This is a genomic window from Bradyrhizobium glycinis (assembly GCF_016031655.1).
GTDB lineage: Bacteria > Pseudomonadota > Alphaproteobacteria > Rhizobiales > Xanthobacteraceae > Bradyrhizobium > Bradyrhizobium glycinis.
The window spans coordinates 1-56,536 of record NZ_JACCHQ010000028.1 but is presented as its reverse complement, the minus strand read 5'-3'; the positions used below and the strand labels follow the sequence as shown (position 1 = coordinate 56,536).

The 56,536-nt window shown below is 65.2% G+C and carries 50 protein-coding genes, 2 tRNA genes, 1 pseudogene and 1 riboswitch (1 of these 54 cut by a window edge); of the genes and pseudogenes, 26 read left to right on the top strand and 27 right to left on the bottom strand.

All coding sequences use genetic code 11. The annotated features are described in order from the left end of the window. From HZZ16_RS30285 to HZZ16_RS30270, 4 genes are all read right to left on the bottom strand, one after another. Positions 1 to 334: the 5' portion of a tellurite resistance TerB family protein gene (locus HZZ16_RS30285; RefSeq protein ID WP_197953582.1), read on the bottom strand. It extends 188 nt beyond the left edge of the window; only the first 334 of its 522 coding nucleotides appear in the window; the start codon lies at positions 332 to 334; its stop codon lies off the left edge, out of view. A gap of 178 nt (positions 335 to 512) precedes the next feature. Next, entirely contained in the window at positions 513 to 1,922 is a 1,410-nt protein-coding gene (locus HZZ16_RS30280; protein WP_197953580.1) for an adenylate/guanylate cyclase domain-containing protein, read from the bottom strand. 50 nt (positions 1,923 to 1,972) lie between these two features. Further along, the gene (locus HZZ16_RS30275; RefSeq protein WP_197953579.1) at positions 1,973 to 3,343 is read right to left on the bottom strand and encodes a cytochrome P450; all 1,371 of its coding nucleotides are present in this window, start codon (positions 3,341 to 3,343) and stop codon (positions 1,973 to 1,975) included. 35 nt (positions 3,344 to 3,378) lie between these two features. Continuing rightward, positions 3,379 to 4,752, bottom strand: coding sequence for a hydrolase (locus HZZ16_RS30270; RefSeq protein ID WP_197953576.1), 1,374 nt, complete (start codon positions 4,750 to 4,752; stop codon positions 3,379 to 3,381). Between the two features lie 135 nt (positions 4,753 to 4,887). Between HZZ16_RS30270 and HZZ16_RS30265 the strand changes: the two genes are divergently transcribed. Beyond that, positions 4,888 to 6,576, top strand: coding sequence for an MFS transporter (locus HZZ16_RS30265; protein WP_197953574.1), 1,689 nt, complete (start codon positions 4,888 to 4,890; stop codon positions 6,574 to 6,576). 113 nt (positions 6,577 to 6,689) lie between these two features. Here HZZ16_RS30265 and HZZ16_RS30260 read toward each other — a convergent pair whose 3' ends face one another. Continuing rightward, on the bottom strand, positions 6,690 to 6,905 hold the full coding sequence (locus tag HZZ16_RS30260; protein ID WP_197953572.1) for a cysteine rich repeat-containing protein: 216 nt from the start codon (positions 6,903 to 6,905) through the stop codon (positions 6,690 to 6,692). A 171-nt stretch (positions 6,906 to 7,076) separates the two neighbouring features. Then, a complete protein-coding gene (locus tag HZZ16_RS30255; protein ID WP_197953571.1) occupies positions 7,077 to 7,370 on the bottom strand; it encodes a hypothetical protein in 294 nt (97 codons plus the stop codon). 252 nt (positions 7,371 to 7,622) lie between these two features. Here HZZ16_RS30255 and HZZ16_RS30250 point away from each other — a divergent pair, with 252 nt between their 5' ends. Continuing rightward, positions 7,623 to 8,678 (top strand): polysaccharide deacetylase family protein, encoded by a 1,056-nt coding sequence (locus tag HZZ16_RS30250; protein WP_197953570.1) that lies wholly within the window; start codon positions 7,623 to 7,625, stop codon positions 8,676 to 8,678. A gap of 132 nt (positions 8,679 to 8,810) precedes the next feature. Here HZZ16_RS30250 and HZZ16_RS30245 read toward each other — a convergent pair whose 3' ends face one another. The 5 genes from HZZ16_RS30245 to HZZ16_RS30225 form a co-directional block, all read right to left on the bottom strand. Next, positions 8,811 to 9,209, bottom strand: coding sequence for a hypothetical protein (locus tag HZZ16_RS30245; RefSeq protein ID WP_197953569.1), 399 nt, complete (start codon positions 9,207 to 9,209; stop codon positions 8,811 to 8,813). A 146-nt stretch (positions 9,210 to 9,355) separates the two neighbouring features. Beyond that, positions 9,356 to 9,431 (bottom strand) — tRNA-Thr (locus HZZ16_RS30240). A 99-nt stretch (positions 9,432 to 9,530) separates the two neighbouring features. Beyond that, on the bottom strand, positions 9,531 to 11,324 hold the full coding sequence (locus tag HZZ16_RS30235) for a heme biosynthesis protein HemY (RefSeq protein ID WP_197953568.1): 1,794 nt from the start codon (positions 11,322 to 11,324) through the stop codon (positions 9,531 to 9,533). A gap of 35 nt (positions 11,325 to 11,359) precedes the next feature. Beyond that, complete coding sequence (locus tag HZZ16_RS30230) at positions 11,360 to 12,580, bottom strand: COG4223 family protein (protein WP_197953567.1); 1,221 nt, start codon at positions 12,578 to 12,580, stop codon at positions 11,360 to 11,362. Positions 12,581 to 12,656: 76 nt separating this feature from the next. Continuing rightward, the gene (locus HZZ16_RS30225; RefSeq protein ID WP_197953566.1) at positions 12,657 to 13,403 is read right to left on the bottom strand and encodes a uroporphyrinogen-III synthase; all 747 of its coding nucleotides are present in this window, start codon (positions 13,401 to 13,403) and stop codon (positions 12,657 to 12,659) included. 157 nt (positions 13,404 to 13,560) lie between these two features. Between HZZ16_RS30225 and tsaD the strand changes: the two genes are divergently transcribed. Genes tsaD through HZZ16_RS30210 form a run of 3 tightly spaced genes read left to right on the top strand, consistent with a single transcriptional unit; the run spans position 13,561 to position 16,027 of the window. Beyond that, entirely contained in the window at positions 13,561 to 14,628 is a 1,068-nt protein-coding gene (gene tsaD, locus HZZ16_RS30220) for a tRNA (adenosine(37)-N6)-threonylcarbamoyltransferase complex transferase subunit TsaD (RefSeq protein WP_197953630.1), read from the top strand. 2 nt (positions 14,629 to 14,630) lie between these two features. Beyond that, a complete protein-coding gene (locus HZZ16_RS30215; protein WP_197953564.1) occupies positions 14,631 to 15,611 on the top strand; it encodes an NAD(P)H-dependent glycerol-3-phosphate dehydrogenase in 981 nt (326 codons plus the stop codon). A gap of 2 nt (positions 15,612 to 15,613) precedes the next feature. Then, positions 15,614 to 16,027: an EVE domain-containing protein gene (locus HZZ16_RS30210; protein WP_197953562.1), complete on the top strand. Its 414-nt coding sequence runs from the start codon at positions 15,614 to 15,616 to the stop codon at positions 16,025 to 16,027. Positions 16,028 to 16,142: 115 nt separating this feature from the next. Here HZZ16_RS30210 and HZZ16_RS30205 read toward each other — a convergent pair whose 3' ends face one another. Then, on the bottom strand, positions 16,143 to 17,222 hold the full coding sequence (locus HZZ16_RS30205) for an adenylate/guanylate cyclase domain-containing protein (RefSeq protein WP_197953628.1): 1,080 nt from the start codon (positions 17,220 to 17,222) through the stop codon (positions 16,143 to 16,145). Positions 17,223 to 17,323: 101 nt separating this feature from the next. Between HZZ16_RS30205 and HZZ16_RS30200 the strand changes: the two genes are divergently transcribed. Then, on the top strand, positions 17,324 to 17,779 hold the full coding sequence (locus HZZ16_RS30200; protein ID WP_197953560.1) for an SRPBCC family protein: 456 nt from the start codon (positions 17,324 to 17,326) through the stop codon (positions 17,777 to 17,779). A 122-nt stretch (positions 17,780 to 17,901) separates the two neighbouring features. Here HZZ16_RS30200 and HZZ16_RS30195 read toward each other — a convergent pair whose 3' ends face one another. Then, complete coding sequence (locus tag HZZ16_RS30195) at positions 17,902 to 19,071, bottom strand: DNA topoisomerase IB (protein ID WP_197953559.1); 1,170 nt, start codon at positions 19,069 to 19,071, stop codon at positions 17,902 to 17,904. A 391-nt stretch (positions 19,072 to 19,462) separates the two neighbouring features. Between HZZ16_RS30195 and acs the strand changes: the two genes are divergently transcribed. Both acs and HZZ16_RS30185 read left to right on the top strand, forming a co-directional pair. Beyond that, positions 19,463 to 21,409, top strand: a complete 1,947-nt coding sequence (gene acs, locus HZZ16_RS30190; protein WP_197953558.1) for an acetate--CoA ligase — start codon at positions 19,463 to 19,465, stop codon at positions 21,407 to 21,409. A 421-nt stretch (positions 21,410 to 21,830) separates the two neighbouring features. Then, positions 21,831 to 22,346, top strand: coding sequence for a L,D-transpeptidase (locus HZZ16_RS30185; RefSeq protein WP_197953557.1), 516 nt, complete (start codon positions 21,831 to 21,833; stop codon positions 22,344 to 22,346). Between the two features lie 55 nt (positions 22,347 to 22,401). Here the strand turns inward: HZZ16_RS30185 and HZZ16_RS30180 are convergent, their stop codons facing one another. Both HZZ16_RS30180 and HZZ16_RS30175 read right to left on the bottom strand, forming a co-directional pair. Next, positions 22,402 to 22,992, bottom strand: a complete 591-nt coding sequence (locus HZZ16_RS30180; protein ID WP_197953556.1) for a thermonuclease family protein — start codon at positions 22,990 to 22,992, stop codon at positions 22,402 to 22,404. A gap of 158 nt (positions 22,993 to 23,150) precedes the next feature. After that, positions 23,151 to 24,143, bottom strand: coding sequence for a methyltransferase domain-containing protein (locus tag HZZ16_RS30175; RefSeq protein WP_197953555.1), 993 nt, complete (start codon positions 24,141 to 24,143; stop codon positions 23,151 to 23,153). A 662-nt stretch (positions 24,144 to 24,805) separates the two neighbouring features. Here HZZ16_RS30175 and HZZ16_RS30170 point away from each other — a divergent pair. From HZZ16_RS30170 to cysN, 4 genes are all read left to right on the top strand, one after another. Then, positions 24,806 to 26,521, top strand: coding sequence for a methyl-accepting chemotaxis protein (locus HZZ16_RS30170; protein ID WP_197953554.1), 1,716 nt, complete (start codon positions 24,806 to 24,808; stop codon positions 26,519 to 26,521). Between the two features lie 155 nt (positions 26,522 to 26,676). Then, positions 26,677 to 27,696, top strand: coding sequence for a sulfotransferase family protein (locus HZZ16_RS30165; RefSeq protein ID WP_197953553.1), 1,020 nt, complete (start codon positions 26,677 to 26,679; stop codon positions 27,694 to 27,696). 44 nt (positions 27,697 to 27,740) lie between these two features. Next, positions 27,741 to 28,664: a sulfate adenylyltransferase subunit CysD gene (gene cysD / locus HZZ16_RS30160; protein ID WP_246510543.1), complete on the top strand. Its 924-nt coding sequence runs from the start codon at positions 27,741 to 27,743 to the stop codon at positions 28,662 to 28,664. Continuing rightward, entirely contained in the window at positions 28,664 to 30,559 is a 1,896-nt protein-coding gene (gene cysN, locus HZZ16_RS30155) for a sulfate adenylyltransferase subunit CysN (protein WP_197953552.1), read from the top strand. The genes cysD and cysN overlap by 1 nt, the downstream gene beginning before the upstream one ends. A gap of 49 nt (positions 30,560 to 30,608) precedes the next feature. Here the strand turns inward: cysN and HZZ16_RS30150 are convergent, their stop codons facing one another. After that, on the bottom strand, positions 30,609 to 30,800 hold the full coding sequence (locus HZZ16_RS30150; RefSeq protein ID WP_197953550.1) for a DUF1674 domain-containing protein: 192 nt from the start codon (positions 30,798 to 30,800) through the stop codon (positions 30,609 to 30,611). Between the two features lie 187 nt (positions 30,801 to 30,987). On the opposite strand from HZZ16_RS30150, the gene HZZ16_RS30145 reads away from it, so the two are divergent. The 3 genes from HZZ16_RS30145 (at position 30,988) to purH (ending at position 35,969) form a co-directional block, all read left to right on the top strand. Continuing rightward, complete coding sequence (locus HZZ16_RS30145; RefSeq protein ID WP_197953548.1) at positions 30,988 to 32,334, top strand: RsmB/NOP family class I SAM-dependent RNA methyltransferase; 1,347 nt, start codon at positions 30,988 to 30,990, stop codon at positions 32,332 to 32,334. Between the two features lie 158 nt (positions 32,335 to 32,492). Then, on the top strand, positions 32,493 to 34,211 hold the full coding sequence (locus HZZ16_RS30140) for a heparinase II/III family protein (protein WP_197953547.1): 1,719 nt from the start codon (positions 32,493 to 32,495) through the stop codon (positions 34,209 to 34,211). 59 nt (positions 34,212 to 34,270) lie between these two features. Further along, positions 34,271 to 34,352: riboswitch (ZMP/ZTP riboswitch) on the top strand. Positions 34,353 to 34,376: 24 nt separating this feature from the next. After that, complete coding sequence (purH, locus tag HZZ16_RS30135) at positions 34,377 to 35,969, top strand: bifunctional phosphoribosylaminoimidazolecarboxamide formyltransferase/IMP cyclohydrolase (RefSeq protein WP_197953546.1); 1,593 nt, start codon at positions 34,377 to 34,379, stop codon at positions 35,967 to 35,969. Positions 35,970 to 36,021: 52 nt separating this feature from the next. Here purH and HZZ16_RS30130 read toward each other — a convergent pair whose 3' ends face one another. Next, positions 36,022 to 37,407, bottom strand: coding sequence for an MFS transporter (locus HZZ16_RS30130; protein ID WP_197953545.1), 1,386 nt, complete (start codon positions 37,405 to 37,407; stop codon positions 36,022 to 36,024). Between the two features lie 104 nt (positions 37,408 to 37,511). Between HZZ16_RS30130 and ggt the strand changes: the two genes are divergently transcribed. Beyond that, positions 37,512 to 39,260, top strand: coding sequence for a gamma-glutamyltransferase (gene ggt, locus HZZ16_RS30125; protein WP_197953544.1), 1,749 nt, complete (start codon positions 37,512 to 37,514; stop codon positions 39,258 to 39,260). Positions 39,261 to 39,288: 28 nt separating this feature from the next. Here ggt and HZZ16_RS30120 read toward each other — a convergent pair whose 3' ends face one another. After that, positions 39,289 to 39,954: a glutathione S-transferase family protein gene (locus HZZ16_RS30120; RefSeq protein ID WP_197953543.1), complete on the bottom strand. Its 666-nt coding sequence runs from the start codon at positions 39,952 to 39,954 to the stop codon at positions 39,289 to 39,291. A gap of 165 nt (positions 39,955 to 40,119) precedes the next feature. Between HZZ16_RS30120 and HZZ16_RS30115 the strand changes: the two genes are divergently transcribed. The 4 genes from HZZ16_RS30115 (at position 40,120) to panE (ending at position 43,886) form a co-directional block, all read left to right on the top strand. Then, on the top strand, positions 40,120 to 40,713 hold the full coding sequence (locus HZZ16_RS30115; RefSeq protein WP_197953542.1) for a DUF2239 family protein: 594 nt from the start codon (positions 40,120 to 40,122) through the stop codon (positions 40,711 to 40,713). An 89-nt stretch (positions 40,714 to 40,802) separates the two neighbouring features. Continuing rightward, entirely contained in the window at positions 40,803 to 42,152 is a 1,350-nt protein-coding gene (locus HZZ16_RS30110) for an MATE family efflux transporter (RefSeq protein WP_197953540.1), read from the top strand. A gap of 102 nt (positions 42,153 to 42,254) precedes the next feature. Then, complete coding sequence (locus HZZ16_RS30105; RefSeq protein ID WP_197953538.1) at positions 42,255 to 42,863, top strand: 2-hydroxychromene-2-carboxylate isomerase; 609 nt, start codon at positions 42,255 to 42,257, stop codon at positions 42,861 to 42,863. Positions 42,864 to 42,962: 99 nt separating this feature from the next. Then, positions 42,963 to 43,886, top strand: a complete 924-nt coding sequence (panE, locus tag HZZ16_RS30100) for a 2-dehydropantoate 2-reductase (protein WP_197953536.1) — start codon at positions 42,963 to 42,965, stop codon at positions 43,884 to 43,886. 86 nt (positions 43,887 to 43,972) lie between these two features. Here panE and HZZ16_RS30095 read toward each other — a convergent pair. From HZZ16_RS30095 to HZZ16_RS30085, 3 genes and pseudogenes are all read right to left on the bottom strand, one after another. Next, positions 43,973 to 44,251: pseudogene (locus HZZ16_RS30095) on the bottom strand (c-type cytochrome); the annotation flags it as partial. 149 nt (positions 44,252 to 44,400) lie between these two features. Next, the gene (locus tag HZZ16_RS30090; RefSeq protein WP_197953534.1) at positions 44,401 to 45,387 is read right to left on the bottom strand and encodes an NAD-dependent epimerase/dehydratase family protein; all 987 of its coding nucleotides are present in this window, start codon (positions 45,385 to 45,387) and stop codon (positions 44,401 to 44,403) included. Between the two features lie 73 nt (positions 45,388 to 45,460). After that, positions 45,461 to 45,535, bottom strand: a tRNA-Gly gene (locus HZZ16_RS30085). Positions 45,536 to 45,806: 271 nt separating this feature from the next. Here HZZ16_RS30085 and trxA point away from each other — a divergent pair. Beyond that, positions 45,807 to 46,730, top strand: a complete 924-nt coding sequence (gene trxA / locus HZZ16_RS30080; RefSeq protein WP_197953532.1) for a thioredoxin — start codon at positions 45,807 to 45,809, stop codon at positions 46,728 to 46,730. An 84-nt stretch (positions 46,731 to 46,814) separates the two neighbouring features. Then, positions 46,815 to 47,492 (top strand): LON peptidase substrate-binding domain-containing protein, encoded by a 678-nt coding sequence (locus HZZ16_RS30075; RefSeq protein ID WP_197953530.1) that lies wholly within the window; start codon positions 46,815 to 46,817, stop codon positions 47,490 to 47,492. Positions 47,493 to 47,629: 137 nt separating this feature from the next. On the opposite strand, the gene HZZ16_RS30070 is transcribed toward HZZ16_RS30075, so the two are convergent. From HZZ16_RS30070 to HZZ16_RS30055, 4 genes are all read right to left on the bottom strand, one after another. Further along, positions 47,630 to 50,131 (bottom strand): EAL domain-containing protein, encoded by a 2,502-nt coding sequence (locus tag HZZ16_RS30070; RefSeq protein ID WP_197953528.1) that lies wholly within the window; start codon positions 50,129 to 50,131, stop codon positions 47,630 to 47,632. A gap of 180 nt (positions 50,132 to 50,311) precedes the next feature. After that, entirely contained in the window at positions 50,312 to 50,890 is a 579-nt protein-coding gene (locus HZZ16_RS30065) for a cytochrome b/b6 domain-containing protein (protein ID WP_246510541.1), read from the bottom strand. 79 nt (positions 50,891 to 50,969) lie between these two features. Next, a complete protein-coding gene (locus tag HZZ16_RS30060) occupies positions 50,970 to 51,248 on the bottom strand; it encodes a PepSY domain-containing protein (protein WP_197953526.1) in 279 nt (92 codons plus the stop codon). A 186-nt stretch (positions 51,249 to 51,434) separates the two neighbouring features. After that, positions 51,435 to 51,785 carry a hypothetical protein gene (locus HZZ16_RS30055; RefSeq protein WP_197953525.1) on the bottom strand — a complete coding sequence of 117 codons (351 nt, stop codon included), beginning with the start codon at positions 51,783 to 51,785 and terminating at the stop codon, positions 51,435 to 51,437. A 91-nt stretch (positions 51,786 to 51,876) separates the two neighbouring features. Here HZZ16_RS30055 and HZZ16_RS30050 point away from each other — a divergent pair, with 91 nt between their 5' ends. Together HZZ16_RS30050 and HZZ16_RS30045 are read left to right on the top strand one after the other, a co-directional pair. Further along, positions 51,877 to 52,407, top strand: coding sequence for a TetR/AcrR family transcriptional regulator (locus HZZ16_RS30050; RefSeq protein ID WP_197953524.1), 531 nt, complete (start codon positions 51,877 to 51,879; stop codon positions 52,405 to 52,407). A gap of 59 nt (positions 52,408 to 52,466) precedes the next feature. After that, a complete protein-coding gene (locus tag HZZ16_RS30045; RefSeq protein WP_027535355.1) occupies positions 52,467 to 52,664 on the top strand; it encodes a Trm112 family protein in 198 nt (65 codons plus the stop codon). 199 nt (positions 52,665 to 52,863) lie between these two features. Here HZZ16_RS30045 and HZZ16_RS30040 read toward each other — a convergent pair whose 3' ends face one another. Continuing rightward, positions 52,864 to 54,084, bottom strand: a complete 1,221-nt coding sequence (locus HZZ16_RS30040; RefSeq protein WP_197953523.1) for a ubiquinone biosynthesis hydroxylase — start codon at positions 54,082 to 54,084, stop codon at positions 52,864 to 52,866. A 205-nt stretch (positions 54,085 to 54,289) separates the two neighbouring features. On the opposite strand from HZZ16_RS30040, the gene tesB reads away from it, so the two are divergent. After that, positions 54,290 to 55,153, top strand: coding sequence for an acyl-CoA thioesterase II (tesB, locus tag HZZ16_RS30035; RefSeq protein ID WP_197953522.1), 864 nt, complete (start codon positions 54,290 to 54,292; stop codon positions 55,151 to 55,153). A 39-nt stretch (positions 55,154 to 55,192) separates the two neighbouring features. Here the strand turns inward: tesB and HZZ16_RS30030 are convergent, their stop codons facing one another. Next, the gene (locus HZZ16_RS30030) at positions 55,193 to 56,074 is read right to left on the bottom strand and encodes a DUF4339 domain-containing protein (RefSeq protein WP_197953520.1); all 882 of its coding nucleotides are present in this window, start codon (positions 56,072 to 56,074) and stop codon (positions 55,193 to 55,195) included. Between the two features lie 250 nt (positions 56,075 to 56,324). Here HZZ16_RS30030 and HZZ16_RS30025 point away from each other — a divergent pair. Further along, positions 56,325 to 56,536 (top strand): P-II family nitrogen regulator (locus tag HZZ16_RS30025; RefSeq protein ID WP_197953518.1); only part of this gene is annotated, 212 nt, incomplete at its 3' end.

The window sequence follows — 56,536 nt, the reverse complement described above, 5'->3', positions numbered from 1 at the left end:
CCAGCTCCCACATCATCTGCACGATCCGCTTGCGACCCGCTTCGTCGAGCGAGCGCATGATGACACTGGTGAAGTGATAGAGGTCGACGGCCTCGCCTTCGACCTGGGTGGCGTTTACGATGAGACGGTCAGCGGTGCCGCGGTCGAGCCCGAAATGGCTTTCGATCAGGCTGTGCAGCTTGCGCTGCTCGGCCGCGCTCGGCTGGCCGTCCAGCGAGACCACATGGACCAGCAGCGCGGTCGCGGCCAGCCGATAATCACTGTCGCCGAATGCGCGGTCCTGGGCTTGGGGACCGACAATGTCGGCGATGAACTGGCGCAAGCCTTCGAGCATAAGTCCTACCGAGATCGATGACGCCGCAAGGAGCGCGGCCGTTACCAGCACTATATGAACAGGAAACCCAACCGGCGCAACGTGCGTCAGTTCCGCGCGCGTATTACGTTTCGGCAATCTATTCACGTCATTCCGGGGCGATGCGCCAGCATCGAACCCGGAATGACGGTTTTGAGACTCACGGGATCTCGTACACCACCATCTTGTCGGCGATACCACGGAGCGCGGCCTGTTTCTGGATCGGTTTGATCTCGCGCTGCTGAAGGATTTCGGCAACCGCCGGCACATCGAGCACCGGGCCGGTGATGTGGATCTCCTGCGCAGTCGACAGGCTTTGCACGCGTGCGGCGATATTGACGGTCTGGCCGAAATAGTCCTGCCGCTCGTTAAGCATCACCGCAAGGCAGGGACCTTCATGGATTCCGATCTTGAGAATGAGATCGTTGGCGCCGCGCTGCTTGTTCAATTCGTCCATGGCTGCACGCATGCGCAGTCCGGCGGTGATGGCGTGCTCAGGTCTGACGAAGGTCGCCATGACGGCATCGCCGATCGTCTTCACGACTGCACCCTTCTCGGCAGCGATGATCTCCAGCAGCGCACGAAAATGCGCGCGCACAAGATCGAAAGCACTGAGGTCCCCGACGCGCTCGTACAAGGCCGTCGACCCCTTCAGGTCGGTGAACAGGAAGGTCAGGGACGTGATCTTCAATCGCTGGTCGACGTTGAGGTTGTCCGCCTTGAAGACGTCGCGGAACGTCTGATTGGACAGCATCCGCTTGGCCGTCAGGATCGGCTTGCGCTTGCCGATCATCTCATGCAACGCATCGGCGGCAATCCAGACCGACGGCAATACGCGATTGCCTGATTGATTCTCGAGCGTGAGCCGCAACGGTCCTGGGCGCATCACGGTGGTCCCCGTGGGCGCCTCCAGCTTGTTGAACATGATCGAAAGCTGCTGACGTTCGCTGGTCGGCTCACCCTGAACATCCAGGAAATGGGCGGAATGGGTGACCGGCTCGAAAACGATGATGAACTGGCTAGGCAGGTTCAGCGAGAGAATCGCCTTTTCGCCGGCCGGCAATTCGAGCGCTTCGAGCGTCACTTCGTTGATGAGGCGCGCGAACGACTCGTCGCTGATGTCGACACCGGAGCTCCAGAACATCTGTCGCACGTATTCCCATATCGGCAGCGTGTCGGGATCGTGAGCGCCGATACGGCGGACACGCGGACTGACGGTAAAGGCCACCTCGACCATCTCGTCGACAGACGCCTCGTATCCGGCTGCGCAGAGCGCGCAGTTGTAATCCTCGTGTTTCAGCGATTTCAACGTTGCATGTGCGCCCAGAACTCCTCCGCAGCCGGGACACAGCACGTTCCAACTCATGTCGAACAGGCCCAGCCGCGATGCGTGCAGGAATCCGGAGATGACCTTCTCCTGGTCGAGCCCGGCACGGTCGGCAAAATCGAGCACATTGATACGGTTGAGCTCGCGGTCCTGACCATTGGCGATCAGCTGCGCAATCGCATCGACCACCTTGGGATCGGCGGTCTGCTTCAGAACGGAGAACTGGGCCTGGATGTCGCTCATGGCGAAACTCTATCTAAGGTAGGTCACGCCAGCGGCCAGACGCACGACTGTCACCGACGCGTGATGCGGAACATGGGTGAGTGGTCCGGCTGGGTGGTGACGACGCCGAGCGGGATCACGGGGTCCGCGGGGTCGGCAAGCTCGATGCGGAACGCTCCGATCAGCCGCGCCAGCGCCAGCACGGATTCGGCCTGGGCAAACGGCGCGCCGATGCAGACGCGCGGACCTGCGCCGAACGGCAGGTAAGCGAAACGGTCCGGTGCCTCCTTCGACATGAAGCGCTTTGGAATGAACGCATTCGGCTGATCCCACAGCTTCTCATGCCGGTGCAAGAGCCAGGGCGCGATCATGATGATGTCGCCCTTGCCGATCTCGACGCCCGCCGCGTTGTCCCTATCGCGCGCGGCACGCGCGACCAGGAAGGCCGGCGGATAGAGCCGCATGGTTTCGTCGATCACCGCGCGGGTGAATTTCTGGCGGTCGATGTCGATCACGCTGTCGAGATGCTCGCCGCGGGTCTCGGACGCTACCTCTTCCTGCGTGTCGGGATCGAGCGCGAGCAGGTAGAGCGCCCAAAACAGCGCCGTTGCCGTGGTTTCGTGACCGGCGAGGATCATGGTCGCGACCTCGTCCACGAGCTGCGCGTCCGAGAAGCCCTTGCCCGTTTCGGGATCGCGTGCCTCGTCCATCAGATCGAACAAATCGCGCGGCGGCGCGCCGTCCTTCTTGCCCGCCTTACGCCGCTCGGCGATCAGCATGGCCACGAACTTGGTCCAGCGCTTGCGGAAACGGGCGCGGGCAAAATCCATCGGACTCGGCCAGGACACCGGCAGCACCATGTCGAGGAAATAGGGACGCCCCAACCGCGCGGCATATTCCATGATGAAGTTGCGCAGGGTCGCGCCGTGCTGGTCCATGCCGAACGAGAACATCGTGCGCCCGGCGATCTCGAGCGTCATGCGCTGCATGATCGCGCGCAGGTCGACCGGCTCACCGGTTTGCGCGTCCAGCTTGGCGATGGTTTCGTCGAGCACCGCCGTCATATGCGGAACGAGGTTCGCGGTCGCGCGCGGCGTGAAGGCCGGCGCGAGCGTGCGGCGCTGAAACGTCCAGGAATGACCTTCCGCGATCAGAAGGCCGTCGCCGAGCACGGGGCGCAGCATGCGGATGCCGGCCGGCGTGCGCGTGTAGTTCTCGTAATTGCTGAGCAGGACGTGCCGGATCGAGTCCGGCTGGTTCAGGATGAAACTGTTGCGGAAGAAGAAGCGGCCCGGGATGACCTCTTCCTCATAGGCGCGTTGCCCCCAGGTCGCGATCATGTTCTGCCTGATAACTGCGAGCCGGCCGAAGAACGACATATCGTCGGGCGCTCGCGGGGGAGCCGGAGGGATGATGGGCCGACGCACGCTGGCGATATTCATGGCTCTCTCCCGCAAGATGGGACGCAGCTAAATAGCTAGTAAGTCAGCTCGGCGATGGCAATCCGGTTCTCGGACGCAGGCCAGGCGCGTGCCACAATCCGTTCTTCGCCGAATTGGCCTACGATGTTACGCCCGACGTCGCTGGCCGGAAGCCGCAGGGTTGCTGCCGCATCCGTGGGCACACCTGGCTTGACGTCGGCCGGCTCCTTGCCGTCGAGCAGCACCACATCGCGCGGCAGGCCGAAATAGCCGCGCGGACGCGACATGATCACGACGGCGCCGGCGTCCTTATCGGCCGGCCCGAGCGGGCGCGCAGGCCGCAGATGCACGACCTCGGACGAGCGCGGGAAGGGCGAGCGGTAGATGTGCGTCGTCGGCGCATCCGGAGAGGTCAGCACGAATTCGAGCGACCAGGCGGGATCGACCTGTGCCGGCCCCCAGCGGCCATCGGCGCCCGTCTTCGAGCTGTACAGCGCACCGTCTTTGCGCTCACCGGTATCAGGATCGACACGGAAGACATCGACGATTGCACTCGCGACCGGGCGATTGGTCGGCGCGCCGCCGGGCGCGCCCGTGACGAGGCCGCTCAACCTTACGCTGGTCTCCGGCACGATCGCGATACGCGCGGGCTCGCGCCCGGCGACGAACTTGTAGATCTCCCGGAACGCGCGCGGGTGGAACGCCACCTCGCGATGATCGAGCGCGCCGAGCACGAGATTGGTGGCGCCCTTCAGCTCCGGCCCTTCGACCGTGACATTGGTCGGGGTGCCGGGCTTGCCGATGAAGCGGCCGTCGCTCTGCGCATATTTGTCCATGCCTTCGCTGCGCAGCGTGAGGAAGGCAACGCCTGGCGTCACTTCGCTCTCGCCTTCATTCAGGCCGCGCAGGAACGTGCCGCGGCCGTTGAATTCGTTGTTGGGCTGGTCGTCGGTCGCGAACACGCCATGATTGGGCGTGCCGCACAGCACCGCGTGACTGACATCGCCGGCGCCGCCATTCTTGATGACGTTGCGGATCGCATAGCCGCCGCGCGAGCTGCCGACCAGCGCCACGCGCGCTGCGCCGGTGCGGCGCTTCAGTTCAGTGATGGCGACAGCGAGCTCGCGGCGCTGGTCCTCGGTCGAGGAGCGGTTCGCCTGCTCGACCTTGTCGTCACTACGCGCCAGGGGATCGGTGAAATTGATCGCCATCATGCGATCCGGGGCAACGCCATTGGACTCCATCCGCCACAAGGTGGTCATCCAGAGCGCGCCGTAATCGCCGTTGCCGTGGACGAACAGAATCGGCGGCAGCTCCGTGCCGGGCGCGGCGGCGGGCACGGTCTGCGCCAGCGCGTCCGTCCGCAAGCTCGCAAGTGCGAAAGGCACGCTCGCAGCCCCTTGCAAAATCGTCCGTCGCGACAGCCTCATCAGTTCCTCCCGGCAAGCCTGCCTCTTTGCACTGCTTATACCGGCCCAAGCACTGGACAGCGAAGGACTTTCGCGGGCATCACTGAATCGGCCGGAATCACCACGACCACTTCTGCATCCGATATGGAAGGGGATATGACCGAGCAGCCGAACCGCCCGAAAATGGCCGCCGACGGCATCACTGCGCCCCTGCGGTACACCGTGTTCCGGCGAATCTGGCTCGCCAGCCTGCTCTCCAATCTCGGCCTCCTGATCCAGGGCGTGGGCGCGGCCTGGGCGATGACGCAGATGGCGGCCTCGGCGGACAAGGTGGCCCTGGTGCAGACCGCCTTGATGCTGCCGATCATGCTGATCTCGATGCCGGCCGGCGCTATCGCCGACATGTACGACCGCCGCATCGTCAGCGTGATCTCGCTGTCGATCGCGCTGATCGGCGCGAGCGCGCTCACCGTGCTGGCCGGCTTCAACCTGATCACCCCCGAATTGCTGCTCGCCTTCTGCTTCATCGTCGGCAGCGGCAATGCGCTGTTCGGCCCGGCCTGGCAGTCCTCGGTCAGCGAACAGGTGCCGCCCGAAGCCTTGGCGTCAGCGGTGGCGCTGAACGGCATCAGCTACAACATCGCGCGCAGCTTCGGTCCGGCGGTCGGCGGCGTCATCGTCGCCGCGCTCGGTGCGGTGGCCGCATTCGCCTGCAATGCGATCCTCTATTTGCCGCTGCTGGTGGTGCTGTTGCTCTGGCGCCGCAGCACCGAGCCGTCTCGCCTGCCGCGGGAAAAGCTCAACCGCGCCATGGTTTCGGGCGTGCGCTACATCACCAATTCGCCGCCGATCAAGATCGTGCTGTTGCGCACGCTGGTGATGGGCCTGATCGGCGGCGCCGTGATGGCGCTGATGCCACTGGTCGCGCGCGACCTCCTGCATGGCGGCGCGCAGACCTACGGCATCATGCTCGGCGCCTTCGGCATGGGTGCGGTGATCGGCGCGCTCAACATCCACGAATTGCGCAAGCGCATGAGCGGCGAGGCAGCGATCCGCGCCTGCACCATCTCGATGGCATTCGCCATGGCCGCCCTTGCTTTGAGTACGGAGCCGGTGCTGACGGCCACCGCGCTGGTCCTGGCCGGCGCGGTTTGGATGGCCGCAATCGCGCTGTTCAATATCGGCGTGCAGCTCTCGGCGCCGCGCTGGGTCGCCGGCCGCTCGCTCGCGGCGTTCCAGGCCGCGATCGCCGGCGGCATCGCGATCGGCGCCTGGGGCTGGGGTCATCTCACCGACTATGCCGGCGTCGAGATGGCGCTGCTGACAGCGGCAGGCCTGATGCTGATCTCGCCGCTGCTCGGCATCTGGCTCACGATGCCGCGCGTCGGCGCCCGCAACGAGGATGCTGACATGCTCGCCGATCCCGAGGTGAAGCTGTCGCTGACGGGGCGCAGCGGACCGCTCGTGGTCGAGATCGAATATCGCGTGGCGCAAGAGAATGCGCGCGCGTTTCACAACGTGATGCAGGATGTGCAGCTCTCCCGCCAGCGCAACGGCGCCTATGGCTGGTCGATCGCGCGCGACATCGCCGACCCCGAGCTGTGGACCGAGCGCTATCACTGCCCGACCTGGTTCGATTATCTGCGTCAGCGCAACCGTTCGACCCAGTCCGAACGCGCGCTGCATCAGCAGGCGATCGACTTCCACATCGGACCCGAGCCGGTACGGATCCGCCGCATGCTGGAGCGCCCCTTTGGTTCGGTGCGCTGGAAGGACGACACGCCGGACCGCGCCAACAGCGAGGTGCTGCCGGTGGTCGCGACCGCTGCGGGAAGCAGTACGTAAGTCTCTCGTCATTCCGGGGCGCGCCGTCAGGCGCGAACCCGCAATCCATTTATCTCAGAACCTTGTCGTTTGATGGATTCCGGGTTCGCGCTTCGCGCGCCCCGGAATGACGATCACTGCCCGTGATCCGTCAGCACCTTATCGCAGCCCTTGCTGAGGCGGGTGCGGTTCTGCTTCAGGCAGGCGAGCACGGCACCGTCGCCATTGTTCATCACGGCGCGGCAGAAGCGGCTGACATCGCGCGCGCAGGCATCATGGCCGGGCTGCTGTTGCGCGGATGCAGCCGAAGCGCACAAGAGCAAAGGAATGATGAAAAGAAATCTGGTCATCGCGGAATGCCTCTTACGCCAAAGAATGTGCGGGCGAAGCTAGTGCGACGATCCCAGGGCTGCAACGGCTTTGTTGCTCGCAACCACATGCCGCTTGGCCCCGGCTTTGACGCCGGGGCACATCGCGGAGGAGCTCACTGACGCAACGGTCGCGGCGTTGCTGCCGCTCTCTTACTGCTTGTCTTGAGCGTCAGCGACCTTGCGCGAGGCGCCCTTGGCGAGGTCCTTGTCCATCACCGCGCGGCACCCGGCGCTGAGGTCCGAGCGATGCTTGATCATGCACGCGGTGATCTTCGGGATATTGGGGATCTCCGCCGAGCAGAGACGGAAGGCATCGCCCGTGCACATCTGCTGCGCCTCGGCCGAGAAGGCGAAGCTCGTATCCGTCGAGGCGATCGAGACGATGGCGGCAAAGCCCAGGGCCAGGCTGGTGTCGCGGATCTTGCTGGTAAACGACTTGGTCATTTGAAGCTCCCATTGGCACCGCCACAGCGGGCCCGTTATCGATGGGAGCTACGATGCTCCGGCAAAACCGTTTCCACTGTGATGACGCTCACGGGAGACCTACCCTCTGTGATCTCAGTCACTTAGGCGCAGCCCGCTGAAATTCCTCCGCAACCGCTGTCGTGTTGGTGTCACGTTAACTCTTACTTCGCATTAATGGCTCGTCGCGCGGGAAATTCCGCCGGTTTGGTTGCGTAATTGGAAAGAGTAGCGATGCGTAATGCGTTGGGCCTGATGTTGGCCAGTGTAGTTGCGGCGGTCGTGATCGCCGCCGGCGGTTGGTTTTATTATTCCGCGCGCGCCGACCAGGGCGCTCCCAAGACAGTTGCCGCCCGTGCCGCCGACCCATTGCCGGCACAGGCGAAGCTCGCCGCAAAGGACGACGTCGAGACCACCGCGGCCGTCGCGGCTAAGCCGGCCGCAGCCGCGCCGGCACCTGCCCCCATGCCGGTCATGCCGATGCAGCCGAAGCAGGCCTGCGCCAATCCGAACGCGTTGGGTGTGTCCCGCGTCGTCGAGATCGACACGACGGGCGGCCCCGGCTTCGGCTTCGAGCACTTCAAGCAGTTCGACTTCCTGATCGAGAAGGAGGTCGTGCTGACGTTCGACGATGGTCCGTGGCCGGTCAACACGCCCACCGTGCTGAAGGCGCTCGCGGACGAATGCACCAAGGGCCTGTTCTTCTCGGTCGGAAAGCACGCGACCTACCATCCGGAGATCCTGAAGCAGGTGCTGGCCCAGGGCCACACGGTGGGCACGCACACCTGGTCGCATGTCAATCTGAACAGCAAGAAGTTGACCGAGCAGCAAGTCAAGGACGAGGTTGAGAAGGGCTTCAGCGCAGTGCGGTTCGCGCTCGGCACCAACCCGGCGCCGTTCTTCCGTTTCCCGCAGCTTCAGCACAATCCCGCGATGGTGAGCTATTTCGGCACCCGCAACGTCGCGATGTTCTCGACCGAAATCGACTCCTTCGACTTCAGGAAGGGCGCGACGCCGGAGAAGATCGTCGAGACCGTGATGACGAGGCTGGACAAGCTCGGCAAGGGCATCATCCTGATGCACGACTTCCAGAAGAACACGGGCCTCGCCCTGCCGACACTGCTCGCGCGGCTTAAGGCCGGCGGTTACAAGGTCGTGCAGATGAAGGCCAAGACGAGCCTCCAGACGCTGCCGGAATATGACGAGGCGCTGATGAAGGACATGAAGGTGCCGACCGCGGGCACCAACACGCGCCCGATCTCGAGCGTGGTGCAGACGGTCTCGCAGTAAGCGCTCCAGATCCAAACTCTTGCGTCATGGCCGGGCTTGTCCCGGCCATCCACGTTTTTGGATCAGGCGCAAAGACGTGGATGCCCGGGTCAAGCCCGGGCATGACGGCGAGATCGGGGTACAGTCTACGGCTCACCAATAGATGCCGTGGCGATGCAGCTCGCTGATGATGCGGCGCTCTGTCCAGCTGCGCTTGGGCTTGGGCTTCGGCTTGTCCGCCTTTGCCGTGGTCTTGGTGGCGGGCTTGGTCGTCGTGACCGGCGCGGACGCCGTCGTGGGTGCGGTCGCGGTCGGAGCGGCCGCTGCAGTTGGCGCTGAGAGCGACACCGCCGGCGGACGATCATGATATTTCTGAGCCTCGGCGGCCGGCGCGGCTTCGCTCACCTGCGTCGTCATGGGGCTCGCCGATGTCGTGGTTTGCGCAGTGGAGGTTTGTTCGCCTGCCGCGGCCAGCGACAGACCGCGGGAGCCGCCTGCCTGGGCGGAGGCAGAAGCCAGGAGCATGGCGGCAATCAGAATGATCTTGCGCATGTGAAGTCTCCCCGTGTTGGCGTGACGGAGGTTAGGGGAGCCATGTCTGCGGTTATGTGATCGCGATCACGCAGCCGAGCGAGCCCTGATGCAGGCTGATGTCCTGGTGGCTCGGAGCGCTTGAGGGATCGGATGAGGCTAACTGCTGGTGCCGCAAGAGGGATTCGAACCCCCGACCCCGTCATTACGAATGACGTGCTCTACCGACTGAGCTATTGCGGCGAACCTGCCGGGACCAAGGCAATGCCGGCCCCGATACGCGCGCTCCTGATATCGGGCATGGCCTGAATTGGCAAGGACAAGCGGGAGGCGAAATGCGGCTCACGCGCCCCAGCGGGACCAGAATCCGCGCCAGCCGCCCGCCTGGGCTTTGGGCGTGCCGATTTGTTCCGTAAATTCATCGCTTGGACCGTCGTCATCGATCCCGGGATCATCGGGTGCACGGACGATGGGGATGACGGTCTGGATCGGCGCCGAGGCGGGCTTACCGAGGTCGGCCCTGGTCCGAAACACCGGTGTCGCGGCCGGCGACGATGATTCGGCGGGCGCCGGAGCCGGGTTCGCCGGCTCGGCGGGCGTCACGGCCGGCTCGGCGTCCTTCGCAGCTTGCTCCACAGTCTCCTTGGCCTTGGCAGCCTCCTTCGCGACGTCCTTGGCCTGAGGGGGTGAATTGTCCTGCGCAGCCGGTGCCGGCGCCGGGACCACCTCCGGCGGTTCCGCCGCGGCTTCGCTGGGCGCGGCGGTCACCCGCTTCGGCGGCGGCGCCGCCAGCATGGCTTCCTCGAAGGCCGAAGATTCGAGCGTGGGGCCCTTGTCCGAGGGCAGGCTTGCGACCGGCGCCTGCCATTGGAACGCATCGAGACGCCCGGTGACCGGGGAGACCGGACGCCAGCGGTCGCTGACATAGCCGTCCGCGGTCCAGGCGGGATCGAGCCGGGCGCGCACCGCACGCAAGGTCCAAGCGCGGGCGCGGCCGCCGTCACCATGCTCGGTGCGCTCGAGCTCGGTCATCAGCAGCGCGACGCGCTGGGTCGGGTCCTTGAGATAAGGCACGAGCACCTCGCGCGCGCGGGCAAACTCCGAGGCCTCGATCGCAGCGCGCGCGATCGCGAGCTGCCCTTCGTCATAACCGGGCTTGTCGGCGGGGGTCTTCGCGGCGAGAGTTTCCACCCGCTGCAAGCGGTGCCATGCGGTATCGCCGAGCTTCACATGCGCATAGGCGTCCGCGAGATCGGGATGCGGATTGGCGAGCCAGGCGGCCTCCACCAGCTTCATGGCGCGGCGCACCTGATGCGCCTCGCTCTCGAATTTTGCCGCCAGCACGGCCGCCGGCACCAGGGTCGGTGCGAGCTTAACCGCTTCCATCACGCTCTCGCGCGCGACGTCGCGGTCTATCGTTTCCAACTCCAGTGCGCGCGCGGTGAGCAGCACGCCGCGCTGCCGGCGATAGGTCCGCTTGTCGATCAGGCCCGCGGACAGATTCGAATCGAGGATCGCGAGCGCGCCGCTCCAATCGCCGCGCGCGCAGCGGAAGCCGAGCACCGCGTGCGAGGCCCAGGTCGCGGACGGCGACAGCTTGATCGCTTCCTCCGCGATCATCACGGCGACGACCGCATCGTCTGCGCGTTGCGCCTCGATGAAGAGACCGCGCAGGCCGAGCAGCCGCGTATCCTCGCGTTCGGCCATGGCGCGGAAGACGCGCTGCGCCTCGTCGCGGTTGCCCTCGAGCTGCGCCGACTGCGCGTGCAAGAGCAGCGCGAGCGGATCGTTCGGCGCATGCCGCCGGGCCGCCTCGGCGTGCCGGCGCGCGAGCGCGGAATCGCCGTGGCCGATCGCGAGCAGGCCATGGGTGATGGCATGACGGCCGCGGGCATGGCGCTTTTCGTGGCGCCGGCGGCGCAAGCGCCCTGGCATGCGCCAGATCGTCGTCAGGATGCTCCAGACCAGCACCACGGCGACGGCAAAGAGCCCGAGCAAGAACACGAACCTCGGCAACGTCGTCGAGATGCGAAAGCCGCCCGCGGTCAGGACGAGATCGCCGGGCTGGTCGGCAATCCAGGCCGCCCCGGCCGCCGCCAATGCGATCAACACGAGAAACAGGACGATGCGAAGCATGGCGATCCCTTTACGCGCCGCTTGTTGCGCGAATCTTATTGAGCAGACTTGGCGAGATCCGCCATGGCATCGTCGGCGAATTTGCGGGACGCAGCGAGCGCGGCATCGCGGGCATCGGCCTTGTCGAGCCAGGCCTGCGCCGCGGCGCGATCAGCCTCGGGCAGCGTCTTCAGCTCGCGCCGCGCCTCGGCGAAATCGCTGCGGAGCGCCGCCGCCGTCACGCGCGTCACGATGGCGCCGCGATCGTTGCCAACACCATCGGTGCGCTCGATCCGCACGAGCTTCGACGCGCCCGCCTGGAGACGCTCGACAATGCCGGCCTCGCTCGACGGAGCTTCAGCCGGCGGCGAAAGCTTCGGCACGATGTTGAGGAGCTCGCGGCTCAGCGCCGCTGCCGTCGGGATGCCGGACGATGCAAACACCTCGAGCGGTTTGAGCATGTCGGGCTTCGCCGTCAGTGACCGCGCCGCGGCCAGTTGCGATCGATAGGGATCGCCGTGGCGAACGGCAACGTCGAGCAGGGACGCCGCCACCACATAGCGGAGCGGCTTGTCGTCCATCGTCTTGGCCTCGGCGATCTTCTCGCCTTGCTGCGCAAGCTCCGCACGCTCGGCCTTGCTGGCGCGCTCGAGCTGAACGACGCGGTCGGTGAGGGCGGCAAGATCGGGCGCGGCACTCGGGGCTGCGGATTTCGCATCGTTCAGCGCGCTCGCGGTCTTGTCCAATTGTGCACGCAAATTGGCGATGTCGCCGCGCAGCGCGCTCGCCGCTTTCTCCAACGCGTCGATCCGCGCGACTTGGGCCGGATCGGCAGCGGGCCTCGCGGCCCTGGCTTCGACCGCGGCAACGCGCCCGCTCAGCGCATCGACGGTCGCACTGGCGACCTGCGGGGCGGCCGGCGGGGCTTGCACCGCCGGCCAGCCCAGCATCCAGCCGACTGCGATCACGACCGCAGCTGCGACAGCGCCGGAGAACGGCGCAATGACCCAAGCGGAAATCGGCGCCGATCCAGGCGCCGCCGCGGAGGCCTGCTGCTCTGCCGATTCGGACTGAGGCTCGGCCCTGACCTCTTCCGAGCCGGGCTCTTCCACCCTGGCCTGCTCCTGCGCGACATGCTCGGATGCCTCGGGCTCGCCCGCGACCTGCTGCGGCTGGGTCGAGACTTCCGTCGCCTCGAGGTCGATGGTGGGCGGGGCGCGCTTGGCACGACCCGGATCGGGCGCCAATCCAGCGTCTTCAGGCTTGTCGTCGGCCATCGTGACGGTTCCTCACACTTCCATACGTTGCATAGATCCTTGGGTGGATCAGATTGCGTCGGATTCGGCTCGACCTTTACGCCAAACGGGTCCGCAACGCACGCTCCAAGGTGTCGAACAAGGCAGTTTCGTCCGGCGTTGCCGCTACCAGAACCTGTGACGCGCCGGCATCGCGCAGCACGCCCGCAACCGTCTCGGACAGGCAGCAATGCGGGATCGCCAGCGCCGAAATTTCGACACCTTCGTCCCGCGCCGCATCGAGGAACGCACATGCGCTGCGCCGGGAGTAGTGCAGCACCGCCTCGATCCCATGGGCGGCAAAGCCTTCGCAGACCTCGCGCGGCAGATGCTTCACAGCCGCCATGCGGTAGGTCGTCTGCGTCACCACGCGGAAACCTTCCGCGCCGAGCTCGCCGCCGAGATCGCGCGACAGATCCGCGCCCGCGAGATACAATAGCGTGCTGTTTTTCTTCAGCACCTTGTCGCGCGCGCTCTGCATCACCTTGTCACGCAAGGACGCGGCGTCGCCCCCGGCGACGATCACCTCGGCAAAACCGGCCTCGCGCGCCGCAGCAGCCGTATGCTCGCCGACCGCGAACAACGGCAGCTGCAACAGACCGAGGTCCGGCAATTGCGGCGCCACGGCGCGGATCGCGTTGGCCGAGGTGACGAGAACGGCATCAAAGGAAGCTTCGCTCTCGCCGAGGAAGGCGACCGGCTCGAGCTTGAGCGCCGGCGCAAGCAGCACCGTATGCCCGCGCGCGCGCAGATGGTCCGCCGTCGCCGCATTGTAGGGATGCGGCCGTGTGACAAGAATGGACATCGCTGCTGTTCCCGGACCATTTGGCGGTGACGCATTGACCAGAACGGCCGCGCGTGACGATTGCGCAAGCCGACCCCGGGATGCTACCGGACGTACCAGAACTCTGCTTTACGGATGAGCGCAAGGGCGCAAATTGGATAACAATTCGCCAATGCTGGTGCTGGGCATCGAAACCACCTGCGACGAGACCGCCGCGGCCGTGATCGAACGCGCGGCCGATGGCAAGGGCAGGATCCTGTCCAATATCGTGCGGTCGCAGATCGAGGAGCACGCCCGCTTTGGCGGTGTGGTGCCGGAGATCGCCGCGCGCGCGCATGTCGACGTGCTCGACGGGATCATCGACCGCGCCATGAACGAGGCCGGCATCGATTATGCCGAGCTCGACGGCGTCGCGGCAGCCGCGGGGCCCGGGCTGATCGGCGGCGTCATCGTCGGGCTCACCACCGCGAAGGCGATCGCGATGGTGCACGACACGCCGCTGGTCGCGGTGAACCATCTCGAAGCGCATGCGCTGACGCCGCGCCTCACCGACGGCATCGAATTTCCCTATTGCCTCTTCCTTGCCTCCGGCGGTCATACCCAGATCGTCGCGGTCACCGGCGTCAGCCAATATGTGCGGCTCGGCACCACGGTCGACGACGCCATCGGCGAGGCCTTCGACAAGGTTGCGAAGATGCTGGGCCTGCCCTATCCCGGCGGCCCGCAGGTCGAGCGCGCGGCGGCAGGCGGCGATGCCACGCGGTTTGCGCTTCCGCGGCCGATGCAGGGGCGCCCCGATGCCAATTTCTCGCTGTCGGGACTAAAGACGGCGGTGCGCACGGAAGCGAGCCGGCTGGCCGAGCTCACGCCGCAGGATATCAGCGATCTCTGCGCGAGCTTCCAGGCCGCCGTGCTCGATTCAACGGCCGACCGGCTGAGCGTCGGCCTCAGGCTTTTCCGCGAAAAGTTCGGCGCGCCGCGCGCGCTGGTCGCCGCCGGCGGCGTCGCCGCCAATCAGGCGATCCGCGGCGCGCTTGACGATGTCGCGAGGCAGGCCGGGACGCAGCTGATCATGCCACCGCCCGCGCTTTGCACCGACAATGGCGCCATGATCGCCTGGGCCGGCGCCGAGCGCCTCGCGCTGGGTATGACAGACACCATGGACGCGCAGCCGCGCGCACGCTGGCTGCTCGATGCGAATGCGGCGGCGCCCGCGGGTTACGGCAACACGCGGGCGGGATACTAGCGATGATCGCGCCGCAATCCGTCGCAGTGATCGGCGCGGGCGCCTGGGGTACGGCGCTGGCGACGGTGGCGGCGCGAGCCGGTCGAAACGTGACGCTGTGGGCACGCAATGCCGAGCATGGCGCGCGGATCGCATCGACGCGCGACAATCCACGGCTGCCCGGGGTGCGAATCGTGCCTGAGATCGCGGTGACGAGCGATCTGGCGCTCGCCGCGCGCGCAGACATGCTGCTGATCGCAACGCCGGCGCAACATTTGCGCGGCGCGGTCAACATGCTGGCCTCGCACATCAGGAAGGCGGTGCCGATCGTCGCCTGCGCCAAGGGCATCGAGCACGGCACCCACAAGTTCATGACCGATGTGATCGCCGAGGCCGCGCCGCACGCGCAGCCGGCGATCCTGTCGGGGCCGAGCTTTGCCGACGACGTCGCACGCGGCCTGCCGACGGCGGTGACCCTGGCGGCAAGCGATGAGGCGCTGGCCAGCAGCCTGGTGCAGGCACTGGGCTCGCCGACGTTCCGCCCCTATCACTCCACCGACATCCGCGGCGTCGAGATCGGCGGGGCCGCCAAGAACGTGCTGGCGATCGCGGTCGGCATCGCGGTCGGACGCAAGCTCGGCGCCTCCGCGCAGGCGGCGCTCACGACCCGCGGCTTTGCCGAGCTCACCCGCCTCGGCCGCGCGCTCGGCGCACGCCACGAGACGCTCACCGGCCTGTCGGGCCTCGGTGATCTCATTCTGACCTGCTCGAGCCCGCAATCGCGCAACTTCGCGCTCGGCCTCGCGCTCGGGCGCGGCGAGCAGCCTCCCGCCGGTAGGCTAGCCGAGGGCGAGTTCACCGCCCCCGTGCTGATCGAGCTCGCCGCTTCGCAAAACATCGAGTTGCCGGTATCGGAAGCGGTCGCATCGATCCTGAGCGGCCGAAGCACGATCGATGCCGCGATCTCGGCGCTGATGACGCGCCCCTTCAAGGCAGAGGAATAAGCATGGCGTACTGGCTCGTGAAATCCGAACCGTCGGTGTGGTCCTGGGACCAGCAGGTTGCGAAGGGCGCCAAGGGCGAAGCCTGGACCGGCGTACGCAATTTCACCGCGCGTCAGAACCTCGTGAACATGAAGAAGGGCGACAAGGCGTTCTTCTATCATTCCAACGAGGGCAAGGAGATCGTCGGCATCGCCGAGATCATCAAGGAGGCCTATCCCGATCCGACCGACAAGACCGGCAAATTTGTCTGCGTCGACATCAAGGCCGACAAGCCCCTGAAGACGCCGGTGACGATGGCCGCGATCAAGGCCGAGAAGAAGCTCGCGGATATGGCGCTGGTGAAATATTCACGCCTGTCGGTGCAGCCGGTGACGGCAGAAGAGTGGAAGCTCGTCTGCAAAATGGGTGGGGTTTAGTCGTATTTTGCGCTGGATTTGTAGGGTGGGCAGAGCGCAGAGTGTCCACGATTCAGGATGAAAGCCAGCGGTTGAATGGTGGGCACGGCGCGCGAAGAGCGCGCCTTTGCCCACCCTACTGGTCCGGCAGCGCAAACACCTTGCACGGCGCGGCAATGCCGCGCAGCTCATGCGTCCCGAGCGCGACCAGCGGCATCTCCGTCTCGGCGGCGAGCGCGCCCGACACCAGCACTGTCCGGCCCAGCGGCTTGCACAGTCCCTCCAGCCGGCTGACGAGATTGACGGCGGGCCCGATCGCGGTGAAGTCGAGCCGGTTGGCGGCGCCGATATTGCCCCAAAGCATCTCGCCGAGATGGAGCGCGGCGCCAAACGACAAATGCGGCAACCCTTGCTCGCGGCGCTCCTTATTGAGGTACGCCATGCCGGCTTCGGCTGCACTTGCGGCGCGCAAAGCCGCGTCACAGGCGCGGCGCGGTGACGCCTCGAGCACCGGAAAGATCGCGAGCACGCCGTCGCCGATGAATTTCAGCACCTCGCCGCCGAAGGCGTGAACCGCGCCGGCGATGCGATCGAACCAGGCGTCGAGCGCCGCAATGACATCGGCCGGCGCTGTGGTCTCCGACAGGCTCGTGAAATTGCGCAGGTCCGCATAGAGCAACGCGGCCCGGATGGTCTCGCCGAGGTCGCGGCGCAGAGGCGCCGCCAACACCCGCTCCGCGCTGCGCTTGCCAAGGTATGCATCGAGCGTTGCCCGCAAGGTGGCGCGCGCGGCGAGCACGGCAAGCGGCGTCGCGGCGAAACGTGCGGCCTGACGCAATTGCTCGATCTCATCCGCCGTGAACGGACGCGGTCCGATCCAGCCGAGCAGCGGCCCATCGGACCGTCCGGCGACATCTTCATGCACCTCGCCGCCGGCACTATCGCGCAGCCAGCGGCGGCCGGCGTCGTTGGGTGGATCGGGCGCAAGGCCGCCCGGCGCGAAGCCGAGCGCTTCGATCACTTGGCCGCTATCGGCACGCCACAGCCAGGTCCGCTTCGCGATCAGCGGATGTGGCACCTCCAGCGTCAGGGCGCCTGCCGCGAGCGGCACGCCGTCGGCGGCCAGATGCGCGCCGAGCTCCGCGAGCAGGCGGTCGGCCCCGCGACAATCCGAGGCCGCATCGAGGAGCCAGGCGAGGGTCGGGGAGAGCTGCATGAGGCGATCATGGCGAAACAGGGCCGTCTTTGCCACGGGCAATCCTTGACGGAGCGCAGGGCCGCCGCCATGTCCCATGGTCAGACCAGGGATGATCGCCGATGCCCGAGCCATTCATAGTGCGACGCGAGACCCAGATCGCGGCCCCGCGCGCCACCGTCTTCGCCTACCTCACCGACCCCGAAAAGATCCTGAGCTGGATGGGCTCCGACGCGACCACCGAGCCGTATCCCGGCGGGCTCTACCTGCTCAAGGGCGTCAGCCCGCGCGGCGGCGTCGCCCGCGGCGCGTTCCGCGAGGTCGTGCCGGTGCATCGTCTGGCCTACACGTTCGGCTGGGAGGGCGGTCAGGAAGTGCCGCCCGGCTCGAGCCTGATCGAGATCGACCTGATCGAACAGGACGGCGGCACGCTGCTGCGCATGACCCATAGCGGCCTGCCGAGCGAAGCGCAGGCCGCGGCCCATGCAACGGGTTGGGCGCACTATCTGGCGCGGCTCACGATTGCAGCCGCAGGCGGCGATCCCGGTCCTGACCAGGGTGTCTCGGCCCAGACGTAGCTTTAGACGGAGCTCTTGTAGGGTGGGCAAAGGCGCGCTCTTCGCGCCGTGCCCACCACCTTTCACCATAAGCAAATGGTGGGCACGCTTCGCTTTGCCCACCATACGAGAGCGGCGCTTCGTTACACCGCCGCGGTCGCCACCACCTGCGCCAGCAGCTGCTCCCGCCTGGCCTGCGAGCGCTGGCCCGTCATGGTCGCGGCGAAGCGCTCGAGGATGCCCTCCTCGAAGGCGGTGACGATGGTGTCGTGGACGTAGCTCTTGCGGCAGATCGCCGGCGTGTTGGAGAGCTGGTCGGCGGCGGCGCGGATCGCGTCCAGCACCTGCTTCTTGCGGCCGCGCTGGCTGCTCGCCGGCGTGATCCGCGATAGCGATTCGACCACGACGGCGGACGCCATCAGCGTACGGAAATCCTTCAGCGAGATCTTGATGCCGGCGATCTCGCGCAGAAACGCGTTCACCTGGGTGGTGTTGACCGCGCGGACGACGCCGGAGGCATCGCGATACTGGAACATGCGCTTGCCGGGAACGCTTTGCAAAATGCCGATGGCGCGCACCAGCTTGGCGGCGTCGCACTCTTTGCGCACCGCCTTGCCGCCCTTGGCCTTGAAGGTCAGCACGAAACAATCGTCTTCCAGCGTGACGTTGGACTTCAGCAGCGTGGTCGCGCCGCGGGTGCCGTTGAGGCGGGCGTAGGATTCATTGCCGGGGCGGATCGCGGTGCGCGCGATCAGCTCGATCACGGCCGAGAGCGCGAACTCGCGCGTCGGCTCGTCCCCAGACAGGAACGCCGAGACCTTGCGCCGGATTTTCGGCAGCGCGCCGACGAGCTTTGCCAGGCGATGCGCCTTGCGCTGCTCGCGGACTTTCTCCCAGTCGGCGTGATAGCGATATTGCAGCCGGCCCGCGGCATCGCGGCCCACCGCCTGAAGGTGCGAGTTCGGATCGGCGGAGTAGCGCACCTCGCGATAGGCCGGCGGCACCGCCATGGCGTGCAGCCGCCGGATGATGCGGGCGTCGCGGATATGCGCACCGTTGGGACGGACGAACAAATAGCCCTTGCCGCGTTTGATACGGCGGATGGTCAGCTCGTTCTGGTCCCCGAGCCGCAAGCCCAGCTCCTTGGCAAGGGCCTCGACCGTCGCCGCAGGCGCCGTGTCGTAGGTCTTCTTGGGGCTCGGGCGCCTGAAACCGCCCGGTTTCGGCCATTGTCCGAGGGCCTTGGCCAGGGCAATTGCTGCAGGATCGGCTGAAGCGGGCCGTATCGTCCCGAGATTCTGCTGATCCATCATGGTGTTACGCCTTAGCCCTGTCTGTTATCGATCAATGCCGCTGTTGTGATTTTTGTTCCGAGGGGTCTCTTTGGACCCGGGTTGGCCATTTAGGGTGTTCCGAACACGATTGCGAGTCCCGAATCAGTGAGAAGAGGTTGCTAAATACCTCCGACTGGCGCATAGGGGCTCTGCGGCGTCCCTTCTGACGGTTTGGGGGAAGAGCCGAAAGGCGCCCCTCGGCCCTGTTTCAGATTTGCGACAGTGGGCCTCCCGGACCTTGATCCTCCGCATGGCCCGCTGCCCGTCGAAGGTCCAGCTTGTGCTCCTTGTCGGGTCCGGTTAGCCCGACGCATAATCCATCAAATGATGGTGTCGGCACTGCCTGAGCTTGCCGCATGTGGAGGGAAGCATGTCCGAGAAGATCTACGATGTCCCCGCGGAGTGGGCGAAGCGCGCCTGGGTCGACCAGGCCAAGTACAAGGAGATGTACGCCCGCTCGATCTCGGACCCGAACGGTTTCTGGGCGGAACAGGCCAAGCGTATCGACTGGATGCACGCGCCGACGAAAATCGAGAACGTCTCATTCGCGCCCGGCAACATCTCGATCAAGTGGTTCGAGGACGGCATCCTCAACGTCGCCTACAATTGCATCGACCGGCATCTCGCCAAACGCGCCAACCAGACCGCGATCATCTGGGAAGGCGACGATCCCTCGCAGTCCAAGCACATTACCTACAAGGAGCTGCACGACGAGGTCTGCCGGATGGCCAACATCCTGCGCACCCGCAACGTCGGGAAGGGCGACCGCGTCACCATCTACCTGCCGATGATCCCGGAAGCTGCTTACGCGATGCTGGCCTGCGCGCGGATCGGCGCGATCCACTCCGTGGTGTTCGCGGGCTTCTCACCTGATTCCCTCGCCCAGCGCATCAACGATTGCAAATCCAAGGTCATCATCACCGCGGACGAAGGCCTGCGCGGCGGCAAGAAGGTGCCGCTGAAGGCCAATGTCGATGCCGCGCTCAGCAAGGCCGACGGCGTCGACTGGGTCGTCGTGGTCAAGCGCACCGGCGCCAAGGTCGACATGAACCCGACGCGCGACCTCTGGTACCACGAGGCGGCGGCAATGGTGACCACGGAATGTCCGGTCGAGCACATGCACGCCGAGGACCCGCTGTTCATCCTCTACACGTCGGGCTCGACTGGCCAGCCCAAGGGCGTGCTGCACACCTCCGGCGGCTATCTCGTGTTCGCTTCGATGACGCATCAATACGTCTTCGACTATCACGACGGCGACATCTACTGGTGCACCGCCGACGTCGGCTGGGTCACCGGCCACAGCTACATTCTCTACGGGCCGCTCGCCAACGGCGCCACCACGCTGATGTTCGAGGGCGTGCCGAATTATCCGGACAATTCGCGGTTCTGGAACGTCATCGACAAGCACAAGGTCAACATCTTCTACACCGCGCCGACCGCGATCCGCGCGCTGATGCAATCGGGCGACGAGCCGGTGAAGAAGACCTCGCGCGCCTCGCTCCGCCTGCTCGGCTCGGTTGGCGAGCCCATCAATCCCGAAGCCTGGGAGTGGTATCACCGCGTCGTCGGCGACGACCGCTGCCCGATCGTCGACACCTGGTGGCAGACCGAGACCGGCGGCATCCTGATCACGCCGCTGCCGGGTGCGACCAGGCTGAAGCCGGGCTCGGCGACGCAACCCTTCTTCGGCGTGGTGCCTGAAATCGTCGATGCCGACGGCAACGTGCTCGAAGGCGAGACATCAGGCAATCTCTGCCTGACGCGCTCGTGGCCCGGCCAGATGCGCACGGTCTATGGCGACCACGCCCGGTTCGAGCAGACCTATTTCTCGACCTACAAGGGCAAGTACTTCACCGGCGACGGCTGCCGCCGCGATGCCGACGGCTATTACTGGATCACCGGCCGCGTCGACGACGTCATCAACGTCTCCGGCCACCGCATGGGCACCGCCGAAGTCGAGAGCGCGCTGGTCGCGCATGAGAAGGTGTCGGAAGCGGCGGTCGTCGGCTTCCCGCACGACATCAAGGGTCAGGGCATCTACGCCTATGTCACCCTGATGGCCGGCGTGCAGCCGAGCGACGAGCTGCGCAAGGAGCTCGTGACCTGGGTGCGCAAGGAGATCGGTCCGATCGCCTCGCCCGACCAGATCCAGTTCGCCCCGGGCCTGCCCAAGACCCGTTCCGGCAAGATCATGCGCCGCATCCTGCGCAAGATCGCCGAGGACGAGCCGGGGAGCCTCGGCGACACCTCGACGCTCGCCGATCCCGCCGTTGTCGATGATCTCGTCAAGAACCGGCAGAACAAGAAGTCGGCGTAAAGATCCGATCTCGTGCCCCGGACGCAGCGCAGCACGCAAGTGATGCGCTGCTGAGCCGGGCCCAGCGATCGACCGAAAGAAAGAACTGGGTCCCGGATCGGCGCTCCGCGTCGCTGCGCTTGTCCGGGACACGAGCGTGTCGCGCCCCTCTCAACCAACTGCCATTAACACCCTCACGCTGTTGTCAGCGGGCGCGGCAGCGCGCCTCTCATCTTTCCCGCCGAGTGTTGTTTTCTGGTCATTTACTTTATTTCGAACATTTCCTTTGTTCCCCCTGCTGGCCAGCCCTCGGCAGCCGCGCGTGGAAACCATTCGGTTAACGGGCGCGGTTCAGAATCAGCATCGACGAGGGCTTGGTGCGCCGGCGATTGCCAGTTCTGCGTCATTTTGGACGATCCGTTTTGGGCAAGGGGAAGCATCGATGTCGATGAGGATTGCGGTGGCGGTGGCCGCCACCATCGCGGCTGGGGTCTTGACGTCGACGGCGGCGCAGGCGCGACCGGAAATGGTGGGGGCACACCTGGCCGACTATTCGCCGGGCACCATCGTGGTCAAAACCAGCGAGCGGCGGCTTTATCTCATCCTCGGGAATGGCCACGCGGTGCGCTATCCGGTCGGCGTCGGCAAGGCCGGCAAGCAATGGGCCGGCACCACGAAGATCGACGGCAAATATCTCAATCCGGCCTGGGCGCCGCCCGCCGAGGTGAAGCGCGACAAGCCGAACATCCCCGACGTCATTCCGGGCGGTTCGCCGCGCAACCCAATGGGCGTTGCGGCGATGACGCTCGCCGGCGGCGAATATGCGATCCACGGCACCAACGTGCCGGGCTCGATCGGCGGCTTCGTATCCTATGGCTGCATCCGCATGCTCAACGACGACATCACCGATCTCTACGGCCGCGTCTCCGTCGGCACGACGGTGGTCGTGACGCGCTGATCGAGCAGATCCTGAGAGGACAACCAAAGCCGCGTCGTGCGACGTGGCTTTCTTGTTACCAGAAGCGCCAGCCCCGCGCGCACCAGCCGTCGCGGTGGCCGCCATTGTAGCGGCGCACATAGCCGCCCGCGAGCAGGGCGGCCGCGACGTCGGCGGTGCGTCTGGTCGCGACATCGGCAAGAACGCGCCCGTACTTGTCGGCCCCGAGATTGGTGACCGTGACGCCGCCCTGGCCGAGCAGCGCGCGCAGTGCGTCGGCCGCGGCTTCAGCCTTGCTCAATTCCTCCTGACAGGACGCCTTCAGCTCCGGTGCATCGATGCCGCGCAGGCGAACGCGTGCGACGAGATCGCGGCCATCGCGTTGATGTACGCGCGCCAGGATAGTGTCGCCATCGATGGTGCGGATGACATCGATCGGCAGGCGATCGTCGGGATTGCCTGAGTGCTGGAGGATGATCTCGGCGTCCTGCGCGCGCTCGTCTCCCGGATGCGGAACCGGCCAGTTCGTGCCGTGCCGGAATGTGAGCACGACCGACCCGACAAGCCCGATCACGAACACCCACGGCACCAGTCCGGCAAAGCGACGGCCGAATGGCGAGCCGCCGAACCGCGGCCGATAAGCATTCGGGCGATCCTGGAAACGCATCAACCGATGCTAAGGCTGAGTCTGGGATGACGGCAAGGCGCGCGGCCTGCTGCCAACGCGCGCCTCGTCCGGATCATGGCCGGTCGTAAATTCCACCCATGCAGAGAACGCTGGTCCAAGCGCGACGGATAAGGCAGCCACAACGATCCCGTTGTCAATTAACTCGCCCGCTCTACGCGCGCTGCATCTCCGATGGAGTTGGTTTTACGCCAAGCTGCATCGAGCTTTACCACGAGCCGATCGCTAGCTTCGAGGGTGACGGCCGTGGCTAGAGTGCTCATATGCTCTGCCGTCCACAGCAGATGGCTGTCGGACCAGAGTTCTTGTGTCCAAAGGATGGCATTGCATAAGCCCGGCGCGACAAGGTCCAGGCCCAACTCGCTTGGATAAGGTGCCGTTTGCGTCTCAGCACCGTAGTTGATGTCGGCAACCTGGCTTTCTCTGCTCAGTTTGCGGAATGCGCCGCGCAGATAACGATAACCTCCACTTCCCCATGATGGAGACCATTCGTAGTCAGCACTGATGCGCGGGCGCGCCATCGTGTGCTGTAACTCCATGCGTGCCGTCTCGAACAGCGTCTTCAAGCTAAGCTGATACCGCTTTTCCATATCGGAGATTGTGCGGCGCAGATCGTCTAGTTCGGTACCGGCGTCGACACCGGGCCATTCACAAGCAACACCCGAATAGCGAACCCGGTCCGGTATGATGATGCAATTCGGCCTGCCGAATTGCTCGCGCAAAGCATAAACGAGCGTTGAGCGAGCCTCGTCGACAACGAGATGATTCGTATAGACGAAGGCGATAATGGCATCGAAGCCACCATTGAGCGTGTCGCGCGACTGGGTTGTGAGATCGCCTTCGACGAAGCGGATCTTGTTTGAAAGACCATTCTCCTCTGCCAGGGCGCGCGCGAGCTCCACGTTCTCGCGATCGATCGCAACGACCTCAGAAGCGCCCGCCTTCGCAGCGAGGAACGACATGAGCCCGGTACCGCAGCCGGCGTCGAGCACGCGCATTCCGGGTCGGATGAGCCGTTCGATGGCGCGGGCAACGGCCATGGTGCGATCGACTCGTGCGAGCAGTCTGACATGAGTAATACTAGAGAACAGTGGGTTGTGAAAGGAATGGGCAGGTTTCGTGGCGTTCGACATCGGCGGAATCCGGGTGCTTTGGTTGATTTCACTTTCAATTCGGGTGTTAGCATCGCTCTCGGAGACCGACGCTAAGCCGGAATTCTCATAACGTTGGCGACGGGAAGATCAGCACCGGCGATTCAACCATAAGTTCCAATCGTGTGAGCAGTTCCGCCAGCTCGGCGGGCGCGGTGTCCGGAACTGGTTGTCCGGCTCCGCTCAAGATTCTTTCACCTAGGCTAGTGCTATCTTAAGATGTGTCAACGACATTCAATGCATATGCCGGAGGAGAATGGCGATTCGCATCACCAACAGGCCCGGATCGATCGGTGGGCTTGTATCCTATGGTTCCCATTCGCACACTGAACGGGGACATTTCCGATCTCGGCAGCCACCTCTCGCTCGGCACCACAAATGGTCGACTTGCTGACGGAGTTGGTACCGGCCTCTGCGGCGAATTGCTCTTTGTCGCCGCATCCACGCGCTGAACGACGCCATCATCGCCGTCACCAGCCTCGTTTCGGCTGATCACGATTGGCTGAAGCAGCGCGATCCCGTAATTCTACTACCAGGTGTAAAAATGTTTCTGCGCCTACTTGCATAAAGCTGCAATTCGTTTACGCGAATTTCAATTTTTGGTTGCCAACTGGCTCGGGTAATTGCTGGGACGGGGGTTCACGATGGCATCCTTCAAATTACGTATCGGCACAAAGCTCGGCATCGTCTCAGCGATCAGCATTCTGCTGGTCGGTGGCATGCTGGTCAATCAGGCGCTGGGCAATCGGTCGATTGTGGCATCCAACGGCTTGTTAATTCTCAACTATCTCAACAAGGGCAATGCGCAGTCGGCGCAGACAGCGATAGCGCGGGCGCAGACAACGGCTCTTGAGATCGCGTCCGCGCAGTCAGTCGCAAGAATCGACGAGCTCCTTCAGGTTCTCCGCACCAACGTGACCAAAGCCGACACGGAGATTGATGCCGCGCGCGATCGGGCCAGACAACAGTTTACAAAGGATGCCTACCAGGCGGCCCGGAAAGCTGTGGATGCGTATCTGACCAGCGCCATCGAGCTTGCGGAGGCGCAAAAGCGCGTCATTGGCTCCAATGGAGGGGCCAAGGCCGAGGCGGAAGCGGAGAAAGCCCGCGTTCTTAACGAGCGTACATTCCCGGCGGCTGGGCAAGTCAACGCTGCCATTGACAAGGGAGTGGACATCGCCAACGAATACGCGGCCAAGCGTAAGAGCCAGGTGCTGGAGGAATTGGATTCTACCGCCAATTTGGCGCTGATCATAGGCGTGGCCGTCATGTTGACGCTGATCGGTTCCGCAGTCTTCGCGGTGCTGAACATCGCCCGGCCGATCCGGCATATCGGCGATGTGCTGCGGCAGCTCGCCGACGGCAACAAGGCCATCGAGATTCCCTTCACGACCCGTGGCGACGAAATCGGTGACAACGCCCGTGCGGCCCGTACCTTCAAAGACAATCTGATCCGCATCGAGCGGATGGAAGCCGAGCAGAAGGATCTGGAGGCCGCAGCCGCCGCCCGGCGCAAGGACGAGATGATGAAGCTCGCCGGTGCGTTCGAAGCCGCGGTCGGTAGCATCATCAACTCGGTATCGTCAGCCTCCCAGCAACTCGAATCCGCCGCCGGCACGCTGTCGGGGACGGCAGAGGAGACGCAGCAACTCTCCGGGATGGTGGCCGCAGCTTCCGAAGAGGCCTCCGCCAATGTCGGCGCTGTGGCTTCCGCCGCAGAAGAGATGAGCACGTCGGTAGTCGAGATCGGCCGGCAGGTGCACGATTCCAGCCGCATCGCCGGCGAAGCGGTGAGGCAGGCCGAGCGCACCGACGCGCAGATCAACGAATTGCTCAAGGCTGCGGGCCGGATCGGCGACGTCGTCAAGTTGATCACCGCGATTGCGGAGCAGACCAACCTGCTGGCTCTGAACGCCACGATCGAGGCAGCTCGCGCCGGCGAGTCCGGCCGCGGCTTCGCCGTGGTCGCGAGCGAGGTCAAGGCCCTTGCGGCACAGACCGCGAAGGCCACGGAGGAAATCGGAGCGCAGATCGCCGGCATGCAGAGCGCGACGGAGGACTCCGTTGGCGCGATCAAGGAGATCAGCGCCACCATCGGCAGGATCTCGGACATCTCGACGACCATCGCTGCAACCATTGAAGAGCAGGGTGCTGCGACGGCCGAGATTGCGCGCAATGTCAACGAGGCAGCGAAGGGAACCGTCGAAGTTGCGGACAAGATCGCTCAGGTCAGCCAGGGCGCCAGCGCCACCGGCGCTGCGTCCGGACAGGTGCTATCATCGGCGCGCACACTCTCCAGCGAGAGCGGACTCCTGAAAGCCGAGGTCGAGAAGTTCCTCGAGACGGTGCGCGCGGCCTGATTTGCGGCGAAGCGGCGAGCATCGCGTCGATGCTCGCCCGTCGCAACCCCGATAAACCACGGGTTTGACGGCAACCATAAAACAACTATAGGTAGGAGGAGCCCCGAAAAGCGCGATCATCATCGCCAGCGGTATCTGTTCCAGGGAGCCCCAACATGAACAACAACCAGGTCTTCGCCGACTCCCTGCACCGAATGGCCGATCTGATACGCCAGCAGCCCAGCTCGCTCGACATGATGCCGCTCTCGCCAGTTGGCGAATTCCAAACCAGAACAGTCAGTCTCGAGACTTTGATGCGGGAAGTTACTGAGTGCCTTTCCGCAAGCTTTCGGCAGCGGCCGGCGCACGATTTTCCGATGCTGCATTTCGCATGGGGGAAATGCCGCGTCGGGTCGACGGCGCTGACTAACCTGTTTGGCACGATGGGAATGCCCTCATACTACCAGCCGGTGAAAGCCATCCTGCGCGATGCAATGGTCGGTAGCTCATTGAGACCTTGGATCGTGCCCTCAGCAAGCAATAGCCCGAATATCTTCAGCAAGGAGACGATGGGGCCCTATGTGCTCGCGGAAAGTCTGTTCAATCCGCTACAGATATTGATTGATGCGGGCTATCCGCGACACCGGCTCCATTGCATCATGCTCGACCGCGAACCGGCAAGTTCACTGGCGTCGTGGATCGAAAAATGGTCGGACCGCGCTTCTGAAAAAACGCTGGTCCACAATTACGTTGCCGCCGCCCTTAACGCGGTGCGGGTGGAGAATTATGCCAGGCGACACGGCATTCCGGTCACCCGTTACGTGTATGAAGTGAGCAAGGAGCCCGTATCATCGGTGCGCATCCTCTTCGACCGGCTCGGACTTTCGAACAGCTTTGCCGAAAAGGCGGTGACGTGCTGGCGGGAGACAGGACCGGACCAAGCGGATAACGCACGAGTTATATGGCCCAGTGAGGCGATTATTTACGACGTCCCCAATCTGCATACCTCCGATACAGCCTACCGCTACCAACGCCGCGCGACGTCCTCGCTGAGCCAGACGGTGCTGGACGTTCTTGAGTGTTGCGGCGTCAATGACGTCTATCGCGCTTCGGTTGCAGGCTGCGTTGGCGATCTCGGCCTCACTCGGGCGACGTCGGCGAAGTTGTTTGGCGATTGGTTCGCTGCGGCCGCATGACCATGTTGGAAGTGCCCACGATCGACGCGCCAGCCGTCCCCGGCATGGCCGATGGCAAGCAGCGCCGTATCACCACCAGCCATCTTCGACGGCTGGAGGCGGAAAGCATCCACATCCTGCGAGAGACGGCGGCCGAGTTCCGCAAGCCGGTCATGCTGTATTCCATCGGGAAGGACTCGTCGGTGCTGCTGCATCTGGCGATGAAGGCCTTTGATCCCGGCAAGCCGCCGTTTCCGCTGCTGCATGTCGATACGACTTGGAAGTTTCGCGAGATGATCGCGTTTCGGGACCGACGCGCGCGCGAGCTCGGCCTCGACCTGATCGTCCATACCAACAATGACGGATTGAGCCAGGGCATCGACCCTTTCAGCCACGGCTCGGCCCGCTACACCGACGTCATGAAGACGCAAGCGCTGCGACAGGCGCTGGACTTCCACGGCTTCGACGCCGCGATCGGAGGCGCGCGGCGGGACGAGGAGAAGTCGCGCGCCAAGGAGCGCGTGTTCTCGCATCGGAGCGCGGCGCATCGCTGGGATCCGAAGAACCAGCGGCCGGAGCTGTGGGGCCTGTACAACACGAGGCTCGCGCCCGGCGAGAGCATGCGGGTATTTCCGCTGTCGAACTGGACCGAGCTCGACGTGTGGGACTATATCCTGCTCGAGGACATCCCGATCGTTCCGCTCTATCTCGCAGCCTCGCGTCCCGTGGTCGAGCGCGACGGCGCGTTGATCATGGTGGACGACGACCGGATGCCGCTGCAGCCTGGCGAAGCGCCGCAATGGCGCTCCGTCAGGTTTCGCACCCTCGGCTGCTATCCCCTCACCGGCGCAACGAGCTCGACGGCGGCAACCCTGCCCGAGATCGTGCAGGAGATGACGGCGTCGCGCACCTCCGAGCGACAGGGACGCATGATCGACCGGGACAGTCCCGCATCGATGGAGCGCAAGAAGGCGGAAGGATATTTCTGATGTCCTATCACGAGGCATCGACGATCGCCGCCGCCGATGCGCCGCGGCTCGACCAGGACGATCGCCCGACGCTGCGTTTCGTCACCTGCGGCAGCGTCGACGACGGCAAGAGCACACTGGTCGGCCGGCTGCTCTACGATTCGAAGACGCTGCTCGACGACCAGCTCGACGCGCTCGCCTCGGAGAGCAAGACCGCCGGCACCACCGCCGGCGACCTCGACTTCGCGCTCCTGGTCGACGGGTTGCAGGCCGAGCGCGAGCAGGGCATCACCATCGACGTGGCCTACCGCTTCTTCGCCACGAAGCTGCGCCGCTTCATCGTCGCCGATACGCCGGGACACGCGCAATATACGCGCAACATGGCGACCGGCGCCTCCAATGCCGACCTTGCCGTGGTGCTGGTCGACGCGCGCAAGGGCGTGATCACGCAGACGCGGCGCCACAGCCACATCCTGTCGCTGCTCGGCATCCGCCACGTCGTGCTCGCCGTGAACAAGATGGACCTGATCGGATTCGACGGCGATCGCTTCGCTTCCATCACCGCCGAATACCTGACTCTGGCCGGCCAGCTCGGGATCTCGCAGGTCCAGTGCATCCCGGTCGTGGCGCCCGATGGCGACAACATCGTCGCTGCGAGCGCGCGCATGCTCTGGTACGAGGGGCCGACCATTACGGCCTATCTGGAATCGGTCAACGTGGCCGGGGACGCCTCGCAGCAGCCGTTCCGGCTGCCGGTGCAATGGGTGAGCCGACCGCATGCGGATTTTCGCGGCTTCTGCGGACGGATCGCGAGCGGAACGATCGCGCTAGGCGATGCCGTTCGCGCGCAGCCGTCGGGACACCAGACCCGCATCGCACGCATTCTCACGCCCGCCGGCGAACGCAATCATGCAAGACCGGGCGAGTCCATCACCCTCACGCTCGCCGACGAGATCGACGTCAGCCGCGGCGACGTGCTGACCGCCGGATCTGCAGCGCCGGTGTCGGATCAGCTCGCGGCTCATCTCGTCTGGTTCGATGGCGAGGCCATGGTCACCGGCCGGCGCTATTTGCTCCGGTGCGGCACCGCCTCGACCGGCGCGGTGATCACGGAACTCAAGCATCGGATCGCCATCGACACCATGGCGCGGGAAAGCGCCACCACGCTCGACGTCAACGAGATCGGCTATGTCCATCTCGATCTCGACCGCCCGCTGGTGTTCGAGGCCTATCGCGACAACCGCGACATGGGCAGCTTCATCCTGATCGACCCGATCAGCCATCGCACTGCCGCGGCGGGAATGATCGACATGTCGCTCCGCCGCGCCACCAACGTTCATTGGCAGCGGCTTGCGGTCGACAAATCCGTGCGGGCCCGGCTGAAGCAGCAACGGCCCTGCGTGCTCTGGTTCACGGGGTTGAGCGGCGCCGGCAAATCGACCATCGCCAATCTCGTCGACAGCCGGCTTGCCGAGCTCGGGCGCCATGCCGCGTTGCTCGACGGCGACAATCTCCGTCACGGCATCAACCGCGACCTCGGCTTTACCAATGCGGAGAGAACCGAGAACGTCCGGCGCGTCGCGGAGATCGCGGCGCTGTTCGTCGATGCCGGCTTGATCGCGCTGGTGGCGCTGATCTCGCCGTTCCGCAGCGAGCGCGAGCTGGCGCGCCAGCGGCTCGAAGCGGGCGAGTTCATCGAGATCCATGTCGCGACGCCGCTTGCCGAATGCGAGCGCCGCGATCCCAAGGGGCTCTATCGCAAGGCCCGGGCGGGCCAGTTGCCGGCATTCACCGGCATCGATCACCCCTACGAAGCGCCGCTGGCGCCGGACATCACCATCGACACCTCGGAACTGTCGAGCGAGGCGGCCTGCGAACGCATCATCCGCTACTTGCGAGAGCACAATTACCTGTGACGACCGGGACGAGTTCTGCCCGGCGTATCCAACCGCTCCGACCGCGAGATCAGAAGTCGGACGCGATGCCCTTGCGCTCCCAATCGCCGTAGCGGGTGGGCTCGGGCCCCTGCGGACCCTGCAACTCCTTCGCCTTGGTCTCGTCATTGGCGGCCGCAGCTTGCCGGCGCGCCTCGGCCTCGGCCAGCGCGCGCTGGGCGGCCGGCGACAGCGGTTTGCGATCGGGAACGGGGTCACTCATCGCCGCGCTTTCTAGCCCAGGACCGGGCACAACGCGATGCCCAATAACGCATTTCTGAAATCGGCTCGGAGCGCTGAAAAACCCGCAAGCGATTCTTACATTTGGCATATTCGCATGTCAGAGATCGCCTTCTCAAGGCATGCGCCATCGCGGCGGAACTGCCGCTCGTTCAGAACCTTGCTTCCGCATGCCATCTCAACGTTTCGTCCCTCCATCCGAAGTGCCCGGCCTTGCGGCGCGACGGATTGCCGCCGACATCGTTGACGGCGTTCTGCACAAGCACCGCACGCTCGACGACCAGCTCGACGGCGGCGGTGCCCATCCCGGACTGAAGACGCTGGCCGACCGCGACCGCGCGCTGATGCGCCGCCTGGTCGCCACCGTGCTGCGCCGGCTCGGCACGCTCGGCCATGTGCTGTCCCGCCTGCTCGACAAGGGCATTCCCTCCGATGCGCCGCGGGCGCAGAGCGCACTTTTGATCGGAGCCGCGCAGATCCTTTGGATGGACGTGCCGGATCACGCCGCGGTCGATCTCTCCGTCCGCCTCGTGCAATCCGACCGCCGCGCCGCGCGCTATGCCGGTCTCGTCAATGCCGTGCTGCGCCGCTGTGCGCGCGAGGGCAAGGCGCTGGCCGAGGAGGTCGCGACGCAATCGCTGGATCTGCCGCCATGGCTGCTCGCGCGCTGGAGCGCGCATTATGGCGAGGCGACCGCACGAGACATGGCATCGGCGCTCGGCCACGAACCTTCGCTCGATCTCACGGTGAAATCGGATCCCGCCCAATGGGCGAGCCGCCTGCATGGCGAGATGCTGCCGACGGGAACGGTGCGGATGCTGCTGCACGGTTCGGTGACCATGCTGCCCGGCTTCGCCGAAGGACAATGGTGGGTGCAGGACGCCGCCGCCGCGTTGCCCGCCCGACTGTTCGGCGACGTCAAAGGCAAGTCCATTGCCGATCTCTGCGCCGCCCCCGGCGGCAAGACCGCCCAGCTGGTGCTCTCAGGCGCGCAAGTCACGGCGATCGACCGCTCGCCGGCGCGGGTGGCGCGTTTGCGCGAAAACCTGACGCGGCTGTCGCTGCAGGCCGAGACCATCGTCGCTGACGCCGTGGAATGGGCCGGCCCGGCCGAGGCCTTTGATGGTATTCTGATCGATGCGCCCTGCACCTCCACCGGCACGATCCGCCGGCATCCCGACGTCGCATGGCTGCGGCAGGACTCCGACATCGCTCCCCTGGCCGCGCTCCAGCAGCGGCTGCTGCGCAAGTCGGTGTCGCTGCTCAAGCCGGGCGGGACGCTGGTCTATTGCACCTGTTCGCTGGAACCCGAGGAGGGTGAACAGGCGGTGGCGGCACTGCTCGCCGCCGAGCCCGCGCTTCGCCGCGCTCCGATCGTGGCATCGGAGGTTGCAGGCCTCGACGAAATCCTCAACCGGGACGGCGACCTGCGCACCCTGCCCTGCCATCTGCCGAACGCCGATCCCAGGCTCGGCGGGCTCGACGGATTTTTCGCGGCCCGGCTCGTTAAATCCTGATTTTGCACTGGATTTTGCGATCACGACGCTGATTCGCGCCGTTCAAGGTGGTGTCAGGCGTCCGATTTTGGGATTAATAAGGATTCGTCGGAATCCTCTCTCCCCCATCAAGGCAAGGCGTGTCGGTCGCTCAACGCAGACGTATCTCGACGCTGGTCATGAACCGCTTCGCGCGGAACATGCTCGCGCGCGCGAGCGGCGGTTCCGTTGCGCTGTCGCGGGTCTGGCCCGGCCGTACCGACCGGCTGATCATCGCGCCGCATGATTTGCGTACCGCTGATGCGACCCGCGCCGCCGAGATCTATGCCGGCCGCTTCGTCTTCGCCGGCAAGATCGTCAATTGCCACGGCCGCTCGATCTTCGATCTCGAGCCGCCGTCGGAGGATTGGGAGGTTGCGCTGCTCGGCTTCGGCTGGCTGCGGCACTTGCGCGCCGCCGACACGGCGCTGACGCGGGCGAACGCGCGCGCGCTCATCGAGGACTGGATCGGCAACCCCGCCAACAAGCGCCGTCCCGTCGCGCGCCGCGCCGACGTGCTGGCGCGGCGCGTGATCTCGCTGCTGTCGCAGGCGCCGCTGGTGCTGAACGAGACCGACAACAAGTTCTACCGCCGTTACTTGCGCGCCCTCGCGCGCGAGATCCGCTTCCTGCGTTACACCATGGTCGACATTCCGGACGGGGTGCCGAAGCTGCAGGTGCTGATCGCGCTGTGCTATGCGTCCCTGTGCCTCGCCAATCAGACGCGTCACATCCGCAGCGCCTCCAAGAAGCTATCCGACGAATTGCAACGGCAGATCCTGCCCGATGGCGGCCACATCTCGCGCAATCCGGGCGCGCTGATCGAGCTCTTGATCGACCTCTTGCCACTGCGGCAGACTTTTGCCGCGCGCAATATCGCACCGCCGCCGGCGCTGCTCAATGCGATCGACCGCATGATGCCGATGCTGCGCTTCTTCCGGCACGGCGACGGCAATTTTGCCCTGTTCAACGGCATGAGCGCGACGTCTTCAGACCTGCTCGCCACGCTGCTCGCCTATGACGACACCCACGGCGCGCCGATGGCGAACATGCCGCATACCGGCTTTCAGCGCCTCGATGCCGGCCAGACCACTGTGATCATCGACACCGGCCCGCCGCCGCCCGCCGGCGTCAGCCACGACGCCCATGCCGGCTGCCTGTCGTTCGAACTGTCGTCCGGCATCAGCCGTATCGTCACCAATTGCGGCATGCCGACCACAGGCCGCGACAATTGGCGACCGTTCGCGCGCAGCACGGCGGCGCATTCGACGCTGACCTACCACGAGACGTCGTCATGTCAGTTCGTCGAGATGTCGGCGATGAAGCGGCTCCTGCACGGTGCGCCCGTCACCAGCGGCCCCGTCGAGGTCGAGAGCTATCGCGAAATCGTGCAGAACGGCACACTGCTCACGACCTCGCATGACGGCTATCTCGCCAAGTTCGGCGCAATTCACCGCCGCGTGCTGATGATCGCCAATGACGGCGCGCGCATCGACGGCGAGGACACGCTATCGCCGCCGCAGGGCGGGCGCTTCAAGGGCGCCGATGCCGATTTCGCGCTGCGCTTCCATCTGCATCCCGCAGTGAAGGCGAGCCGGCTGTCGGATGCGCGCGGTGTCATGCTGGTGCTACCGAACCGCGACGTCTGGACCTTCGAGGCATTGGACGACAAGGTCGATCTCGAGGACAGCGTATTCCTGGCCGGCAATGACGGCCCGCGCCGCACCGCCCAGATCGTGATCCGTCAGAACGCCCGCCAGGCGCCGTCGATCCGCTGGAGCTTTATCCGCTCCACCGCCTCGCCCGCGGTGACCAATGCCCGCCGCAACGCCCGCCGCGAGCCGGAACTTCCGTTGTAAACAGGCGCGATCCGGCCCTATCTCGTCGTTGTGAAAAACGACGAAAGCTGCTATCGAGCGCTCGCTCGCGCGACTGGCGACCTTGGATGGAGCACCATCGGGAAGCGCGGGACAGATCCGCCGCGCGCCTGGGCATAGACACTCCCTGAACAGAGGATCTTGCTCATGACTGACAATCCCCGCCGCGTCACCCGCGCCCTTCTTTCCGTCTCCGACAAGACCGGCCTGATCGAGTTCGCCAAGGCGCTCGCCGCGCACGATGTCGAGCTTGTCTCGACCGGTGGCACCGCGAAAGCGATCGCCGCGGCCGGCCTTAAGGTGAAGGACGTCTCCGACCTAACCGGCTTCCCCGAGATGATGGACGGCCGCGTCAAGACGCTGCATCCGAAGGTGCATGGCGGCCTGCTCGCGATCCGCGACAACAAGGACCATGCGGAGGCGATGAAGGCGCACGGCATCGCGCCGATCGACCTGCTCGTCGTCAATCTCTATCCGTTCGAAGCGACCGTCGACAAAGGCGCGGGCTTCGAGGATTGCATCGAGAACATCGACATCGGCGGCCCCGCGATGATCCGGGCCGCTGCCAAGAACCACGACGATGTCGCCGTCGTCGTCGAGGCGCAGGACTATCAGGCCGTGCTCGACGAGCTCGCCGCCAACAAGGGCGCGACCACCCTGAAGCTGCGCCGTCGGCTGGCCGCAAAGGCCTATGCGCGCACCGCGGCCTATGACGCCGCGATCTCGAACTGGTTCAACTGTCAGCTCGAGATCGACGCGCCCGACTTCCGCGCTTTCGGCGGCCGGCTGATCCAGTCGCTGCGTTATGGCGAGAACCCGCACCAGACCGCCGCGTTCTATGCGACGCCGGAGAAGCGTCCTGGCGTCTCGACCGCGCGGCAGCTCCAGGGCAAGGAGCTCTCCTACAACAACATCAACGACACCGATGCGGCCTATGAATGCATCGGCGAGTTCGACGCCAGGCGCACCGCGGCCTGCGTCATCGTCAAGCATGCCAATCCCTGCGGCGTCGCCGAAGGGCCGAACCTCGTCGAGGCCTATCGCAGGGCACTGGCCTGCGATTCAACGTCCGCGTTCGGCGGCATCATCGCGATGAACCGTCCGCTCGATGCCGACACCGCGCGCGAGATCACCAAGATCTTCACCGAGGTCATTATCGCGCCCGATGCCAGCGAAGAGGCGATCGCCATCATCGGCGGCAAGAAGAACCTGCGCCTGCTGCTAGCCGGCAGCCTGCCCGATCCGCGTGCGCCGGGCCTGACTGCCAAGACTGTAGCCGGCGGCCTGCTGGTGCAGAGCCGCGACAACGCCGTGGTCGACGACATGACGTTCAAGGTCGTGACCAAGCGCGCGCCGACGGATGCGGAAATGCGCGACCTGAAATTCGCGTTCCGGGTTGCAAAACACGTCAAGTCCAACACCATCATCTACGCTAGGGATCTCGCCACCGTCGGTATCGGCGCGGGCCAGATGAGCCGGGTGGATTCAGCGCGGATCGCCGCGCGCAAGGCGCAGGATGCGGCAGCCGAGCTGAAGCTCGCCGAGCCGCTCACCAAGGGCTCGGTGGTGGCCTCGGATGCGTTCTTCCCGTTCGCCGACGGCATGCTCGCCTGCATCGAAGCCGGCGCCACCGCCGTGGTGCAGCCCGGCGGCTCCATGCGCGACGACGAGGTCATCAAAGCCGCCGACGAGCACGGCATCGCCATGGTGTTCACGGGAACGCGGCACTTCAGGCACTGACACGATCTGCGTAGCCCGGGAGCGCAGCGTAATCCGGGCTACGGTATGCGGGCTAGTCCCGCACCCGCATCAACAGCCCCAATCCCGCGACGAAGAACACGACGAGCACGGCCATGCCGGCCTTCTGGCTGGCGGTCAGCGCGGTGACCATGCCGATCAGGAGCGGGCCGATGAACGACGTCACCTTTCCCGTCAGCGCGAACAGGCCGAAATATTGCGCGATGCGATCCTTCGGTGCGAGATGGATCAACAGCGTGCGGGAAGCAGCCTGGAGCGGGCCGCCAGCGGCACCGATCAGGCAGCCCAGCACCAGATAAGCCCGCTCGGCCGCGCTCGAGAACAGAGGAGCGCCGGCTTGCGGCGGCGCGGTCTTGACGAACAGGACACTGTCCTTGTCGACCAGAAGAATCGCGGCCACCGACAGCAGCAGGACCAGCAGGCTGCCGGCGATGACGCGCTTCGGCCCGAGACGATCATCCAGCTTGCCGCCGAGCCACGCGCCGAGCGCGCCGGCAATCGCGAGCATGATGCCGAACGTCCCGATCTGGATCGTGTGCCAGCCGAAGGTGCCGGCGGCATAGATGCCACCGAAGGCGAACAGCGACACCAGGCCATCGGTGTAGATCATGTTGGCGAGCAGGAATGCCGCGAGCGATTTCTGCCTCGGCAGATTCTTGATCGACTGCTTCAGTTCCGACAGACCCTCGCGCAGCGCCTCGCGCAACGGGCGCTTCGCCGGATAATCCGGCGTGAACAGGAACATCGGCGTCACGAAGATGATGAACCAGAGCCCGGTGAGCGGGCCGGCGGCACGGTCGCCCTGATGCGTGACGGGATCGAGCCCGAACAACGGCGCGAAGCCGAGCAGCGTGCGGCCGGTCTCGGGATTGGCAGCGAGGAAGCCGAGCACGATGATCAGGCTGACGATGCCGCCGATGTAGCCCGTGGCCCAGCCGGTGCCGGAAAGCCGTCCGATCCGTTCCGGCGGCACCAGGGTCGGCATCATCGCATTGTTGAAGAGGGTGGCGAATTCCGCGCCGACGCTGGCGAGCGCCACCGCCGTAAGCAGCGGGGCAATCACGGCGACATCGCCCGGCTTGCCGATCCACAGCGTGCAAGATGCCAGCACCAGCACCAGGCCGAATCCGGCGATCCATGGCTTCCTGCGGCCGGCCGAGTCGGCGATCGCTCCCAGCACCGGGGACAGCAGCGCGATCGCAAGGCCCGCCGCAGCCATCGCAAAGCCCCACAGCGACTGCCCGGCGGCGGGATTGGGCGCCACGCTGGTCGCGAAATAGGGCGCGAACACGAAAGTCGTGATCAGCGTGAAATAGGGCTGCGCGGCCCAGTCGAAGAAGATCCAGCTGACGACGGCGGCGCGCGGCGGATAAGACCGCTGCGCGCCGGCCACGCGCAGATCCGGGGCGATCGTCGTCATCACGCGGTCCTCATCACGAACAGTTTTGCCTCTCTTTGAGCAAACGGTATAGCATTGCCGTGAGGCGTGTGAACTGGCCCGAGGCCGCGGCGGAAATTTTGACGATGTCATCATATTCGACACGGCGGACATTCTTCGCCTTCACAGCCATTCTGGCGTTCGCTCTCGCTCCCGCGACCGCTCAGGACGCACGGCAGGGCTATGTCCCGCCGGCACGCGAGGCGGTGCGCGCCGTCGCCGCCGAGCAAGGCATGGTGGCGGCGCAGGAGAGGATCTCCGCGCAGATCGGCGCCGAGATACTGCGGCGAGGCGGCAACGCGGTCGACGCTGCGGTCGCGACCGGCTTTGCGATGGCGGTGACCTATCCGCGTGCCGGCAATATCGGCGGCGGCGGCTTCATGGTGATCCATTCCGCCGACCGCAATGAAGACATCACGATCGACTATCGCGAGACCGCGCCGGCCGCGACCACGCCGCAGATCTTCCTCGGCGCCGACGGCAAGCCCGACGCGACGAAGTCACGCGATTCCGCGCTCGGCATCGGCGTGCCTGGCACCGTCGCCGGCCTCGCGCTCGCGCTCGAGAAATACGGCTCGGGTCAGTTCACGCTGGCGCAACTGCTGGCGCCCGCCATCGGGCTCGCACGCGATGGCTTCATCATCAGCGACGACATGGCCGATACGCTCCCGAGCTGGCACCGGCGGCTGGCACGCTGGCCTTCCTCGGCCAGGATCTTCTCGCGTCCGGATGGCGCGCCGCTGGGGGAAGGCGATCGGCTGGTGCAGGGCGATCTCGCCGAAACACTGGCGGCCGTCGCCGCGCTCGGACCGCGGGGATTCTACGAGGGGCCGGTCGCCGAGAAACTTGCCAAGGCCGTGACCGATGCCGGCGGCGTCATGACGCCGGCCGACCTCAAGGCCTATCAGCCGGTCATCCGCACGCCGGTGCGTGGCAGCTACCGCGGCTATGACATCGTCTCGATGCCGCTGCCATCGTCCGGCGGCGTCGTGCTGGTGGAGACGCTCAACATTCTCGAGGGCTTTCCGCTTGCCGATCTAAAGCAGGGATCGGCGGCGTCGCTGCATCTGTTGATCGAAGCCATGAAGCGCGCTTATGCCGACCGCGCCCGCTATCTCGGTGATCCCGCCTTCGTCAACGCGCCGATCGAGACGCTCGTCGCGAAGGACTATGCCGCCAAGCTGCGGGCGAACATTTCCCCCGAGCGCGCCACGCCCTCGAAGGAGCTCGTGTCTGCTTCTGCCGCGCCGCGTGAGGGCAGCAACACCACGCACTTTTCCGTCGTCGATGCCCGCGGCAACGCCGTCAGCAACACTTATACGTTGAATTTCAGCTATGGCGTCGGCCTCGTCGCCGACGGCACGGGCGTGTTGCTCAACAACGAGCTCGACGATTTCACCGCGGCAATCGGTGCTTCCAATGCCTATGGCCTCGTCGGCTTCGAAGCGAATCTTCCCGGACCCAGTAAGCGGCCGCTGTCGTCGATGTCACCGACCATCGTGCTGAGGGACGGCAAGCCGGTGCTGGTGACAGGCTCGCCCGGCGGCAGCCGCATCATCTCGACCGTGCTTCAGGTGATCGTCAACGTGCTCGACTACAAGATGGATGTTGCGGCCGCGGTCGCGACGCCGCGGCTGCACCATCAATGGCTGCCGGATGAAGTGCGCGTCGAGCGGGGCTTTCCCGAGGGCGTGCTGCTCGAGCTGAAGGCGATGGGGCACCTCGTCGTCGAGCCGATGGGGCAGACTTCGGCGAATTCGATCATGGTGACACCGAACGGACCGCTGGGCGCAGCCGACCCGCGCACGCGCGGTGCGGAGGCAGCCGGGCAGTAACCTGCTCCGGAATGACGGGGTAGAAACTTTACCGCCCGACCTGATACGGCCCGCCCTTCTCCAGCGCGCGCGCATACGCAGGCCGGGCGTGAATGCGCTCCAGGAACGTCATCGCCTTGGGATGACCCTGCTCGAGCCCGCCGCGGGCTTGGGCCGCTTCGAGCGGAAAGCTCATCTGGATATCGGCCGCGGTGAACTCACTGCCGGCGAACCATTCGCTCTTGCCGAGCTCGCCTTCCCAATAATCCATGTGCTGCTTGAGCTGCGGATTGACCAGCGCGGTCAGCGCCTGGTTGCAGACCTTGCGCACCAGCGGGCGCAGCAGGGCGGGCGCGCGCTTCGGCATCAGCGTGAACAGCAGCTTGAGCAGCAGCGGCTGCATCGCGGACCCTTCCGCATAGTGCAGCCAATAGGTGTAGCGCAGCCGCTCCGGCGTGTTCGGCGGCGGGATCAGCCGTCCGTTGCCGTAGGTGGCGATGAGGTATTCGATGATCGCGCCGGACTCGGCGATGGTGTTGCCGTTGTCGGTGATGACGGGCGATTTGCCGAGCGGATGGATGGCGCGCAGCTCCTTCGGCGCGCGCATGTCCGGCTGGCGCTGATAGCGCACGATCTCGTAAGGGACGCCCAGCTCCTCGAGCAGCCACAGCACACGCTGCGAGCGGGAATTGTTGAGGTGGTGAACGGTCAGCATCGCGGGGTCCTCAAGGCTTGGACTTGGGCTTAGGCGTGGTCGATCGGCCGCGCCGTTGGTGCCAGCCCGGGAACACATTGTCGAGCCGTCATTGCAGGTATTTTCACCCGGGTATATTGACGCGGAGAATTTACCCGGGTATTAAATCCAATAACGCGATCAAATATGGCAATGATTCCAATGCAAGGGACCTACACAGCCTTCGCCGGCCAGCGCCGGCTGGCCTCTGGCACTGCGGGCGATGTCGCGCTCGCGGTGAAACGGGCGACAGAGCCGCTGGACCAGCCGATCATCATCTTTGACGACGCCACCGGGCGGTCGATCGATTTCGACCTGCGCGGCGAGGATCGCGAGGTGCTGGCCCGGCTGGCAACGCTCATGCCGCAAGCCGAGACGACTGACGCACCCGCAGAGCCGCGCGGACGCGGCCGGCCGAAACTCGGCGTGGTCGCGCGCGAGGTGACCTTGCTGCCGCGGCACTGGGAGTGGCTCAACGCGCAGGCCGGCGGCGCTTCGGTCGCGCTGCGCAAGCTCGTCGACGAGGCCAGGCGCGCCAGCGGCGACAAGGACCGCGAGCGGCAGGCGCGCGATGCGGCCTATCACTTCATGTCGACCATGGCCGGCGATCTGCCGCAGTTCGAGGAAGCCTCGCGCGCGCTGTTCGCAAATGACCGGCGACGCTTCACCGTCCTGATCGCGGACTGGCCGGCCGACATCCGCGACCACATCGTCAAGCTCGCCTACAGCGACCGCGCTTAAACCGCGCGCCGCGTCTCACAACCCCATCGACGGCCAAGCCGCGCATTGCGCGGCAACGGCCTCGCACGCCCTGATGAAAGGCCAATGCCATGTCTGCCGCAAAGTCGCTCTGGACCACATTCCTCCGCTTCCTCGCACCCCTGATTCTGAGCAACGCGCTGCAATCGCTGTTCGGCACCGTCAGCAACGTCTATCTCGGCCAGATGATCGGCGTCGACGCGCTCGCCGCGGTCTCGGCGTTCTTCCCGGTGATGTTCTTCCTGTTCGCCTTCGTCATCGGCCTGAGCACCGGCGCCACCGTGCTGATCGGCCAGGCCTTCGGCGCGGGCGAGCATGACCGGATCAAGATCATCGTCGGCACGACACTCGCCGTCGGCCTGCTGCTCTCGATTGCGATTGCACTCGTTGGCGGCATCTTCAGTCGTGAACTGATGATGGCGCTCGCGACGCCCGCGGACATTCTCGATCAAGCCAGCGCCTATGCGCGCATTATGCTGTTGACGATGCCGCTCGGCTTCGTGTTCCTGCTGATGACGGCGATGATCCGCGGCGTCGGCGATGGACTGACGCCGCTGCTGGCGCTGGCCTTGTCGACAGCGATCGGCTTGATCCTGACGCCGATGCTGATCCGCGGCACGATCGGATTGCCGGCCGTCGGCATCACCAGTCCTGCCTGGGCGGCTGCGATCTCGAACACGCTGACGCTGATCTTGCTGGCCGCCTACCTGCTGCGGAGAAAGCACGCACTCGCGCCGGACGCGACGCTGCTGCGTCACCTGCGGCTGAACGGCGCCGTGCTCGGCAAAGTCCTCGGCATCGGCCTGCCGAGCGCGATCGGCATGGTGGTGATGGCCATCGCCGAGCTTGTGCTGCTCGGCCTCGTCAACGGCTTCGGTTCGAATGCCACCGCGGCCTATGGCGCCGTCAACCAGGTAATGGGCTACACCCAGTTCACGGCGATGTCGATCTCGATCGCCGTCTCGATCCTCGGTGCCCAGGCCGTCGGCGGCGGCGACCTAGCCCGGCTTGACGGCATCGTGCGGACGGGCCTTGCGTTCAACATCGTCCTGACCGGCGGGCTGGTGGCGCTTATCTACCTCGCGCCGCGCGCGGTGCTCGGTATCTTCATCACCGACGGCGCCGTGCTGGATCTGGCGAAGGAATTGCTCAACATTGCCTTGTGGAGCTCGGTACCGTTCGGGCTCGCCACCGTGTTCTCGGGCGCGATGCGCGGCGCCGGCGTCGCGTTGACGCCGATGCTGCTGTCCATCTTCGCGATTGCCGCAATCGAGCTGCCGGCCGCAATCATCCTCAGCCATACGGTCGGCCTGACCGGCGTATGGGCCGCTTACCCAATCGTGTTCTGCACCATGTTGATCCTGCAGACGGGCTATTACCACCTGGTGTGGCGCAAGCGTGCGATCCGGCGCCTGATCTGACCGTCAAAGTATTATGACCGTCATTAAACGATGGACCTGTGGCGCGCCCTGCGTCACAATGAGGAAAAGGCAACTCAGAGAGCCAGGCCAGGGAGAATGATTTTGACCCGCACCGCCCCGCAATTCCTGTTCGATTTCGGTAGCCCCAACGCCTATCTCAGCCATCTGGCGATACCGGCCATCGAACAGCGGATCGGCGTCAAGTTCGAATATGTGCCGATCCTGCTCGGCGGCATCTTCAAATCGACGAACAACAAGTCACCGGCCGAGACGCTCGCCGGCATCAAGAACAAGCGGGAGTTCCAGCAGATCGAGACCGAGCGTTTCATCAAGCGCTTCCATGTCCAGCCCTATGTCTGGAATCCGCACTTTCCCGTCAACACGCTGAACCTGATGCGTGCGGCGATCGCGGCGCAGCTCGAGGGCGCGTTTGAGAGATATGTCGAGGCCGCCTTCCACCACATGTGGCGCGAGCCGAAGAAGATGGACGATCCCGAGATTGCGGCGAAGGCGCTGGCCTCGTCCGGCCTCGATGCGCAAAAGTTGTTTGCCCGCAGCCAGGAACCCGAGGTCAAGGCCAGACTGATCAAGAACACCGAGGAGGCGGTCGCCCGCGGCGCGTTCGGTTCGCCGACTTTCTTCGTCGGCAACGAAATGTTCTTCGGCAAGGAGCAGCTGCGCGAGGTCGAGGAGATGGTGTCGGGAAAGTGAAGCGCGCGAATGGCGCGTAGCGAATAGCGAGTGGAAATCGCACCCACTATTCGCTACTCCCTATTCGCCATTCGCCAATAATAAAAGCGGAGTTCTCCCATGCGTATCCTCGTGGTCGGCGCCGGCGCCATCGGCGGCTATTTCGGTGGCAGGCTGTTGCAGGCCGGCCGCGACGTGACCTTCCTGGTCCGGCCGCGCCGCGCCGGCGAGCTCGCGAGCGCCGGCCTCGTCATCAAGAGCCCGAACGGCGATGTGACCTTGAAGAACCCGCCGACGGTTCAGGCCGACGCGCTCAAGGACAAGTTCGACGTCGTGCTGCTCAGCTGCAAGGCGTTCGACCTCGACGACGCCATCAAGTCGTTCGCCCCGGCGGTCGGGCCCAACACCGCGATCATCCCGATGCTCAACGGCATGAAGCATCTCGACACGCTGGATATGAGGTTCGGCAAGGAGCGCGTGCTCGGCGGCCTCTGCGCCATCGCCGCGACCTTGAACGAGAAGCGCGAGGTGGTGCAGCTCCAGCCGATGCAGTCGCTCAGCTACGGCGAGCGCGACGGCACGATGTCGGACCGGGTGAAGGCGATCGACGAGGCCTTCAAGAGCGGCATCAATGGCGCCAGCGCCAGCCAGAACATCATGCAGGACATGTGGGAGAAGTGGGTGTTCCTGTCCTCGCTCGCGGCAAGCACCAGCCTGATGCGGACGTCCGTCGGCAACATCCTTGCCGCGCCCGGCGGCCGGGATTTCCTGCTCGGCATGCTGGATGAGACCAGCGCGGTTGCCGCAGCGTCAGGCTATCCGCCGGGCGGCCCGTTCTTCGATCGCGTCAAAGGCAATCTCACCACCGAAGGCTCGCCGTTGACGGCATCGATGTTCCGCGACATCAAGGCGGGCCTGCCTGTCGAAGCCGATCACGTCATCGGCGACCTCATCGCCCGCGCCGACGCCGCCAAGGTGCCGGTGCCGAAGCTGCGCATCGCATATACGCATCTGAAGGCGTATGAGCAACAGCGGGCGGGGTAGGGTGCGCGCAACACACCGCTGTCGTCCCGGACAAGCGCGCCCCAAGCGCGCGCCCCAGGACGACAGTTTGCCGAAGCGGCTCCGCGCTATTTCAAATGCGCGAGATAGTGCGAGACCGCGGTGATTTCCTCATCGCTCATGTGATAGGCGACGTCGGCCATCGCGGCGACGCCGCCGCCGACGCGCTGGCCGGCCTTGTAATCGTGCAGTGCCTTGACGAGATATTCCTCGCGCTGGCCGGCGAGCCGCGCCACCGCCTTGGTGCCGGTATAGCTGTCCGTGTGGCATGAGGCGCAGCGGCGGCCGGCGGCAACCTGCGCGCCTTTCTTCGACAGGTCCGGATCCTTGTCCTCGGGGCCCTTCGGCGCGGGCGCGTCGTTGTCAGGCGACCCGAGGGCTGCACATACAAAAGTGCGAAAACAACCCCATGCACAGTAGAACCGCGCACGTCGATCCGCTCGCGGTGACGCCGGACAGTCATCTGAAGTGTCGAGTAAAATAGCAATCGCGGCGCTTACGGGGCGACGGGGTAGGGTCCGTCGTCAAACAGCGTGTCGTGATAGCCTTTCGACCCGACCTCGCGCGCCAGCGTGCTGCGGAAGTCGCGGTTATCGCGCAGGCTGCGCAGCACATGCGCGAAGTCGAATTCGGGTCGCCAGCCGAGCTCTCGCCGCGCGCGCTCGTTGACATAGACCCGATCAATTGCGGGAAAGAGCCGCCAGCCGCGCGCCGCATAGAGCTTCACGCACTCCGGATAGAGCTCGCGCACGATGCCCGCGGCATCGCGCGCCAGCGCCCCGAGATGGCCTTGCTCGAACGGGCTCGTCGCCGAAACGATGTAGCGGGCGAAGCCGATGCCGGGCGCGCGCTCGACGGCGAGCAGATGCGCGCTCACCGCGTCCGCGATATCCAGCCGGCGATAGAGCAGCTCGTTGGCCTGCGCGTTCTCCAGCGCGTAGGCCGACCGCATCGCCGGATCATCGTCGTCCTCCGGAAAGAAGCGCGAGGTCCGCAGGACCACGAGGGGCAGGGCGCGCTCGCGAAAGAACAGCTCGCAGAGATTCTCGGCCATCAGCTTGGTCGTGCCGTAGATGTTCTTCGGCACCGACGGCAGCTCCTCGGTGACCCACACCGCCGCCTGTCCCGCCTCGGGCCGCAGCTGCGAGCCGAACGCGCTGGTGGTGCTGGTGAAGACGAAGCTCTTCACGCCGGCCGCCGCGGCTGCCTCGAGCAGGTTCAGCGTGCCGGTGACGTTGGTGTCGACAAAATCCTGCTTGGAATGGGTCGCCACATGCGGCTTGTGCAGCGTCGCGGTGTGGATCACGGCGGTGACGCCATCCATCTGGCGCCGCACGAAGCCGGGATCGACGATGGAGCCGACGGCATCGGTGAAGGGGGAAGGCTTGAGATCAAGCCCGCGGGCAACCGACCCGCGCCCGCGGAGCGTCCGCAGGATGCCCTCGCCGAGGTGGCCGGCGCTGCCTGTGACCAGAATTGTCATTTGAGACCCGAACAGCCGCCAGCGCGGAAAACCGCGGCCCGTTCCGGTTTGGCTGGATGCTTTGGAGAAAATTTGGAGCGGGCGAAGGGGCTCGAACCCTCGACCCCGACCTTGGCAAGGTCGTGCTCTACCACTGAGCTACACCCGCATCCTGTGTCGGTCGCGTGACGCGCCGGCAACGGCTGTCGTATGCCAAAAGCGGGAGGGGAATGCAACAGCTACGGGCGGCATCAATTCGCAATTCGGGTCCCATATGGAGCCCGAAGCTGGCCAAATCGACCGGAAACGTCCCGGAACCGGCGAATCGGGGCGCGTGGATTGAAATTCGGCCCATTCGGCCCAATTTAGGAGCCGACCACAAGCATATGATGCGGCGGCGTGCTAAAGAGCCGCCATTCCAGACATGACGAGGGAATCCCGTGACGATCATCGACCAGGGTAACGGAGCGGCGGGCCCGGCTGCGGCCGACCTGATCAAGGACACCACCACCCAGACCTTCGTGAAGGACGTCATCGAGGAATCGAAGCGCCAGCCCGTGCTGATCGATTTCTGGGCGGAATGGTGCGGCCCCTGCAAGCAGCTCACCCCGGTCCTGGAAAAGGCGGTGAAGGCGGCCAAGGGCAAGGTCAAGCTGGTCAAGATGAACATCGACCACCATCCGGCGATTCCGGGCCAGATGGGCATCCAGTCGATCCCGGCCGTGATCGCCTTCGTCAACGGCCAGCCGGCCGACGGCTTCATGGGCGCGGTGCCGGAGAGCCAGGTCAACGCCTTCATCGAGCGCCTGACCAAGGGCGTCACCGCGCCGGGCGAGGTCAACGTCGCCGAGATCGTGCAGGAGGCCGAGGCGGTGCTCGCCGAGGGCGACGCGGCGGCGGCGGCGCAGATCTATGCCGAGGCGCTGCAGCATGATTCGACCAACATCGCGGCGCTTGCGGGCCTTGCGAAGTGCTACGCCGTCTCCGGCGCGATGGAGCAAGCCAAGCAGACGCTGGCCATGGTGCCGGAATCCAAGCGCAACGATCCGGCCGTGAAGGCGGTGCAGACCGCGATCGATCTCGCCGAGCAGGCGAAATCGCTCGGACCGGTCGCCGAGCTGGAACAGAAAGTCGCCGCAAACCCGCTCGATCATCAGGCCCGATTCGATCTCGCCACCGCGCTCAACGCCCAAGGCAAGCGCGTGGCGGCGACCGAGCAGCTGCTCGAGATCATCAAGCGCGACCGCAAATGGAACGACGACGGCGCCCGCAAACAGCTGGTGCAGTTCTTCGAGGCCTGGGGCGGCACGGATGATGCAACCGTTGAAGGCCGCAAACGTTTGTCGACGATCCTGTTTTCGTAACGCCTCTTTTGAGCATGATCTGTTCGAAAAACCGCTGCACACTTTTCCGGATCATGCGCTAGCAACGCCAGTGGGACCGGGCAGATGCCGATCAACATCGAATATCGCGGGCCCGCCGACCTCCCGGAGATCATCCCGGTCTTTCCGCTGCCGGGCGCGCTGCTGCTGCCCCGCGGCCAGATGCCGCTCAACATCTTCGAGCCGCGCTACCTCGCGATGGTCGACGATTCCTTCCGTGACGGGCATCGCCTGATCGGCATGATCCAGCCCGACGTTGCGCATTCACGGAAGGATTCCGATAAGCCGGCGCTGTTCCGCGTCGGCTGCGTCGGCCGCATCACCCAGCTCGCCGAGTCCGGCGACGGCCGCTATATCCTCGAGCTCACCGGCGTTGCTCGCTTCAAGGTGGTCGAGGAGCTCGAGGTGCTCACCCCCTATCGGCAGTGCAAGGTGGACTTCTTCGCTTTCGTCGACGACTTCACCGCGCGCCGGGGCGAGGAGGAGGTCGACCGCGAGGCGCTGCTGGCCGTGCTGGCGGACTTCCTGAAGGCCAACAATCTCAAGGTCGACTGGGAAGGCGTCGAGAGCGCGCCCAACGAGGCGCTCGTCAACGCGCTCGCGATGATGTCGCCCTATGGCCCCGCGGAAAAGCAGGCGATGCTGGAGGCGCCCGACCTGAAGACCCGCGCCGAGATCCTGATCGCCGTCACCGAGATGGACCTCGCCAAGAAGCGCACCAGCGGCGATCCGCCGCTGCAGTGATCCTCGCGCCCGAGCTAAAGCGCGATGAGATTCGGACGAATCGTTATCGCGCTTTTAGGTCCTTGTTTGAGCATGATCTTCTCGGAAAACCGCTTCACACTTTGCGCTGACGCGGCCCTTCGGGTCCGGATCATGCTCTAGGCGGCATACTCGCCGGCCTCGGCCTTTCGGTTCACCAGCCGTGCGATCGTCGAGGCCCGAATCGGCGGGCTGAGGTGGAAGCCCTGCGCCTCGACGCAGCCCTCTTGGCGCAGGATGTCCAGCTGCTCGGCGGTTTCGACGCCTTCGGCGGTGGACGTCTTGCCGAGACTCGTGGCGAATTGGACTACGGCCCGCGCGATCCGATGCGGCTCCTCCATCGGACTGGACAGCTCGCTGACGAAGCTGCGATCGATCTTGATCTTGTCGAACGGAAACTTCTGCAGAAAGCTGAGCGACGAATAGCCGGTGCCGAAATCGTCGAGGGCAATCCGCACCCCGAGCTCGCGCAGCTGGCTGAGTGCTGCGAATACGATCCCGCTGTCGTGCATGATGACGGTTTCGGTGACCTCGAGCTCGAGCCGGTCTGACGCAATCCCCGAAGCCGCCAGGGCGCCCACGATCGTCGACACGAGCTCCTTGCTCCTGAATTGCGCTGGAGACAGATTGATCGCGATCTTCAGGTCGGAACGCCATTTCGCCGCTTCGGCACAGGCGGTTCTCAAGACCCAGTCCCCCAGCGGCAGGATCAAGCCGGTTTCCTCCGCGACGGGAATGAATTCGCCGGGCGAGACCAGGCCCCGCTCGGGATGATGCCAACGCAGCAACGCCTCAAAGCCGCAGGTCTCGCCGCTCTTCAAATTCACGAACGGCTGGTAGTGGAGCTCGAATTCGCTCCTCGCAAGCGCCTTGCGCAGATCCCGCTCCAGGTTGCGGCGCGCATGCAGGAGCTGGTCCAGCTCCGGCTCGAAGAAGCGGAATGCACCACGTCCGCCGCTCTTGGCCGAGTAGAGGGCAAGATCTGCGCTCCTGAGGATCGTGTCGGAATCGGCGCCATCTCGGGGCGCAAGGGCGATCCCGATGCTGGTGCCTACAATGACCTGATGATCGCCAAGATCGAACGGCTCGCTGAGCGCGCCATGGACCGCCTCGGCGAGAGAGGCCGCGTCCGCAGCCGGATTTGTCACATAATCGACGATTGCGAATTCGTCGCCGCCCAGTCGGGCGACAAACGTCGTCTCCTTGACGCAATCCAGCAGGCGCGCCGCGACCGAGCGCAGCAGCAGGTCGCCCGCCGGATGTCCGAGCGTGTCGTTGACCTCCTTGAAGCGGTCGAGATCGAGCAAGAGAACCGCCAAATGGAGATTTCCGCCACGCGTATCGGCAAGTGCAGGCTCCAGGCGCGCCTTGAGCAGCACGCGGTTCGGCAGCTCGGTCAGCGCGTCGTGTTGCGCCATGTAGGTGATCTTGGCTTCGGACCGGCGTTGCTCGGTGACATCCAGGTGCGTAGCCACCCAGCCGCCGCCGGCCATCGGCTGCCGCGTCACGCAGATCAGCCGGCCATCGGCGAATGCGTCGATGCGGCTCGAAACGGCATGGATCGGCAGCGCATCGAGCTTGGCGATCTGCCGTTCGGCGGCGAAATCGCTGGCCTCGCCTTCGAGTATGCCGCTCGTGACGCGATGTCTGATGATGTCGCGGTGCGGAGTTCCCGCACGCAGCAATTCCGGCGGCAGCCGGTACAACCGGCCGTAACGCTCGTTGCAGATGACGAGCCGCTTTTCGGCGTCGAACATGCAAAGGCCCTCGACCATGTGGTTGATGGCCGTGTCCAGCCTCAGCTTTTGTTCCTTGAGCTCGTTCTGCGAGCCTTCGAGCTGCTGCCGGGCAATGGAGAGCTGGCTGATGATCTCCTCGAACCTGGCAGTTCTGGTCGCCAGACGACGATCGGCCAGCACGCCGATCAGGCTCATCCCCAGCACGGACAATGCGACGCCGGCGATGGCGAGCGCGAGCAAGGCCGGAGACAGCGAAAGCGTACCGGTCGCGAGCGCCGGATCCGGCGTGATCTGCACGGCCCCCATGGCCGTGAAGTGATGCGACACGATGGCGAGCGTCAGCAGGATGGCCGCGGCGAGCGTGCTCCGATAATCCTGACGGGCGAGCGCGGCCGCCAGCGCCGCGTAGCCGAGACACATGCCCAGAACGATGGAGAGGAGCACGAGGTCCACGGACCACGAGATTCGGCCCGGTACTTCAAGTGCCCACATTCCGAGATAGTGCATGCTGGCAATGCCGCCACCGATGATGACGCCGCCAGCCGCCGCGCGCCAGCGGCCGGACGTGGCGACCGCGACGCCGAAACCGACCGAGGTCAGCAGCATTGCCGCCGCGAGAGAGGACGCCGTCAACACGATGCCGTAGCCCGTCGTGACCCCGGGCTCGTAGGCGAGCATAGCGACGAAATGCGTAGCCCAGATTCCGTATCCGATAGCCGCGCCGGCAATGGCGATCCAGATCCACCGGGTTCTCGCGCGCGTCGCGATCGCGCGGTGAAAGATGCTGACCGCGACGATGCTGGCAACGAAGCAGAGCAGGGCAGCGAGGACGACGAGCCGCCAATCGTGCTCGGCCGTAAGGCAGGAGAAAACGCGGAACATCCAGTCTCGCCTCATCATCGATTTGTTGATGCTGGACCGGCTAATTGCCCTTCGCGTTAATTTTGTGCCGCGCCTGATCGCATGCTTAGCGGCATGCCAACACCGTCCGTACAATTTGATCTGTCGGGCGCTAGCGCGCGTTGGTCGCGCGGGAAACAGGCTGCGCGCGTTTGCGGATTGCTAGAGATGGCCGCGGATGCGCTTGCGTCCGGTGATCATCGCGCGGACCAGGTTCTCGCGCTGCAGGAGTCCCATCAGCACCACGCCGGCGACGTGGAGCACGACGAGGACGATGATGGCATCCGATGAATAATGGTGCGCGTCCTCGACCCACCACACGCCGAAGAACGTGACGGTGACCGACATCGCTCCCGTGATGGTCGAAACCGCCAGCGAGACCAGCAGCGCGACCAGCATCAGCGTGCCGGCGGGATTGAGCCCGATATAGCGGCCGGTGATGCCGCGGCGCAGATTCCAGAGATAACGAGGCGAGGCGCGCAGCCGAACGCCGACCATGCGGAAACGTGAATAGCGGCTGCCCCAGAAGCCCCAGATGAGACGAAACGCGAGAAGCCCGAGCACCGTATAGCCGAGCACGCGGTGAAGGCCGTCATAGACGGTGGGCGTGAACCACGCGGCCAGAACGCCGGCCGCGAGAGTCCAGTGCCAGAGGCGCAGCGGGAGGTCCCAGACCTCGATCGTGCGCGGAGCAGTTCGCTCGGCGGGGACCCTTCCGGATACCCCGCGAGCTTCTGGCATCGCTTCTTCAATCAAGCAAAGACCATCCTAAAAGCCCTGCTTTGCGCAGATCGCGGCGCGCAGCCGGCCGACTTGCGACCTACTTGGCGATCGTGTGCTTCAGGCTGAGATCTTCCGGGCTGTAGAACAGCTCGTAGAGCTTGCCTTCCTTGACGCCATAGACCTCGTAGCAGGAACCTTCGACCTTGGAGCGCCGCACCTCATAGCCCAATGCCTTGGCTTTGGCTTCGGCTTCGCTGGCCGGCTTCCATGACGCCTTGTCGAGCTTGGTGCAATTCTTGAAACCGTCGGCCATGGCGGTCGATCCCGCGCCAATCCCGACCGTCAGTGCAATGGCAACAACACGAATGACCTTCACGAGCTTATCCTCCTGTTCGTGGGCACGGCGCGGGGCCGCGGAGCGCACCGAAGGAAGCAAAGAGCGGGATGGAGTCAATCGGTGACGGGCTTGATCCGCTTTAGATAAGTTCTAGGGTTGAGTTTAGACTCGTTCTAACAGGAGCTAGCACCGCCGCGGCCCTACGCCTTACGGGTGGAAGCACAGCTAGTACCCGGCAACCGACATCACGACGACCGCACTGAGCGCCATCCGGCCGAAATGCCGGCCGCGCGTCGCCCATGCGTTGGCGAGGGCCGAGCAGCCGAACACCCAAGCCATGGTGGCGACGATCCAGTGGCGAGCTGGCTCGGATTGCAGCCACGGCGCCGCGATCAGCAGCACGCCACCGCCGATCCAGGCCACCGTCGAGGCCTGCCACACCAGCCGGATCAAGGTGCGGAGCCGTTCCGGCTCGATGCGCGCGCAGGCGAAGACCTTGGCTTCGCCGAGGTAGCCGTGAATGAGGGCAACGGCGATGGTCACGACGCCCGCGCACAGGAGCAGCAGATCTCGCATCAACGCCTCCATACGCTTATGTATGGTCCGATAACGCCTAGCCAAGCGCTTGTCAATACACTAGTGTATGGTGCGCTTTTCGGGAAACGACATGAACCAGCAGCGCTCCGCCGACGACTGGACTGCCCAAGGCCTCAAGGCCCTGGCGAAGAGCGGCTTCACGGCCTTGAAGGCCGAGCCGCTCGCCAAGGCCATGGGCGTGTCGCGCGGCAGCTTCTATTGGCACTTCGCCGATCTCGCCGCGTTTCACGCCGCAGTGCTGAAGCGCTGGCGCGAGATTGCGGCCGAGCGGATCATCGCCGATGTCGAAGCCGCCGGCGACGAGCCGGTCAAGTTGCTGCTGCGGAGATCGTTCGGTGCGCGGCTCGACCTCGAGCGCGCCGTGCGCAATTGGGCGGCGTTCGATGCAAGCGCGCAAGCGGCGGTGCGTGCAATCGACCGCCGCAGGCTCGACTATATCGAGGAGCTGCTGCAGAAGCAGGGGCTCGGCCCGGCAACGGCGCAGGCCCGCGCGCAGATCCTGTACTGGACATTTCTCGGCTTCGCCCTGTCAGGCCCGTCGATCACGGCCGCGCGGCTTCAGGCCCTGCTCGACGAGATCCTGCGCATGGTCTCGGCTTGAGCGCGATGGGCGGGCGGGATTTTCTATGCTAGAGGCAGCCCGACCGACGGAGACCATTCATGAACGCGCCCACGGAACGCCCTGAACCCAGTGTCGATCCCAAACTGCTGGAGATCCTGGTCTGCCCGTTGACCAAGGGACCGCTTGAGTTCGATTCTGCAAAGCAGGAGCTGATCTCGCGCAGCGCCAAGCTCGCCTATCCGATTCGCGACGGCATCCCGATCATGCTGCCGGAAGAGGCGCGCAAGATCGATTGAAGGGATGGCCATATTGCACGACGGCCATGCAACACTCTCGCTGTCGTCCCGGGGCGCGAAGCGAGCCCGGGACCCATAACCAAAGGGAGTGGTTATGACGCGAGCTGGTAATTCCCGGTCTTCGCCAAACTACATCCTGTGGCTATGGATCCCGGGCTCGCGCTACGCGCGCCCCCGGGATGACAAGGAGAGGTTGCGGCTACAACGCCTCGCCCTTCAACAGCCGCGGCACCTCGCCGGTGAGACCTGCGGCCTGGCGGATGAAGAGGTTCTTCAGCGGCGGGGCGCGGTCGACGAGGCCGAGGCCGATGTCGCGCACGGTGCGCAACAGCGTCGACTGGTTTGAGAACAGGAAGTTCAGCGAGTTGGTGGCGACGCCCATCGCCATGGTGTCGAAGCGGCGCCAGCGCTGGTAGCGTTCGAGCACGTCCGCCCCGCCGATATCCATGCCGAGCCGCGCGGCATCGACCACTACTTCCGCCAGCGCAGCGACGTCCTTCAGGCCCATGTTGAGGCCCTGGCCCGCGATGGGGTGAATGACATGGGCGGCATCGCCGACCAGCGCGAGGCGCTCGGCGATGAAGGACCGCGCGACGAAATAAGACAGCGGAAATGCCCGCGGCTTGTCGAGCACCTTGACCTCGCCGAGATGCAGGCCGAAGCGCTGCTCGAGCTCGGCGTGGAATTCCTGGTCGCTGAGGGCGATGATGCGCGCGGCCTCCGTGCGGCGCTCGGTCCACACCAGCGAGGAGCGTTTGCCGGTGAGCGGCAGGATCGCGAACGGGCCGGCCGGCAGAAAGTGTTCTTCGGCGCGGCCCTCATGATCGCGCTCGTGGCCGACGGTGACGACGATGCCGGACTGGTCGTACTCCCAGCCATGGGTGGCAATGCCGGCGCGCTCGCGCAATTTCGAGCGCGCGCCATCGGCGGCGACCAAGAGGCCCGCCGCGATCACGCTGCCGTCGCCGAACGTCACGTCGATGCCGTCAGTGCGCGCGTCGTAGGACGCGACCGGGGTGGCGCGGAGATCGATGCCCTCGGCCTCAGCTCGCACCACCAGCGCGTCGATCAGGCGGCGGTTCTCGACCATATGCGCGAAGGGCTCGCCCGGCGCGACGTCGCCGGCGAAGTTCAGGAACACCGGGCGGGTGGCGTCCTCCAGCTTGGAATCGGTGACGACCATGTCGAGGATCGGCTGGGCCTCGTCCCGGACGTCGTCCCAGGCGCCGATCGTCTCGAACAGGCGGCGGCAGGCGGCGACGATCGCGGTGGCGCGGGGGTCGCGGCTCGGCCGCGTGCCGAGCGCGGGATCGGCGACGACGACGGGGATCTCGGGCCCGAGCCCCTGGCGCAGCGCCAAGGCCAGCGCAAGCCCCGCGAACGCGCCGCCACCAATGACAATGCTACCCTGTACCGACATACCAAGCTTCCCGGACAATTCTCGGTCTTGCTAGCAGACTTGAGCTGGGCGAAACAGTGCGGTGAAACGAGGGCGGCCAGCCCTTCGTTCCGTCATTCCGGGGCGCGCCACGCGCGAACCCGGAATCCAGAGGTTATGGGCTCGAGATTTTCGGGTTCGATGCTCCGCATCGCCCCGGAATGACGACAGTTCGAAAGCACAAGTCATGTCCAAAGGCCTGATCGACCTCATCGCGATCCTCGACCTCGAGCAGCTCGAGGTGAACCTGTTCCGCGGCAACAGCCCGAAGACGAGCTGGCAACGGGTGTTCGGCGGCCAGGTGATCGGGCAGGCGATGGTCGCGGCCTGCCGCACCGTGGAAGGACGGCTGCCGCACTCGCTGCATTGCTATTTCATCCTGCCGGGCGATCCGCAGATCCCGATCATCTATCAGGTCGAGCGCCTGCGCGACGGCAAGAGCTACTCGACCCGCCGCGTCACCGCGATCCAGCACGGCAACGCGATCTTCTCGATCATGGTCTCGTTCCACGCCGAGGAGGAGACTGCGTTCGACCACCAGGACAGGATGCCGGACGTGCCGCCGCCGGAAAAGCTCACGGCGGAGGAGGTGGCGAAGCAGCCGATGTTCAAGGAGATGCCGGATTTCATCCGCCGCTATTACGAATCCGATCGGCCGATCGAGCTGCGCCCGGTCGAGCTAGGCCGTTACTTCGGCCAGAAGATCGACGACGGCCGCATCCACGTCTGGATCAAGACCGCCGCGAAGCTGCCCGACGATCCCGCGCTGCACATGTGTGCGCTCGCCTATGCCTCGGACTTCTCGCTGCTCGACGCCATCATGGCGCGCTATGGCCGCACGCTGTTCGACAAGCGCATGATGCCGGCGAGCCTCGACCACGCGATGTGGTTTCACCGCCCGTTCCGCGCCGACGAATGGCTGCTCTACGCGCAGGATTCGCCGAGCGCGCAATCGGGCCGCGGCCTGACCCGCGGCTCGATCTTCAAGCCGGACGGCACGCTGGTCGCCTCCGTCGCGCAGGAAGGCTCGGTGCGCGAGCGGAAGGCCTAATCGCTTCAAACGCGATCAGCAGCGCCTGAAGCATTCAGATCATGCCCTGAGCGAGCCGCGCGGCGCGAGCTCGGTCTGCGAGGCGAACCAGTTCATGATCCAGCGGTACACCCACGGGATCGGGATGATGAAGCACATCAGGATGCCGGCCACGATGCCGCGCCAGAGGATGTCGAGACCCGAGCCCTTGAAGACGATCTCGCGCCGCGTACCTTCGATGTTGCGGCAGAACCAGCGCATCTGGGCCGCGGCCACCCAGGCCCACCCGATGATGGTGATGATGGAAATCGCGAACAGCAGATTCCAGCCGATATAGGCCCAGATCGAACCGGTGAAGCTGAGGCCCAGCGGCTGCCCGTTGGAGGCGAGGTTCGCAACCATCCATTTGATCAGCAGCCAGTAGAGAACGATCTGCACGATGAACAGCAAATTGCTCAGGATCTCGCTGCCGACGTAGCCGAGCGCGATGGCGAGAACGATCAAACCGAAATACCACGGCACGATCGTCATCGCATTGCCGATGAAGCTGAGGTTCGGCCGCCCAGGGACCTTCACGCAGGAGACGATCCATCTGGTGTACCAGACGAAGACCCAGGGCGCCGGGATGACGAGGATCATTCCGATCAGCAGCACGATGCTGCGCCAGGTGAATTCGAGGATGCCGAAATCGACGCCGAGTGGTCCGCCGCTGGTGGTCGCAGCGTAGCCGCCGGCGCCGCCATAGCCGCTTCCGCCCATGATCGGCGGCGCACCGCCGCCGATCAGGCCGGGAATTTCGGCGGCCTTCTGCCAGCCGGCCATACCCTCGGTCCACACCAGCGTGTCCGAGCGCACGACACCCTGGGCGACGAGGTCGCGGAATTGCCCTTCCGCAAAGGGCCCCTGCTGCTTGCCCTCGGATGCGTAGAACCAACTCGCCATGGAACGTCCCCCCTCGAACTTACGTATGTGCCGGCCGGGACGCCTGGGTTCACCGCATCCATGCCAAAAATGCATTGTGAATGATGAACAGCTGCCCTGTACAGAGGCGGCCGTTCACATGACCGCCGTCGGCCAAACGTTTTTCCGCTTCAATCTGCAACTTTTTTGTGCCATTTGCCCGGAAAGATGCCAGATTGACGCAGCGCCGGGGACATACGGCGCGGCGCATTTCCGGGGAATAGGCCTGACCATGAAACTCGTCGTCGCGATCATCAAACCCTTCAAGCTCGATGAGGTCCGCCAGGCCCTGACAGCGATCGGCGTGCACGGCATGACCGTGACCGAGGTGAAAGGCTATGGCCGGCAGAAGGGCCACACCGAGATCTATCGCGGCGCCGAATATGTCGTGAACTTCCTGCCCAAGCTGCGCATCGAGATCGCGGTCGCTTCCGACGTCGCCGA

Excerpts from the sequence above, each read along its gene's own strand:
- HZZ16_RS30260 (WP_197953572.1), bottom strand. The coding sequence starts at position 6,905 with ATGACCAGATTTCTTTTCATCATTCCTTTGCTCTTGTGCGCTTCGGCT.
- HZZ16_RS30165 (WP_197953553.1), top strand. The coding sequence starts at position 26,677 with ATGAACAACAACCAGGTCTTCGCCGACTCCCTGCACCGAATGGCCGAT.
- HZZ16_RS30065 (WP_246510541.1), bottom strand. The coding sequence starts at position 50,890 with ATGCCAGAAGCTCGCGGGGTATCCGGAAGGGTCCCCGCCGAGCGAACT.
- HZZ16_RS30255 (WP_197953571.1), bottom strand. The coding sequence starts at position 7,370 with ATGACCAAGTCGTTTACCAGCAAGATCCGCGACACCAGCCTGGCCCTG.
- HZZ16_RS30030 (WP_197953520.1), bottom strand. The coding sequence starts at position 56,074 with ATGGCGAGTTGGTTCTACGCATCCGAGGGCAAGCAGCAGGGGCCCTTT.
- HZZ16_RS30245 (WP_197953569.1), bottom strand. The coding sequence starts at position 9,209 with ATGCGCAAGATCATTCTGATTGCCGCCATGCTCCTGGCTTCTGCCTCC.
- HZZ16_RS30055 (WP_197953525.1), bottom strand. The coding sequence starts at position 51,785 with ATGCGAGATCTGCTGCTCCTGTGCGCGGGCGTCGTGACCATCGCCGTT.
- HZZ16_RS30210 (WP_197953562.1), top strand. The coding sequence starts at position 15,614 with ATGGCGTACTGGCTCGTGAAATCCGAACCGTCGGTGTGGTCCTGGGAC.
- ggt (WP_197953544.1), top strand. The coding sequence starts at position 37,512 with ATGTCATCATATTCGACACGGCGGACATTCTTCGCCTTCACAGCCATT.
- HZZ16_RS30195 (WP_197953559.1), bottom strand. The coding sequence starts at position 19,071 with ATGATGGATCAGCAGAATCTCGGGACGATACGGCCCGCTTCAGCCGAT.
- HZZ16_RS30070 (WP_197953528.1), bottom strand. The coding sequence starts at position 50,131 with ATGTTCCGCGTTTTCTCCTGCCTTACGGCCGAGCACGATTGGCGGCTC.
- HZZ16_RS30225 (WP_197953566.1), bottom strand. The coding sequence starts at position 13,403 with ATGTCCATTCTTGTCACACGGCCGCATCCCTACAATGCGGCGACGGCG.
- HZZ16_RS30200 (WP_197953560.1), top strand. The coding sequence starts at position 17,324 with ATGCCCGAGCCATTCATAGTGCGACGCGAGACCCAGATCGCGGCCCCG.
- HZZ16_RS30275 (WP_197953579.1), bottom strand. The coding sequence starts at position 3,343 with ATGAATATCGCCAGCGTGCGTCGGCCCATCATCCCTCCGGCTCCCCCG.
- tesB (WP_197953522.1), top strand. The coding sequence starts at position 54,290 with ATGTCCAAAGGCCTGATCGACCTCATCGCGATCCTCGACCTCGAGCAG.
- HZZ16_RS30280 (WP_197953580.1), bottom strand. The coding sequence starts at position 1,922 with ATGAGCGACATCCAGGCCCAGTTCTCCGTTCTGAAGCAGACCGCCGAT.
- acs (WP_197953558.1), top strand. The coding sequence starts at position 19,463 with ATGTCCGAGAAGATCTACGATGTCCCCGCGGAGTGGGCGAAGCGCGCC.
- cysN (WP_197953552.1), top strand. The coding sequence starts at position 28,664 with ATGTCCTATCACGAGGCATCGACGATCGCCGCCGCCGATGCGCCGCGG.
- HZZ16_RS30180 (WP_197953556.1), bottom strand. The coding sequence starts at position 22,992 with ATGCGTTTCCAGGATCGCCCGAATGCTTATCGGCCGCGGTTCGGCGGC.
- panE (WP_197953536.1), top strand. The coding sequence starts at position 42,963 with ATGCGTATCCTCGTGGTCGGCGCCGGCGCCATCGGCGGCTATTTCGGT.
- HZZ16_RS30130 (WP_197953545.1), bottom strand. The coding sequence starts at position 37,407 with ATGACGACGATCGCCCCGGATCTGCGCGTGGCCGGCGCGCAGCGGTCT.
- HZZ16_RS30045 (WP_027535355.1), top strand. The coding sequence starts at position 52,467 with ATGAACGCGCCCACGGAACGCCCTGAACCCAGTGTCGATCCCAAACTG.
- HZZ16_RS30110 (WP_197953540.1), top strand. The coding sequence starts at position 40,803 with ATGTCTGCCGCAAAGTCGCTCTGGACCACATTCCTCCGCTTCCTCGCA.
- purH (WP_197953546.1), top strand. The coding sequence starts at position 34,377 with ATGACTGACAATCCCCGCCGCGTCACCCGCGCCCTTCTTTCCGTCTCC.
- HZZ16_RS30215 (WP_197953564.1), top strand. The coding sequence starts at position 14,631 with ATGATCGCGCCGCAATCCGTCGCAGTGATCGGCGCGGGCGCCTGGGGT.
- HZZ16_RS30150 (WP_197953550.1), bottom strand. The coding sequence starts at position 30,800 with ATGAGTGACCCCGTTCCCGATCGCAAACCGCTGTCGCCGGCCGCCCAG.
- HZZ16_RS30075 (WP_197953530.1), top strand. The coding sequence starts at position 46,815 with ATGCCGATCAACATCGAATATCGCGGGCCCGCCGACCTCCCGGAGATC.
- HZZ16_RS30230 (WP_197953567.1), bottom strand. The coding sequence starts at position 12,580 with ATGGCCGACGACAAGCCTGAAGACGCTGGATTGGCGCCCGATCCGGGT.
- HZZ16_RS30250 (WP_197953570.1), top strand. The coding sequence starts at position 7,623 with ATGCGTAATGCGTTGGGCCTGATGTTGGCCAGTGTAGTTGCGGCGGTC.
- HZZ16_RS30270 (WP_197953576.1), bottom strand. The coding sequence starts at position 4,752 with ATGAGGCTGTCGCGACGGACGATTTTGCAAGGGGCTGCGAGCGTGCCT.
- HZZ16_RS30205 (WP_197953628.1), bottom strand. The coding sequence starts at position 17,222 with ATGCAGCTCTCCCCGACCCTCGCCTGGCTCCTCGATGCGGCCTCGGAT.
- HZZ16_RS30050 (WP_197953524.1), top strand. The coding sequence starts at position 51,877 with ATGAACCAGCAGCGCTCCGCCGACGACTGGACTGCCCAAGGCCTCAAG.
- HZZ16_RS30140 (WP_197953547.1), top strand. The coding sequence starts at position 32,493 with ATGAACCGCTTCGCGCGGAACATGCTCGCGCGCGCGAGCGGCGGTTCC.
- HZZ16_RS30170 (WP_197953554.1), top strand. The coding sequence starts at position 24,806 with ATGGCATCCTTCAAATTACGTATCGGCACAAAGCTCGGCATCGTCTCA.
- HZZ16_RS30090 (WP_197953534.1), bottom strand. The coding sequence starts at position 45,387 with ATGACAATTCTGGTCACAGGCAGCGCCGGCCACCTCGGCGAGGGCATC.
- HZZ16_RS30040 (WP_197953523.1), bottom strand. The coding sequence starts at position 54,084 with ATGTCGGTACAGGGTAGCATTGTCATTGGTGGCGGCGCGTTCGCGGGG.
- HZZ16_RS30120 (WP_197953543.1), bottom strand. The coding sequence starts at position 39,954 with ATGCTGACCGTTCACCACCTCAACAATTCCCGCTCGCAGCGTGTGCTG.
- HZZ16_RS30145 (WP_197953548.1), top strand. The coding sequence starts at position 30,988 with ATGCCATCTCAACGTTTCGTCCCTCCATCCGAAGTGCCCGGCCTTGCG.
- HZZ16_RS30185 (WP_197953557.1), top strand. The coding sequence starts at position 21,831 with ATGTCGATGAGGATTGCGGTGGCGGTGGCCGCCACCATCGCGGCTGGG.
- HZZ16_RS30265 (WP_197953574.1), top strand. The coding sequence starts at position 4,888 with ATGACCGAGCAGCCGAACCGCCCGAAAATGGCCGCCGACGGCATCACT.
- HZZ16_RS30235 (WP_197953568.1), bottom strand. The coding sequence starts at position 11,324 with ATGCTTCGCATCGTCCTGTTTCTCGTGTTGATCGCATTGGCGGCGGCC.
- HZZ16_RS30175 (WP_197953555.1), bottom strand. The coding sequence starts at position 24,143 with ATGTCGAACGCCACGAAACCTGCCCATTCCTTTCACAACCCACTGTTC.
- cysD (WP_246510543.1), top strand. The coding sequence starts at position 27,741 with ATGGCCGATGGCAAGCAGCGCCGTATCACCACCAGCCATCTTCGACGG.
- HZZ16_RS30115 (WP_197953542.1), top strand. The coding sequence starts at position 40,120 with ATGGCAATGATTCCAATGCAAGGGACCTACACAGCCTTCGCCGGCCAG.